Consider the following 53,207-nt stretch of genomic DNA (forward strand, 5'->3'; position numbering starts at 1 on the left):
GTGCGGAGAACACCACCGTCGCGCCGGCCGGGACCTCGTCCAGTTCCTCGACGAACACCGCGCCGCAGAGCGTCCACGATGCGGGCGGACGCCGTTCCCAGCCCGGTGGGTCCGGGTGGGATCGAGGGGGGAAGACCGGTCATGGCTCAGCCTTTCGGGGCCGCGACGTGGGCGTTTTCCATGATGCCGATGGCATCGGGGACCAACACCGCGACCGAGTAGTAGGCGGTTACCAGGTATTCGATGAGCGCGCGATCGTCGACGCCCATGAATCGGACGTTCAGGCTCGGCTCGAATTCGTCGGGGATGCCGATCTGGTGCAACCCGATCACGCCCTGGTCCTTTTCCCCGGTGCGCATGGCGATGATCGAGGAGGTCTGCCGCTCGCTGATCGGGATCTTCGAGCACGGGAACAGTGGTATCCCGCGCCAGGCCAGCACATTGTGTCCCTCGACCGAGGTCATGCCCGGCGTCAGACCGCGGTGGTTGCATTCGCGCAGGAACGCGGCGATCGTCTTGGGATGGGCGAGCAGCAGTTTGGTGTTGCGGCGCATGGAGATCAGGTCGTCCATGTCGTCGGGCGTCGGCGGGCCGGAGTGGGTGGAGAACCGCTGGTCGTAGTCGGTGTTGTGCAGCAGGCCGAAGTCCCTGTTGTTCAACAGTTCCCACTCCTGCGCCTCGCGCATCTCCTCGATGGTGAGCCGCAGTTGGTGTTCGATCTGATTCATCGGCTCGTTGTAGAGATCGGCGACCCTGGTGTGCACCCGCAACACGGTCTGGGTCAGCGAGAGTTCGTATTCGCGGGGGCTCAGCTCGTAGTCGACGTAGGTCGAGGGCACCACGGGTTCGCCCTGATGGCCTGCGACAAGGGCTATCTCGGCCTCACCCTTCGAATTGACCCGCCGGCTCGACTCGTTCACGACCTTGCGGAGGTGCTCGCGCAAATCGGGTGAGCTGTCGAGCAGCTCGAGGAACGAATCCCATTGCAGCACCAGGATTGTGCCCGCGGTGCAGGCGCGCGCACTGGCGGTCCACAGCGGATCCGCCTGCATCAGCGCCTCGTCGCCGAGGTGGTCGCCGTCGGTCAGTACGCCGAGCAATTCCTGTTCGCCGTACTCGCCGGTGGTGATGCGTTCGAGGCGGCCGTGCGCGAGGATGAACACCTCACGGACCGGATGTCCCTCCTCGACCAACAGGTCGCCCGGCTGGAAGTCCCTGGGGGAGAACCGATTCGCCAATTCCGTCAGTACGGCGTTGTCCTCGAAACCGTGCAGGACGGGGATCTCCGCCAGCGACTCCGGGATGATCCGCACGTTGTCGGCACCGTTCTGGACGAACGACACCCGGCCGCGGCCGCGGCGCCAGGAGAGCCTGCGGTTGACCCGATAGGTCCCACCGGAGGCCTGTACCCAGGGCAGCTGACGCAACAGCCAGCGCGAGGTGATGCCTGCCATCTGCGGCGGAGTCTTGGTGGTGGTGGCCAAGTTTCGGGCGGCAGCGGTGCTGAGCGACATTTGCTTGGTCACTGCGGCGGGGTCTTCGGCAAGTCGAGCGGTTTCGGAGTCTCGCGTAACAGTCATGGCGATGCCCTCTTTGCTGGGGGTGGAATACGGATGCGACGCGACCCGTCGCTTTCGCGGTTGTCAGGTCGGGTTCCGAGAATATGAATTCGACTACCTGATCGATGGTATGCCCTGGCCAGATGTCTCGTAAACCTTCATCTACCAATGTTTTTCGGAGAAACAATTCTCCGAAAATGAGCACAATGAATTACGTCGCGCGCTGCTCGGAACCAATATTCCGGGCGCGCGACGGTAAATGCTCCGACATTACTGACCGAGTCGAAGCATGCAGCGGCTGAAGCGTTTGTGATACGGCAGATTTGACCGGAGCATGGCGGCGCTTACGCGCACCGCGGGTACCAACCTCCCTTATGGTGTCGCCGTTGCCCCGTCGACCCGTGGAGGATCGGTATCGTCAGTGATACCGCGGATTGGTGTTATGCCATTCGAATCCGCCGCCCATCCAAGCCCGCAACCCGTGCAGGAACAGTTGGAGTTCTGGCGACGGTATCGCGCGCAGCTCGTCGTGGCCTGCTTGGAAGTCGCGGACGATCCTGTTGTGCAGGTCGACGGTGATCTCGGTCGCGCGCTCGATCGAGCAGTTCTGCTCGGCCGCTATCAGCAGCACCATGTTGCAGACCGGCACCTCGTCGGCGGCGTCCTTGGCTACCGACATGAGGTCGTTGACGAGGACCGCGGCGGTGCCGGCCCGGATTGCCGCGCGGCGCACGCGCGGCTCGTAGAACAGGTTGGCGGGCAGTTCGTATCCGCCGACCACATCGATCAGTGTCATCGAGGTGTAAAAGCTGTCGTGCTGGCGGGCCCCGAGGTATTCCCACGCGGCGGGTAGGTCGCCGGTGTGCCGCCAGGTGGCGTAGGCGGTCCAGGCCACGAACATCGAGAAGGTGGAGTAGCAGACGCGCTGGACCTGGGCTGGGGCCGCGTGTCTGTGCAGGTGGTCGACGGACGAACCCAGCGCGCGGAGTACCAGATCGGACTGCAGCGCGTGTTCGAGTGGCGGGGTGAATTCACCGGCTGGTGGGAGCGGGTCCATGGCGGCCATTGCCAGGGCCAGCCGGGGGGACAATAGTTCGGATACCGCGCCGAGGGCGGTGTCGTCGGCGTAGTAGTCGTCGGCCGCCCACCATCCGGTGTTCAGTTGAGCGGCCAGCAACAGCAGGTCCGGGTCGTCGCTCTGGGTGTGGGTGAGCATCATCAACCTGCCGAAGCCGACCGCGCGGAGATGGTCGATCTCGTCGGGGGAGAAGCCGACGTCGAGGGCCCATGCGGCCAGGCGCTGCTCGACCTCTTCGGCGAGCGCTTCGTCGATTCGTTCCGGCGCAGGGCAATACAGCGGTGGGGCGGAGCCGTCGCCCCACTGTCTTTCCAGATAGGGCGGGACGGGTGTCGGTAGGCCCGGTGCGCGTGCCGCGGCGGTACCGACTCCGGTCGGCGCCGTCAACACACGCTGTAATGCGTTCGTAGCTAATGCGTTTGTCAGTTGAGCGGGTGGTTGCGTGGATAGGTCGGAAGACAGCGTCTCCATGATGTGCATTTCCCCTCGGTCAGCGCTGCCGTGGGATGTCGGCTGAGCGCTCGACGATGCTGCGAATGCCGCCGACCCGCTTGTGGTCCGGTCGGGGCGATCGCGATGATGGATTCTTTTGGCTGTAGCGAATACCGGCGCACAACGCACTGTGGAAGTCGTTGCGTCTGTGATGATCTCGGGAACGATCCGACGAACGATCTGATCAAGGTACGCCCATGAGTAGTTTATAGCCATCGGCTATTCTGCGTAAACCCGTACTTCGCAGTAAGGTTCGCTGCTCGGGTCCAATGGTCGATGTCGGTTTGCTGCGTGATGTCCGGGTTGTCGAAATCCGTTGTGCGCGAGGAAAACCGACTCGAACTCCTTTCGCTATTGCTGTCGAATTGCTGTTGCTCACCGCGGTGCGTCCGAGGTGGCGCTCCTCGACCGGTGGTGATCTCGGGCGCTGCCCGGTGGGCGGGATCGGGGATCGACGGAGGATGCGGTGGGGTGTTACGACGGGCGGTGTGAATCCGATCGGACCGCTCGGCGCTGCCGACGAAGGCTTTAATCATCAGATCGTCGATACCGTGGCGACGGTCGGCACCAGTGACTTGGCGTGGACCGAGAAGGTGTGTGCGATGGCTTGTGCGCCGGATGGGTCGGTGCAGTTGGGGTTTGGGTTGGGACAGTACAAAAATCGGAATGTGCTCGATGGGTATGCGGGGATCTCGCGGGGCGTCGAGCAGGTCACGGTGCGGGGGAGCCGGACGCTGATGCCTACGCCGGAGGCTTTGTCGGTGGGGCCGATTCACTACGAGATCGTGGTGCCGCTGCGGAAGATTCGATTCAGCTTGGCGGAAAACGATTGTCAGCCGGTGGCTTTCGATTGGGTTTTCGAGGCGGCGTTGCCTGCGCAACTGGAGGATCGGACGCATATGCGGCGGGGATATCGGGTGATGTCGGATCTGGTGCGCTATCACCAGATCGGTACTGCCTCAGGGTGGGTCAGTATCGACGGGGCGCGGACCGCATTCGAGGATTGGGTGTCGACCAGGGATCACTCGTGGGGCGTGCGGTACGACGTCGGGGTGCCGCTCGGCGATGTGGAGTCGATGGATTTGCCGCCGGAGGTGTCGTTCCGGATGATCTGGGCGCCGATTCTGATGACTCGGGCGGACGGGTCACGGTATGGACTGCACCTGCACTACCAAATCGTTCAGATGGACGGGTTTTTCAGCAAGACGGTGATGGGTGGAGTCGAGCACGCGGACGGTCGATTCGAGAAGTGGAAGGACCTGGTGCCCGAACTGTCCTTCGATCCGGACAACCGGCGGCTGCGCGGCGGTGAGATTCATGCGACGACGGAGGACGGGACCGAGCGGGTGCTGAAGGTGGAGGCCTTGTCGGACACGGGGTTTCATCTCGGCGCCGGGCTCTACTTCGGATTCGAAGGGCGGCACCACGGTTCGTGGCTCGGGCCAGGTCTGCACGTGGACGGCGAGCGGATCGAGGACTGCTCCACCTACGAATCCGCTCGCCGTCTACATCAGATCCGTGACACCGTGGTCCGGGTAACCGATTCCATCGGTGCGACCGGTATCGGTAACTGTCAGCCGATCATCACCGGTGGCGACGAATCCCTCGGGTTGACCAAGGAGACATCGTTCATGTGACTCCCGGACTGCGGCAGTCTGTTCGTCGTTGTCCTAGTAGTTGATGAACTTCAGGTTGCTTTGGTTCGCGCTGAACTCGACATCATTGGTGAATGCCACTTTCACTGTGCCCATTCCGCCTTTCACCCACGGCATGTCCTCATCCTTTTTGAGGGTGACGGTCAACCGCTGCTGCGCGCCGTCGCACCCCGGCTTCTCCACGTTCTCCTTCTTTTCGGTGTCATAATCGGTGACCACGAGCTTTCCGGTGCCCCTTCCTTCGGCGACGGTCTTGCCGTCCTTGTCGACTTCGGTGGCGTAGACGCTGAGCGACTTGTGCGTCGATTCCTTGGGGCAGGAGTAGAGGATGTCGACCTTCAGGTCTCCGTTGTCGTCGACAGCCGCGGCGGCGATGCCGAGGGTATCTCCGTCCGAGGCCGACGCCATACCGCCCATACCGATCTGCATCGCCGCGGCGATCGCCAGCGCGCTGCCGGCCAGAACCTTCGATGTACGCATAGAAACGCTACCTCCCATTGCTGTTTCGGCGACGCCGGTAACCGAGCCCTGAGCCACCTGCGCGTCATGGATTCCTGGCAGTAATGCCATCTGAAACTGTGAAGCAGACTCTGGCGTGCTCATGAGAATTTTGAACAGCGTCGATCGCATTGTCCGGGGCCCGATCGCAGGCCCGAACACGGGCCGCAAGGGCAGGCTATGTGCGGCGGCCACATGCCTTACCAGCGGAATCAGATGGATCGCGGAAAGGTTAGCGCATCCGGTGAGGTGCGGCAAAATGCCAGGTCAGCAGGAGTATTCGTCAGTAAGCGAAATGCTTTGAAATGACTGAAAATTACACCCATCCAGAACTGTCGCGGCTCCGAATACGTTATTGGAGTTCGAATTGTCTGCCGACTGATTATCCCGCCAGTGCGGCGCGGATCTCCCCGATGCTCGGGTTCACCAGTTGACGCCCGTTCACGAGCACGGTCGGCGTGATCTCGTCCCCGCCGGTGATCGCCCGCACCTCGGCCGCGGCCTTCGGATCACGGATGTCGATCCGGCGGAACGGGATTCGGGCAAGTCGCAGTCGGGCGCCGAGCCGCAGGCAGAAGGGGCAACCCCAGCGCCAGTAGACGGTGATGGGATCGGACGGTCCGGAATCGGTCATCAATCGAGCGTATACCTGCTTTTTCATCCGCGTCAGCGCCGTATCGGTGCGCTCGGCGGAGGGACAGCCTGGAAATTCGGTCGACCTGCGCGGGTCGTCCCAACTACGGTCGGGTGCGTGTTCGATCGACCTCTCGATGAGGGACAGGCCACCGAAATCCTCCGTCCCGTATGGCCGGATGCCGTCGTGACCGACCTTCGCGCTCGGACGGGCGGGCAGTTGAGCTCGGTCTACGAAGTGCGCTGCACGGAGCCCGCGCGGTCGGTGATCGTGAAGCTGTATGCCGATCAGTGGCGCTGGAAGCAGGCCAAAGAGGTCCACGTCTACCGGCTGTTGCAGGCCAACGGGGTCGGTCCGACTCCGGCGATCCTGCGGGCCGAGCCGGATATCGGGCCACTGGGTTGCGCCTGCACGGTCATGACGACGCTGCCAGGACAACCACTTTCACACATCAGCACTTATCTCGACGACGCGCAGATCGCCCACGTCTACCGACAGTTGGGCGCGACCCTCGCGGCGATCCATCACATCGAGCAATCCGCCTACGGCTATCTGACGACCCGGATACTCGATCCGGAGCCGGACAACACCGCCTACATGACGCGCCAGTTCGCCAAGAAACTCGCCGAGTTCGAGGAACTCGGTGGCGACTCCGCACTGCACGCGGCTATCTGTGGCTACGTCGCGAAACGAATTCATCTATTCCGTCGCCGCGCGGCTCCGGTGTTGTGCCACAACGACTTCCATGAAGGCAACGTTCTCGTACAGCAGGACGCAGGCAACTGGACGGTGACCGGTTTCATCGATGTGGAGAACGCCGTTGCCGCGGACCCGCTGCTGGATCTCGCGAAGACCGACTACTACGCCATCCGCGGTAACCGGGTAAAGCGAGCTGCGCTGGAGCAGGGCTATGACCCGCTACCCGACGACTGGTCCGAACGATCGACGCTCTATCGCCTCTATCACGCCCTCGAGCTGTGGGACTGGTTCGCCTCCCTCGGCGAGACGGCGCCGTTGCCCGGTATCACCGACGATATTCGTGGACTGATCTGAAACATTCGGCCGTTTGTGTCACAGAAGTGGGCTGGGCAAGTGAGGATGCAAGGTATCTCGCTGGGGCGCGGTGCTCCGGCGCCCAGGACTTAGGACCAATTCATGGCGGAGCGAACCATCTGGATGCGAGTCGGGGTTATTGCGGGAATGGTCGGGGCCGCGGCGGTGGGTGTCATGCCGGGTGCGGGCGCGACGGTGACGCAGGTCGGTATGTCGCCGGGGATCAATTTCGGGTCGGCGACCAATTACGGGACCGGTTGTACCTATCAGGCGAAGGCGAAGCTGACCGATGTGGTGCAGCCGGTTGTGTTCTACGACAATGGGATTCCGTTCGCCACGGTGAAACCGTCCGGCAGTGTCGCGCTGGTGGATTGGGTGCCGGCGACGCCGGGGTTGCACACGATCAGTGCCGTGCAGGCGCCCGACGACAGCGTGGCCGCGAGCGTGGACCTGCGGGTCGGCAACGGCGTGCACCTGGGGTACGGCTGCAATGTCTTCGGCGGCTGAGCGCTACTCCTCATCGACGAGGTGGCGCAGATAGCGGTCCGGATCGGCGAGGAAGTCCCTGGTCAGGCGGACCGGTAGCGCCTGGTCGTAGCTGACCTCGCCGATGTCGCCGTCCTCGGCGATCTCGTAGATGGTGGCGCCGGGTAGTGCGAGCAGGATCGGGGAGTGGGTCGCGACCACGAACTGACAGCCCTTCGCGGTCAGGTCCGACAGCAGGGCAAGCACGGCCATGCAGCCACGGGGCGACAACGCCGCCTCCGGCTCGTCCAGCAGGTACAGACCGTTCGGGAAGAAGCGATGCCGCATCAGGTCCACGAACGACTCGCCATGGGAGCGCTTGTGCGGCGACACGCCACCGAAGATCTCCAACTGCTCCGGTCCGAGCTCCTCGGTCTGGGTGGCGACGTTGTAGTACGACTCGGCGCGCAGAAAGAACCGGCTGCGCGGCTTGTCGATGCCCCACTTCATCACCAGATGATCGCCGAGGACCGACTCGGTCGAGCGGGTGCTGAAGCGATAGTGCTGGCTGCCACCCTCCGGATTCATGCCGAGGGCGACCGCGAGCGCCTCGACGAGCGTCGACTTCCCGCTGCCGTTCTCGCCGACGAAGAAGGTCACGCCCGGCGACAGCGCGAGGGTGCCCACCTGGGCGAGATGCGTCACGGCGGGCAGGCAGAACGGATATTCGTCCATGTCGACACCGTTCGACGCGAACCGCATCTCGCGGAGGAATCCGGGTCTGTCGACGTCCTTGCGCACGCCCCATGGTAAGTGCGAAGACGGGATGCGGAATTGCCTGGTCAGAATTTGTTTCGCCGAGTGGTGGGCGCGGCGTCCCGGGGCTACCATCTCCCCATTCAGACGCCCGTGCGGAGCCGGTGTTGCCGCGGACTCCGCTCGGGGCTTCCGTGAGCGGCGTGCTGTCGTCAGGGGGACGGTAATGATCAGGGTCGAGCTCGACATCCATGCCGACAAGCCCAATCCGAAGTGGCAGTTGGCGCCGGGGGACGAGGCGCAGCTACACGGTCTGATCGCCGCGGCACCGCGATCGACGGTGGGCGATGTCGAAAACGACGGTGCCTACCGGGGTTTCATCGCGCGGCTGTCGGACGAGGAGATCCTGCGCGTGCAGCGCGGCGTCATCGAGATCGCGCGCGGTGAGCAGCGCACGTATCGCACCGACGGCGATCGCGCGGTCGAGCGGTGGCTGCTCGCGACCGGGCGGCCGACCCTCGAATCGGGCGACTATCAGACTGTCGTTGCCGCACTGTGGGATTGACGCACCGATAGCCCGTCAAGGCTCCTGTCAACGACGGAACTCGGTGACGCACTCTTGACGCTTTGAACATATTGACGCAATATGTTCAACATGAGCAGCGCGGCGCAGGACGCACCCTGGGGAGAAGCCTCGATCGAACTGGTCCAAGGTGCGGCCGAATGCGTTCGGCGCTTCGGGGTCAACGGTTTTCGGCTGACCGAGGTCGCCAAGATCGCCGGCGTATCGCGCGGGACGGTCTACAACGGTTTCGGCGACAAGGAAACCGCGATCAACGCCGGGCTGGCGTATCTGTGCAACGCCTTCATCGAGGGGCTGGCGGCGGGCGTGCGGCCGCTGCCGACGCTGCGCGATCAGATCGGTGCGGCGGCGGCGATGATCTACGACCACGTCAAGACGCCGCAAGCCTTTTCGCCCGCGCTGCGCACCGAAAGCATCATCGTCACGCTGCTGGACCATTACGGCGACAACCTGTGCCTCAGCTGGGCCACCTTCTGGGCGACGCTGGTCGCCGAGGCGCAGCATCGCGGCGAAGTGGACCCCGGGCTGGAGCCGCTGCATGCGGGCGACTGGATCGTGCGCGTGCTGCTCAGTTTGGAGATCTTGCCGTTCGCCGTGGCCGGTTTCGGCAGCGCGGACGACGTGCGGGCGCGTACCAGCGACTTCCTGCTGAACGGTCTCGCCCCCCGTGTCACCTAGAGAGTAGAAACAGATGGCAAGTGAAGTCTTCGAGGTTGCGATCATCGGAGCCGGGCCGGGTGGTATCACCGCGGCGCATCACCTATTACGTTCCGGGATAACGAATTTCGTGATACTGGAGCGTGCTGGCGATTTCGGCGGCAGCTGGCGTGACAATGTGTACCCCGGCCTGGCGGTCGACATACCGACCCTCTTCTATCAATTCCCCTTCGCCCGCAAGGCCGACTGGTCGCGGCTGTTCCCGGAGGGCGCCGAGATCCAGCGGTACAACCAGCAGGTCGCCACGGATCTCAACCTGTACAAGTACTTTCGCGGCAACTGCGCCGTCGAACGCGAAGTGTGGGACGACGAAGACCAGGTCTGGGTGCTCGACATCCTGGGCGACGAGCCGGTCCGGGCGCGGTTCGTCATCAACGCCGTCGGCGGATACATCAACGCGAAATCGACCGACACCATCCCGGGCACCGGCGAATTCGGCGGGACGATACTGCGGCCGAACGCCTGGGATGCCGGCTACTCCTGTGCGGGTAAGCGAGTGGCGGTGATCGGCACCGGATCGAGTTCGGTGCAGATCGTCGCGGCGGTCGTCGACGCGGCCGAGCAGGTTGATGTCTACCAGCGCACACCCTCCTGGATTCTGCCCAAGCCGGACTTCGCGTTTTCGCCACGCGCGCAACGGATTCTGGCGCTGCCCGGCGTCGGCGCGGCGATCAACGGATCGGTGCTGGCGATCATGGAGCTGCCGCTGCAACTGATCTGCAACGTCCTTCCGTTGCTGCCCCGCAAACTGCTCGCCACCGCGTTGCCCCAGTACGACAAGATCTGGCGCGGCCTGTATCGAATCCTGTTGCGGAGCAAGATAAGCAACGATGCCGACCGGAAGGCGATGGTGCCGCGCTACGGCATCCTCGCCAAGCGTCCCGTGCTGTCGAGCAGCTTCTTCACCGCGCTCGAATCGGATTCGGCGTCGCTGGTCACGAATCCGATCGAGCGAATCACCGCCGACGGCATCCGGACCGCCGACGGCACGGAACGTCCGTACGACCTCATCGTCTTGGCGACGGGCTATGAACTGTTCACCGATCCGGAGACCTACCAGACCGGAAAGACGCTGGGCCCCAACGGTTTCGATCTGGCCGACGAATACCGCAGCAACGGACTGCGCAGCTACGGCGGCTCGGCCCATCCCGGCCTGCCCAACCGCTGGTCACTGGTCGCGCCGCAGGGGTTCGTCGGCGCGGCCTGGCACACCTTCGTCGACCTCACCGCGCGCCATGCCGTCCGGGTCATCACCGAGGCCGGACGACGGAAAGCCACTGTGGCACAGGTCCGTACCGCAGCGTTCGGTCGCTGGGTCCGCAAGATGAACCGGCACGGCAAGCTCATCAGCACCTACACCGTCGACTGTAACCCCGGCCTGCGCACCTACTTCGTCAACTCGCAAGGCGAGGCGCTCTACTACCGGCCGCAAACCATCAGTGGCGCACTGTGGTTCAGCCGCTTCTCGCCGATCGACGACTACTCGTTCACGTCACACAACTGAATCCATCGAGAATCGAGGGAACACTATGACCGCACTCGCCGGAAAAGTCGCACTGGTGACCGGAGCCGCTCGCGGACAAGGACGTTCGCACGCGATCCGGCTGGCCAGGGCCGGCGCCGATATCGTCGCCATCGACGTCTGCGCGCAGGCCGCGCCGTTCAGCGGATATCCGATGGCCGAGCCCGAGGACCTCGCCGAGACCGCCCGCCTGGTCGAAGGCGAGGGACGCAAGATCCTGACCAAGCAGGTGGACGTGCGCGACCTGGCCGGGCAGCAGGACGTCGTGGCCGACACCATCGCCACCTTCGGCCGCCTCGACATCGTGGTCGCCAATGCCGGGGTGTGCAGTTGGGGTCGGCTCTGGGAGATCTCGGCCGAACAGTTCCAGGAGGCCATCGACGTGAACCTGGTCGGAGTGTGGAACACGCTCAAGGCCGCGGTGCCCGCGATGATCGAGGCGGGCAACGGCGGATCCATCATCACCGTCAGTTCCGTGGCGGGCGTCAAGCCGCCGCCGGGCTGCGGCCATTACGCCGCAAGCAAATTCGGCGTCGTCGGCATGACGAAGTCGCTGGCGATCGAGCTCGGCGAATACGGTATCCGGGCGAACACGGTGTTGCCGTACGGCACCAACACCCCGCTCGGCAACGACACGTCGATGTACTCGATGTTCGAGAAGCACCCCACCTTCGTCTACAGCTTCCAGCCGAACCTGCTCAAAACCGACGCACTGGTGGAACCCGAGGAGATCTCCGAGGTGGTGGTGTGGCTGGCGGGGGATGCGTCGGGTGTCATCACCGGTGCCCAGATCCCCGTCGACAAGGGTTACCTGGCCAGGTAACCCCGCATGACATCTGTCATGCCGCAGTCGTGATGGTTGACAGATTTGCTCGCTCGTCGGCGTCCGTAGCGTCAATTCTCGTAGCGCACCGCCGAATACGCCGATGAGGAGCACCCGATGACCACCAACACCTTCCACACCAGCACGGTCGATCAGCCCACCGAATCGTCCGGTGGCGTGCGCACCTGGCTGGCGCCACTCGCCCGCGATATCGCGGTCCCGGGGGCCGCCTATTTCGCCATGCACGCGCTCGGTTACAGCGATTTCGCCGGACTGGTGGCCGGCACCGTGGTGTCCGCCGCGATGCTGATCTTCCTGGCGATCCGGTCCCGGCGCCTCGAGGTGATGTCGGCAATCATCCTGTGCGGCTTCGTGGTCGGGCTCGCCCTCTCGTTGATCACCGGCGACCCCCGGCTGATGATCGCCAAGGATTCCGCGGCGACGGTGCTGATCGGTCTCGCCTTTCTGATCAGCGCCATGATCGGCAAGCCGCTGATCTACCTGGCGGCGCGCAAGGGGATCGCCGCGGGCGGCCCGGCGAAGTTGGCCGAATTCGAAGCTGCGTACCGCACCAATCCCGACAAGCGCAGGGCGTTCACCGTGCTCTCCGTGATGTGGGGCGCGGGCCTGCTCGGCGAGGCCGTGCTGCGGATCGTGCTCGCCTACCAGCTGCCGATCCACACCATGGCGTGGCTGTCGCCGGTGCTGATGATCTGTGTGATCGGGCCGCTGTTCGCGGTCTCCATGCTGGCCCGCAAGCGCGGCCAACGCGCCTGATCAGTAGCGGAAAGGCCCGGTCCACGCGGACCGGGCCTTCCGTTATGACATCGACCACAGGGTTCGCGCAGGTAGTGTCGGTTTCGTGGAGTTTGCTACCTAACGGAATGGAGAAAGCTGTGCAGATCCAGATCAATACCGGAAGCGGCATCCACGGCGGCGAGGACCTGATGCGGTGGGCGGAAGCCGAGATCTCTTCCGTGCTCGACCGTTTCAGCGATCAGCTGACGCGGGTCGAGGCCCACCTGACCGACCTGAACGGCGACAAGGGCGGGCCGGAAGACAAGCAGTGCGTGCTGGAGGCGCGGCCCGCCGGACAGCATCCGGTGGCCGCCACCCATCGTGCGGAGACCCTCGAGGAGGCGGTTCGTGGCGCGGCGGACAGCATGGCGCACCTGCTCGACAGCAAGTTCGGCCGCCTGCACCACGCCAAGGGCGGCGAGACGATCAGGCACATGGCCGCGCCGGAGTAAGTGTCAGGCCCCGGTCGTCGAGCCGGGGCGCACGATCATCAGCACGGTGACGGCGACCCACAGCAGGTTGAAGATGCCGGTGTCCATGCCGAGCCTGCGGATCAGCGTCGGCGTGGTGCCGGGCAGGTCGGCGAGGATTTTGTGCTGGCCGGGCAGGATGAGCATCCCGAGCACGCCGGCGGCGGCCGCGGTCAGGCCGATCGAGATGATCAGCCAGGTGTTGGTGAGCACGCCGAGGCTGAGCGCGGTGAGTGCGCCGAAGACCGGGATAAGGATGCCGAGGTAGGCATAGACCCGGCAGATGCGGTGCAGGGTGGCGAGCACGGCGGGTTCGCTACCGGGCTCGGCCAGGGCGCGGCGGGTGGTCGGCGCGAACATGCTCGCGGCGACCGTCACCGGTCCGACGGCGAGGATCACGACCAGCACATGAACCGACAGCAGAAACTTCGTCACAGCGGCGAGGTTAACGGTGAATCGGCCGACGAGGAACAGGCGAAACTGCCACACACCGGTTGATTCTCGCCAACCGCTCTGACATCGTCATTTCTCGAATGGCACAGGTCACAGGCATTGGCTCGAATCAGGCGGTCGCCTACGCTGAGGCCATGCATGTCGTGGCTGTGCTCGCGCTGGACAAGGTCATCCCCTCCGACCTCACGACGCCGATCGACGTGTTCGGCGCGGCCAGGCTGCCCGACGGTCGAGCCGCTTACCGGGTGCGGGTCTGTGGTGTCGCGGAGACGGTGGACGCCGGGGCGTTCACGCTGCGGCCGCCGTTCGATCTGACGGCGCTGGCCGGCGCGGACACCATCATCGTGCCCGGCCTCGCCGATCTCACAGCGCCGGTCCCGGACGAGGTCCTCGACGCGCTACGGGCGGCTGCGGACCGGGGCACGCGCATCGCATCGATCTGTGTCGGCGCGTTCATCCTCGCCGCTACCGGTCTGCTGGACGGACAGCGCGCGACCACGCACTGGGCGGCCGCCACCGAGTTCGCGGCCCACTATCCCGCCATCGAGGTGGACCCCGACGTGCTCTACGTGGACAACGGCCAACTGCTCACCTCCGCGGGCGCTGCCGCGGGAATCGACCTGTGCCTGCACCTGATTCGTCGTGATCACGGCTCGGCCGTCGCCGCCGACGCGGCCCGGTTGTCCGTCGTGCCGCTGGAACGCGAAGGGGGACAAGCACAATTCATCGTGCACGACCAGCCGCCGACCCCGCGCGGCTCGGTGCTGGAACCCGTAACACGCTGGCTGCAGGACAATTTCGCGAAGGACCTGACCCTCGACGAGATCGCCGCGCAGGCCGGGATGAGCACCCGCACGCTCAACCGGCGCTTCCGCGAACAGACCGGAACCACGCCGCTGCAATGGTTGCTGCGAGCGCGAATCCGCCAGGCGCAGTATCTACTCGAGTCCACCGCCCACCCGGTGGACCGGATCGCCGGGCAGGTCGGTTTCGGTTCGCCCACCGCGTTCCGGGACCGCTTCAAGCGGGTCGTCGGCACCAGTCCGCACAGCTATCGTGCGGCCTTCCACGGGTCCGCCGTCGGGAGCTGAGTCGAGGAAAGCATGTCACGTCAAAACGGAGCCACTTGCTCCGTTTCTGGTTAGAATTCACCCGTCGAATTTCCCGATCCACCATCAAGGCGAGGGACAGGTTAGCTATGACTGCCAATGACGGAACACCCGAGCTCGACCCGACGACCATCGATTTCGAACAGGCTTATCAAGGCGGCACCATCGTCGAGGGCCTGACCATGGACCGGCTGCCGTGGGAGATCGGCAGGCCGCAACCGCTGCTCGTCGAGTTCGAGCAGGCGGGCCGGATCACCGGCGACGTGCTCGACATCGGTTGCGGCCCAGGGGATACCACGATCTACCTGGCCGGTCTCGGTTACCACGTCACCGGGCTGGATTTCGCGCCGACCGCGATCGAGAAGGCCCGCGCCAAGGCCGCCGAAAGCGGGGTCACCGCGGAGTTCGCCGTCGCGGACGCGACCGTGCTCACCGGCTACGACGGCCGGTTCGACACCGTCGTCAGCAGTGCCCTCGCGCATTGCCTCGATCCCGAGCAGCGCAAGGCGCACGTGGCCGCGCTGCGCCGGGTGATGCGGCCGGGCGCGCGGTTGATCCAATTCTGTTTCTCCCAGGCCGACTTCTCCGACACCTACGCCCCATACTCGATCGGCGAGGACGAACTGCGCGCGACCTTCGTCGCCCCGGACTGGAACCTCACCGAGCTGCGCGCGGGCAAGCTGACTGCGATCAAGCCGTCACCGGAGTTCAAGGCGGTGATGGACCGCAGCGGGGCGCGGCTCGAGTTCGATTCGGAGGGTTCGATGCTGCTGCCGATCTGGGTAGTGGAGGCTGAACGGGTCTGATGCCGCGACCGATGATTTTCCGATCACCGCTCCGTCAGATCAGGCAACACCGGCACTACTGATCCAGGAGATGGACGATGAGGAAAATCACCGCAGGCATGTTCGTTGCGATCGACGGCGTCGTCGCGGACCCGCAGGACTGGCACTTCCCGTACTTCAACGAGGAGATGGGTGCGGCGGTCACCGCGCAGTTGGGGACCGCCGACACGCTGCTGCTCGGGCGGGTCACCTACGAAGGCTTCGCGGCGGCCTGGCCGGAGCGCGAGGACGCCGGCGGCGAGGACGCGGGCATGGCCAAGTCGATGGGCGATGCGCGCAAGATCGTTGTCTCGCACCAGGACCTGGACCTCACCTGGCGTAATTCCGAGGTGCTGAAGGGTGACCTGCTCGAGGCGGTGGCCGCGCTGAAGAACGAGCCCGGCGGCGATATCGGCATGAGCGGTTCGGTCTCCATCGTCCGTCAGCTGCTGGCGGCCGGGCTGCTGGACGAGCTGCATCTGCTGGTGCACCCGATCGTGGTGGGCAAGGGCCTGCGGCTGTTCGACGATCGCGACTCGACGTTGCCGCTGCGGCTGCTCTCCTCGGAGACCTTCACCACCGGTGTGCTGCATCTCGTCTACACCAAGGACGAGGCGGCGCCCACCGGCGGCTACGAGGAAGCGAAAGCCGCGCTGCCCAAGGACTAGTGGTCGACCCGATGCGGGCCGTCGTGCCCGGCCCGCATCGCGGGGGTTTCCAGTAGGTGCGCGAGTTGCTTGACCACTTCGGCCGCTAGGACCGCCTGGCCGGCGGTGGTGAAGTGAATACCGTCCGCGCTCAACAGGTTCGGGCGATCGTTGATCGGGTGGTCCCAGATGTCGACCACCGTGGCGTCGAAGTCCGCGGCCAGTGCGCGGGTGAGGTCGTTGACTCGGCGGACGCGGTCGCGCCAGTCCGGAAAGACCGGCACGACATAGGCTTGGCCGAGGGTGAACACGGTCAGCCGGGCGCCGGTGCTCGCCGCCAGGCGGTACATGTCGCGCAGGTTTTGTTCGATCTCGCCGAAATCGGGTGTGCGGCGGACGATATCGTTCGCGCCGGACGGTAGGTGCAGCAGGTCGGGGCCGAACTCCAGCATCCGATCTGCTTGGCGCCGCAGGGTTTCCGGGGTGGTCGCTCCGTCTACCGCGGTGTTGAGGTACTCGAGGTCGGGACGCACGCGGCGCAGGATGTCGGCGACGCGATCGGGCCAGCCGAGAGTGGCGTAGCCGGGGCTCGGGTCGCCGGTGCCCGCGGAGAGGCTGTCGCCGATCACGCCGAATCGTTGCCAGGGGGCGTCGTAGAGCAGTGCCGCGGCCTCCAGGGGCGGCAGGCAGAACGGATCGGTTTCTTCGGTGGTGGGGATTGCCACGGTCATGAAACAAACAATACGTGCGTACGTATGTCTAGATCAAGTGATGGTCAGTCCTGGGTTTCGGTCATGGCGTGCAGTAGATCGCGCAGGGCTTGCTGCTGTGTGGCGGTGAGTGAGGTGAGCGGGGACTCGGCTCCGAGTAACTCGACGGCGGTGGCGCGGCGGCGCTTGCCCGCCGGGGTCAGCGCGATCTGTTTGGCGCGACGGTCGGTCGGGTGCGGTTCGCGCCGGATCAGCTCCAGCTGTTCGAGTTTGTCGAGGACGAAGGTCGCGTTGGACGGCTCGCAGGACATGCGGGTGGCCAGTTCGCGCGCGGTGATCGGCTCGGACAGTTCGCGCAGGGCGATGACCTGTGACGGGGTGAGTTCCAGCTGTTCGGCGACGCGTCGGACGTGCACGTCGAGCCGGTGGGTGAACTGGTGCACCAGCTTGCAGACATCCCGGTCGAGTTCGGTGTCCACGTTCGTTGCGGGCTGGCGCGTCATTTTTCCGAGTCTAGCGCTCTTGATTCGAACTGTGATAGTTCTAGTTCGTATCATTTGAGTTAGAACTACATGAGGATGCTGTGATGCGGCCTGCTGTGTTTTCCTTGATGTCGGTGGTCTTCAGTCTCACGACCGGGGAGTTCGTGATCGCTGGGATTCTGCCGGAAGTTGCTGAGGGACTGAATGTTTCGGTCTCTGCAGCCGGAATGCTGGTGACCGCGTATGCGATCGGCATGATCGTCGGTGGGCCGGTGGTCACCGTGTTGACGGCGCGGGTGGCGCGCAAGCCGCTCGTTGCCGGGCTGGTGCTGTTCTCGGTGCTCGCGAATCTCGGATCGGCGATCGCGCCGAATTACGCTGTCCTGCTGGTGATGCGGGCTGCGGCGGGGTTGGTTGTCGCCACTTTCTTCGCGGTGGCGATCGCTACCGCGGTGTCCACCGCCGAGCCGGGCCGGGAGGCCGCCGCCGTCGCGCGGGTGGCGCTCGGGATGAATCTCGGCATTGTGCTCGGGACGCCGATCGGAGCTGCTATCGGCCAAAGTTTGGGCTGGCGGGCGACTTTCGTTGCGGTGGCGGTGTGTGCGGCCGTCGCGTTGCCGTTGGTGGTTCGGTTCATGCCGGACCGGCCCGGTGCGGACGGATCAGTCTTCGGTGAGTTGCGCGTCTTCGGTGACCGCGAGGTGTGGTGGGCGATCGCGCTTACCGCGCTCGGCAATATCGGCGTGGTCACCGTGTTCACGTTCATCACGCCATTGCTCACCGATATCGGTGGCTTCGCCGAAAGTACGGTTCCGGTGCTGCTGTTGGTGTACGGAGTCGGTGCCGTCGTCGGCAACCAGGCCGGCGGTTGGCTGGCCGACCGGGCGTTGCTGCCTTCGGTCGCGGGCCTGCTCGCGGCTCTGGTCGGTGCGTTGCTCCTCTTCTGGCTGGGCGGCAGCAATCAAATAGGCGCCGCGGTACTGACTTTCGTGATCGGCGCACTCGCGTTCGCGATCATCCCTGGTATGCAGACGCGGGTCGTCATGGCGGCCGCCGACGCGCCGACGCTGGCTGTCGCGGTCAACGCGTCCGGGTTTCAGCTCGCCGCGGCGTGCGCGGGCTGGTTGGGCGGCGCGGTGACCGGTTACGGATCGGGCGTGCGATCGATTCCCCTGGTTGGCGCGGTGCTCACCGCAGCGGGATTGGTGTTGGCAATGTACCTGTTGCGGCGTGATCGTCTGCGCGGCGCGGTATCCGAGCAGGTTGCTGCCGAGAACCGTTAGCTCGTCAGTGCTTTGGCGACGATGCCACCGGTGACCTGCTTCGTCAGATAGTTCGTGGAGTCGTGCGGGCTCGCGCCGTTGTCCACCGGCTCCTCGGTGATCGGGGCGACATCGGCGCCGGGGAACGGCGGGAAGAACGGGACGAGGTCGAGGTGGGCGGCGACGAGGTCGTCGCGGTCGACCAGATTGTGCCAGCTGACAACGGATTTGGGGACGGTGGAGGGTTTCGGGTGCAGCCGCTCGTAGATGACGGTGCGCAGTCCGAGCGGCGAGCCCATGGTCAGCAAGGCCACCTCCTGGTCGACCCGGTGCAGCGCCTCGTAGGCCACCACCGAGCCGAGGGAGTGGGCGACGACGAGCTTGGTCTCCGGGCCGACGTGGGCGAGCACCTGCTGTTGGGCGTACTCCCGGACGGCCTGGTCGGTGAAGTAGCGGGTCACTTGCGACAGTGCCCGTACCACAAACTTCTCGGCGAGCCCGATGCCGAACGGGGCGAACCAGCGCAGCCGGACCAGCGCGTTGAGCGCCGGGCGCAGTGCGGCTTGGGCGCCCTGCGGTCGAGCGTCCGGCGGTGGCACGGCGACCAGCCGCTGGGCGGTTGCCCGGTCGCGTTGATCGCCCGCGTGCTCGGCGGCCGTCGCCAGCCACTCCTCGGCGAGTTGCTCCATCAGCTCGAGCTGCTCGTCGTCGAGGTCGCCCACGGTGGTGCCCTGGGCGCCCTTGGCCAGGAACTGATTGCCGTAGAACGCCATTCTGGTCGAGATGTCGCCGGGTAATCCGTTGCGCCACAGGCGATCAGCGAGCTCGTTGTCGCCGTGGTTGCGCACCCCGCCCGCTAGTCCCGGCAGCCACTGCGCTTCCAGTGTGTCGGCCGCGGCCTGCTCCTGCGCGATCCCGTGTACGAGGACGATGGTTGCCAAGGTCCCTCCCCTTTCGTCGGACGGTCGGGTCCTGCGACGTTGCTATTTTCGCCCACCGGGCATGGCTTGTCGCTGCGGATTGTCAGTCGGCTCGCCACTTGATCGAGCAGCCCATGCTCGGCCGGTGCGGTTCCGGCACCGGCTTGCCGTCCAGCACGGCCTCGATGGCGGCACGCAACTCGTTGCCGGTCAACGGTTTTCCGTTGCCGGGGGTGGATTCGTCGAAGGCGCCTCGATACGCGAGCGTGAGGGCCGCGTCGTAGAGGAAGAAGTCCGGAGTGCACGCGGCCTCGAAGGCGCGGCCTACCTCCTGTGTCGCGTCGACGAGGTAGGGGAACGTCCAGCCCGCGCGAATGGCCTGGTCGCGCAGCCGGATCGGCGCGTCGTCCGGGTAGGTGGCGGCGTCGTTGGTGCAGATCGCCACCGTCGGTATCGGCAGCGAATCGACGACCTCGCCGAGTGCCGATTCGAGATGCTTGACGTACGGGCAATGGTTGGACGCGAAGACGACGAGCAGGCCGGGCCCGTCCGCGAAGTCCGCGCGCGCATGCGTCCGGTGATCTAGATCGGGCAGCGTGAAGTCCGGTGCCGGTGTGCCGAGGGGAACCATGCGGGATGCGAGCGCCATGGAAGTGCTTCCGTCGGGATCGAAGACGGTACGAGCCTAACGCCGCTCGGCGGTGTTCGCCGGAAATCCGGGCGGCACCATCGCGCGCTTACTTCGTCAGATCGGACGGGTCGGTATTCGCGCCACACACCACGACACACACCTTCTCGCCGGGCTCGGGCCGGAACGGGGGATTGTCGCCGCGCAGCGCGGCAAGCGCTGTGGCGGCACCGTATTCGACGACGAGGCGACGGTCTTCCCAGCTGGCGCGCCGAGCCGCGATGATGTCGGCATCCTCGACGAGCACGGAGGTGACGTTGTAGTTCTGCGCGGCGTACAGCGCCAGTTCGGTGGCCCGGCGGGCACCGAGGGAGTCCGCGGCGATCGAATCGATGTCCACGTCGACCAGGTGTCCCGCCGCGATCGACGCGTTCAGGGCGCGGCAGCGTGACGGCTCTACCGCGATCGTGCGGACGCCGTAATGATCCGCGGCGGTAGCTACTCCGGCGAACAGCCCGCCGCCACCCACGGCGACCACCACGGTGTCGAGGTCGGGGAGTCGCTGATGGATCTCCTCCATCAGCGTGCCGGCGCCCGCGGCGATCAGCGGATTGTCGTAGGCGTGCGACAGCAAAGCGCCTGTCGCTGCCGCGAATTCGCGACTGGCGGCGAGCGCGTCGGCGTACTGCGTGCCGATCAGCGTGACCTCGGCGCCATAGGAGCGCAGCCGGTCCACCTTCACCTTCGGCGCGGTGGTCGGCAGGAACACCGTGGCCCGCACGCCCTGGCTGCGCGCGGCCCAGGCGCAGGCGAGTCCGGCATTGCCGCCCGAGGCGATGGTCACGCCCGCGTCCGGAAGCGTGCCGTTCTCCCGATGGGTGAGCAGGAAGTTCAGCGCGCCACGCGCTTTGAAGCTGCCGGTGTGCTGCAGGAGCTCCAGCGCGAGGCACAGGTGCCCGTCGTCGGCGAGGGCGATCGGCCGGATCTGGCCCGCCACCCGCTCGACGGCGGCCTTGATATCGCTGTGCGTCAGTTCCATCGGCTTCCTCAGTGTTCGCGGCGGTGCGGTGCGAACTCCAGGGTAAGCAGCGCGGCGGCGGCGATGATGACCTCGCGCCAGCGGATCAGCACGTACCGCTGGTCGGTCAGCGCGTGGAACTTGCGCAGGAACCGATACAGCGACTCCAGCCGGATCAGCGGATCACCGAGATGCACAGCCACATAGATCAGCTTCGCCGTGCGCGACTTCTCCTTGTCGGCGAAGAGCTCGGGAAAGGGTGCGAAGGCCAACGAGATCCGGTGGATGTCGTGCTCACGGGCGTAGTCGACCAGGTCGATGATCATCCGCTCGTCCAGGCCGTTCGGGGCGTCCTTGCGCCGCCACGGCACGTCGAGGGTGAGCTCGCGGCCGCGGTTGGAGATGCCGTAGCGCTGGAAGCCGGACAGCGTGCCGTCCTCGTCCTTGGCCATGACCACCAGCATGTTCGGGTTCCGCCCGTCCAGCAGATGATCGAGGATCATCGAGAAACCGCGGGTCTGCCTGCCCCTGCCCCATGAGTCGACGATGGCGAGCAGCCCGTCGCGTTGCGCGTCGGTGAGCGCGGACTCGTCCACGATCTCGGTGCTGACGCCGAAATTGCGGGTGCGGCTGACGGCTTGGCGCAGGTTGCGGAAGTTTCTGCCGACCAGGGCGAAGTTGTCCACGTCGATCACCACGTCGCGGCCGATCGGAACGGCGTGCAGCCCACGGTGATCCAGCGCGCGGCGCTGCCACATCTCGGCCAGGTCCGGGCTCGCGCCGAGGACCGCGATCCGCCAGCCCTGGTTGATCGCGAATTCGGAGAAGTCCGTGAGCAAGGCGGGGAACGCCGCGCGGTCGCCGATCGGATCGCCCGCCACCACGGCGATGCCGAAGCGGGTGCGGTAGCCGATCCCCGCGGTCGAGTTCGCGTTGAAGAAGTAGGTTTTCGAGGAGTGCAGGGCGAACGGCGCCAGGGGGTCCAGTTCGGTCCGGCCGACCAGTTCGGCGACGCGGTAGAGCTGTTCGGGCTGCGGCTTGCTCGACTGGGGCAGCACCATGATGAACCCGCTGGAGGCGAGCAGCACGAAACCGATGCCGGGGTGCTCCGCGCGGTAAGCGAGGCTGGCGATCGCCAGTACCAAGATAGCGACCGCGAAGTGCGCCAAGGTGATCGGACGCCGCAGGTGCAGACCACGGGCGACGAAGACGCCCGCCACCGCGATGCCGACGAACCAGGCGTGGTCCGCGCCGTCTTTCGACGCGGGATGCGCCGCGTACACCAGGAACACGCTGACGATCAGCGCGACGCCGATGAAGACCGGACGGGTAGAAGGGGTGGTCGTGAGCGCGGCCTGCCGGTACCCGGTGAAGCCCGAGTAGCGCTGAGCCGCCGCTGCCATGCCCCGTTCGTCACTCACGCCTGGACTCCGCCCCGTTGTCGCGTTCCTCCATCCACACAAGCTTTGCCATGTGGTCCTCCCGATGATCGCCTACTCACAACACTATGCGGAACCGGCGGTTCCAGCGGCAACGGCCCCCGTAAACCGGCCGGTTGGTCGCGTTGTCGCACAGTCCGGCCTGGCGGCTGGAGTCGATGCCGACTCCAGCCGAAACATCGGATGAATAGTCCTTTATTCCGCGTTGACGGTGCGATTCAGCAGAGCCAGGAGATCGTGCAGGTGGCGCTGGTATGCGTCCTCGCGATAGGCGGGCGTATCCCGCATGGTGAAACCGTGCTGGGCGTCGGGATAGACGACCGAGGTGTAGCGCACGCCCGCCTTGTCGAGCGCCTGCTCGAGGCGGGTGATGTCCTCGGCGGGCATGGACGAGTCGTGGTCGGCGTGCGCGGTGAACAGTTCGGCGGTGATGTCGGCCGCGGTGTGGTGCGGGCTGTCCGGCCGGTCGTCGGCCGCCAGGAAGCCGCCGTGGAAACTGGCCGCCGCGGCCACCTGGTCACCGAAGGTCGCCGCGGTACGCAGCGCGAGCCTGCCGCCCATGCAGTAGCCCGTCGTCGCCAGCGCGCCGGGCGCGACCAACTCGTTGGCCGACAGCCACGCGAGGTAGCCGTGCGCGTCCTGCATGGCCTTGTCGGGGGTGAGCGCCTCGCGCATCGGGCCGAGGGCCGCGAAGAACTCGCCCATCGCGTTCGGCTCGGTGAAATCGGGCACGGGCAGCACCGGGGCGTGGCCGGAGCGGTAGAAGAGGTTGGGCGCGAGTACGGCGAACCCGTGCGCGGCAATGGTTTCCACCATCTCGCGCAGCCACGGTCGCAGGCCGAGCGCGTCCGGATAGAACAGCAGGCCAGGATGAGCGGCGCCGTCGTCGGGATGGGCGAAGTAGGCGTCGGCGGTGCCGTCGGGCAGTGGGATTTCGACCGCGTGGAACGCGACAGGTGAAGTCATCAGACGAGTCTCCGTGGAGTAAATGGTGACAACGAACGAGGCAACATTACTCCGGCAAATTACTGAATAAATCGGCGATTTCGGGCGCGTGTACGCTCCATTCGACTCCGAAGTTGTCATGCTCTGTCTGTCGGCGGCGTGCACATGATCACGACGAGCACCCGCAGTTCGATCGCTGATCCGTACCAATCGCCGGGTAAGTGGGCGCGACGAGAGGGTTTGATCTGTGAAATTGATTTGGCTGGTGGGTCCGGCGCTGGTCGCGGTCGTCGTGTCGGGGTGTTCCGACGACAAGTCGGCGAGCAAGGAATCGTCCTCGTCGAGTAATCCGGGGACCTCCAGTTCGGGGGAGAGCACGTCCGCGTCGGGCGACGACAGCGAAACCGGTGGTGGCGTGCGGATCGCGCTCGGCGAGACCAAAAAAGTCGCCGTTCCCGCCGACGCCGTGATGGATATCCGGATGCCCGCCGAGTGGGGACCGGCCGCAAATGAGCTGCGCTGCACGGTGGTCGACAGTTCCGGCCGGAACGAAGATCTCCGTTCCTCGGATGCGAAAAAGACCGAATCGGTGAATGGCAAGGACTGGATGACGGTGTGGACGTTTTCCGCAGCTCCGGTCGGCGATGTCACGGTCGGCTGCACCGACCCCGACTCGAAAATCGCCGCCGCGCACCCTGACGCCTTCGTCCGGGTCGTCCCGCGCGGCGTGTTCCCGACCCCGGCGCCACGCTGAGCCGCTGGTTCGGAACAACTGCATCGTCGACCACCGCTGTCCGTCGAGCATGTCGGAGGGTGGCGGTAGCGTCGAGGATATGGACGATGCCTGGGATGGTCGGGGGTATCGGGAGCGGCCGTCCAGGTTCGGGCGGGCCGTGGTGTGGTCGCGGACAGTTACCGGGGACGACGCTGGGTCGCCGGTGTTGCCGGACGGATGTATTGATCTGTTGTGGGTCGGTGGGCGGCTGGTTATCGCCGGGCCGGACACTCGGGCCTATCGGCCGGTGGTGGCGGTGGGGACGCGGTATGTGGGGCTTCGATTCTTTCCAGGGACAGCGCCTTCGTTGCTCGGGGTGCCTGCGGATGCGTTGCGGGATCAGCGGATAGAGCTTGCTGATGTGTGGTCGTCGGGGACGGTGCGGCGGCTGAGTGAGCAACTCTCGGAGGCCGACGATCCGGTGTCGGCGCTGGAGCGGATTGCGTTGCGGCGGGCTGCGGAGGTGGCGCCGCCGGATCCGGTGTTGCGGCGGGTCGTCGCGGCGTTGGACGCGGGGTGGTCGGTGGGGGCGACCGCCGAGGCGGCGGGGTTGAATGCGCGGCTGTTGCATCGGCGTTCGCTGGCGGCGTTCGGTTATGGGCCCAAGACGTTGGCGCGGGTGTTGCGGATGCAACGCGCGCTCGCGGCGGCGCGGCAGGGGATGCCGTTCGCCGACACCGCCGCATCGACCGGGTTCGCGGATCAGGCGCACTTGGCGCGGGAGGTGCGTGATCTCACCGGAATGCCGTTGGGGCAGGTGCTGACTCGGTCAGCTGCGGCGGTGTCGGGCGGAGGCAGCGCGCTGTCGAAGGCGGGCTGATCAGTCGGCGGTCGGCAGGGCCGCGTAGAGGTCGATGCCGTTGCCGTCCGGGTCATGGACGACGGCGTAGCGCTGGCCCCAGAAGGCGTCCCACGGCTTCATCTCGCCGTGGTAGCCGGCGTCGATGAGGTCGGTGTAGACGGAGTCGACCTCGGCGGGGTCCGCGCAGCGGAAGGCGAGTCCGATGCGGCCCGCGCCGGCCGGGGGTTGCCAATGGGGGTGGAAGGACTGGACGGTGGCCTCGGTGTCGAGGGCCAGCCGGAAACCGTTGGGCAGGGCGGCCTCGGCGTGCGGCTCTGTCTCGGAGCCCGCGGGGAAGTCGAGGCCGAGGCGGCGGTAGAAGGCGACGGAGGCGGGCATATCGGTGACGACGATGCCGATGACGTCGAGTTGTGGAGTCATACCCGCACGGTAACCAGCCATGCCCCGGCCGGTCTTGAACGAATCGGACAGCGCACGGTTCTTCGCACACCCGATTCGCGCCGCACAGCCGCGCCTGTCATGCAGAGGGTGCGCGAGGAACGAAGCGGATGTGCGAAGACGCTCAGCGGGCGAGGGCGGGGACGAGTTCCGCGATCAGATTTTCGACGAGGATCTGGATGCGGTCGCGGATGGTGCGGACCACATCGATGGTTTGCCCGGACGGATCGGGCAGCACCCAGTCGCGGTAGCTGATGCCGGGGAAGAACGGGCAGGCGTCACCGCAGCCCATGGTCACCACCACGTCGGAAATGCCCACCGCGTCCATCGTCAGCGCCTTGGGGGTCTGGCCCGAGATGTCGATGCCGACCTCGGCCATCGCGGCGACTACGACCGGGTTGAGCGCGGCCGCCGGTGCGCTGCCCGCGGACCGCACCTCGATCCGGTCGCCCGCGAACGCGGTGAGGAACCCGGCGGCCATCTGCGATCTGCCCGCGTTGTGCACGCAGATGAACAGCACGCTGGGCTTGTGCGGCATAGAGGCGCCTTTCGGTGAGCGGATCTGAGTCTGTGCTGCCAGATAAGGGTTATCCGGCGTGTTGAGGCCGAAACGCTGTCGAAGCGTACGGGATACGTATACCAGCGCGGCGAAGATCGTTACTGCGGACAGGCCCTCGTCCGCATTGACGCCCGTTGCGGTGCAGGGGATGTGCCTCGAAAATTGTTGCTGCACAGCGGTTGCGCGGACGACCCTCGGTTGCTGTGCTGCTATGCCCGACGGGATCGACCGGACGTCACTATCGGACTGGACGGTTTTGTATGGATATCGGCGCCGGATTCTGTCCGGGCGATGGGCGCATAGCGAGAGTCGTTGGCGCACAACGGGTTGTCGATGCGGAACCAATCGATGTCCGAACTGGACGGTATTTCCCCGTGCGTAGCTAGCTGAGGGCCTGGCGCCCCGGTGCGGCGAGCTGCCGAAAGCTACTGTCGCACAACAAAAACGGCGCCGTGACCGTTTGTGGCCACAGCGCCGTCGCAAGTGCTCAGATCGGACGGAAGTCGATCATCTTGCGCAGCCGTGCACGATCACGCTCGAGGCGCCGCGCCTCATAAGCGATCGGGAAGTACCGCACCCGTTCCGGAAGCAGCGGAACCGCGCGGGCGATCACCCAACCCAATGCCCGCAGTTTGCGCTCATCGGATTCGCTCCAGGTCAACCCGAGCTTTTCGCGAGCGACCTCGGGCGTCGTCCCCACTGTCACGAAGTACTGCAGCCGCCCGACCGGGGCGACAGCCCGACGCCAGAGGGGCGCGAAAACCCGCGGCAACTGTTTCGGCGGCGCGACGGACCGGATCACCCGCAGATAGTCGCGCGCGGTCCCGGTGGCCGCCAACTGGTTCGCCACCATGTCGGCGAAGAACGTCTCGAACTCGGCATAGCTCGCCGGAATCTCCTTGGGTGCCACCGAGAAGTTGCGCATCAACTGCACCATCTCCTGGTAGACCGCCTCCTTCTCCGTCGGCGAGAGCGGGTTGCGGGCGAAGTACTTCGCGTTCTCGGCAAAGGCGAATGTCCCGGTGTGCAGCACCCAGGCCCACGGCCCCGAGGCCAGCGCCTTGTGCCGAACGCCGTGTGCGTCGGTGGTATTGAGCGAGGCGTGCATGATGCGCAACCGATCGGCCTCGACGAGGGCCTCCTCGCCGCCGTAAATCCACATCATCACTGACGCGATACTGCGCAGCGCGCGACCCATCGGATCGGTGCGGAAGGTGGAATGTTCGTCGACCACCGCGGCGATACTCGGCTCCATGGTCTGCAGCAGAAAAGCAGAACCAGCGGTCAACGAGAAGGTGATCAGTCCGGTCTCATCCCACAGGCGGGTGCCCGGCTCGAACGGACGGCGCGCACGCGCGCTGGTGGTTTCGAGGGCGGCGGACATAGTGATCTCCTTTGATCAACACCCGTAAAGCGATGAGAGGATTAGCGTAACATTCTCTCATCGTCTTGGGTAAGGCCGGCCGAGCGCGGATGACGCGAAGGTTCCGCGCGCCCTAGGCTTTGCTGCTATGACGAGCGAGTGGCGCAGCCGCGACGGCCGCATCGGGGTGCTCACCGGGGCGGGCGTCTCCACCGACTCCGGCATCCCCGACTTCCGCGGCCCGCGCGGCGTGTGGACGAAAGACCCGATCGCCGAACTGCTTTCGACCTACGACAACTACCTGGCCGATCCGGAACTGCGCCAACGCGCGTGGCTGGCACGGCGCGACAACCCGGCCTGGGCGGCACAACCCAATGCCGCACACCTTGCGCTGGCCGAGTTGGCGCAGGCCGGGCGCGCGGTCACGATCATCACGCAGAACATCGACCGGCTGCACCAGCGCGCCGGTTCGCCGGCGGACCGGGTGATCGAGATCCACGGCAACATGTTCGAGGTGGTCTGCGTCGAATGTGATTACCAGACAACGATGGCCGCGGTACTGGACCGTGTCGCGGCGGGCGAGGCGGACCCGCCGTGCCCGCAGTGCGGCGGCGTGCTGAAGTCGGCGACCATCATGTTCGGCCAGCAGCTGGACCGGCGCACGATGATGAAGGCGGCGCTCGCTGCCCAAACCAGCGACATCTTCCTGGCGATCGGCAGCTCGCTGCAGGTCGAGCCAGCGGCGTCGATGTGCGCGATCGCGGTCGAGAACGGCGCGGATCTGATCATCGTGAACAACGAAGCGACGCCGTACGACTCGATGGCCACGGAGCTCGTCCGCGAACCCATCGGCACGGCCGTCCCGCGTCTGGTCGCCGAGATCCTCGCCGCCGGATAACCGCCAGCTGTCAGTCGACGGGGCCGAGGACCCGGTTCAGGTAGGCGTTGCTGAAGCGGCCCTTCGGGTCGAACCGGCGGCGAACCTCCGCGAAGCGGTCCCAGTCGGGGTAGCGCTCGCGCAACGTGTCTGCGGTCTGGAAGTGCCGCTTGCCCCAGTGTGGGCGGCCGTTGTATTTGTCGAACACGGCCTCGCAGGCGCGGAAGTACGGCTCGTACGCCATGCCTCGGTACTGATGCACCGCGATGTAGCAGGTGTCGCGACCGGAGGCAGGGGAGAGGAACGCGTCGTCGGGGGCGACCCAGCGGACCTCGATCGGCATCGCGGTATGGAATTCGGTGGAGAGATCCTTGATTTCGCGGATCGCGGTCGCGGCGTGCTCGCGCGGGATCGCGTATTCCATCTCGGTGAAGCGGAGCAGGCGCGGGGACGCGAAGACCCGATAGGAGCGGTCGACCTGACGACGGTAGCTGCCCGCGTAGGCGGCGCCGCGCTGGATGTACGGCACCAGCCGCGGTTGCCGGCGGGCGAGCTTGCACAGCGCGTCGAAGGTGTAGTTCGACATCAGGATGTCGGTGAGCCAGTCGACGGCCTTGCCGCGCGGCTGCTCGGGCAATTCGACGGCATTGTTGCGCTTGGTCATCGCGAGCGGGCTGTGCCCGAACATGTAGAACTCGAAGTGCTCGTTGTCGTCGACGTAGGCATCCAGGTCGGCGAGGATGTCGTCCACGGGGACCGGCCGCTCGATGCCCTCGAGCACGAACGACGGCACCAGCTGCAGGGTCGCGGCGGTGATCACGCCGAGCGCGCCGATGCTGACCCTGGCCGCGCGCCAGCCCTCGGGGTCGGTGTCCGCGTTCAACTCGACCCGGCTGCCGTCGGCGAGCATCAGTTCGATGGAATGCAGTGCGGCCGAGAGGTTTTGCAGGGTGGATCCGGTGCCGTGGGTGCCGGTGGCGGTGGCGCCCGCCACGGTCTGCACGTCGATGTCGCCCAGGTTGGGGAAGGCGAGGCCGTGCTCGTGCAGTGCGTTGCTCGCGGCGTTGAGGGTGATGCCCGCCTCGACCCGGACGCGTCCGGTGGCGGTGTCGACGTCGAGGACGCGGTTGAGGTTCGCGAGGTTCAGCAGCACGCCGTCGGTCAGGACGGCGTCGGTGAACGAATGCCCCGCTCCTGCGACGCGCACGATCTGTCCGGCGTCGCTCGCGCGCCCGAGGATCTCGGCGACCTCATCGGCGGTGCGCGGGGAGGCGATGGTCGCCGGCGTGCACTGTTGATCGCCAGCCCAGTTCACCCACGAGTTGGTCATGTGACCAACTGTAGGGGATCGGTGTGTGCTATGGCCTGCTAATAACGCAGTTGTTACCTTTTGCGTCCCGCACAGGCGCCTTTGGCCTGCTCTACCTCACTGTCGTTGAGCGGCGGCATCAGCAGCTGCTGCGGCGGCGTGCCGTCGGCCCGCACGCCGTTGAGCACGATCGCCATGTAGCGCTGCCAGACATCGGGATTGACCGGCCTGGCGAACTCGGCGATGCCGTCGACCATGTGGATCAGCGCGAAGAAGTCGGAGGGCTCGATGCCGGGGGCGAGCACGCCGGCATCGCGAGCCCGGTCGACGATGGCCGTGACGGTCGGCTTGATCCGGTCGCGGACGACAACGAATCGGTCGACGTCGTCCTCCAGCTCGAGCATCACCTCGCTGAAGCCGCGATTCTTCGCCATGTGCCTGCAGGCGTACTCGAAGAACTCGACGAGGCCGAACCAGGGATCGGCGTGTTTGTAGGCGGCATCGGCCGCCTCGGCGAACTCGCTGATGCTCTGTTCGAAGACCTCGGTGATCAGTTCCTTCTTGTTGGCGAAGCGCCGGTAAACGGTGCCGACGCCGACGCCTGCGCGTTCGGCGACGTCGTCGAGGGTGATCTCGAGTCCGTGATCGGCAAAGAGTTCGCGCGCCGCGGCGATGATCCGCTGCTGATTTCGCGCGGCATCGGCACGCAGGCGGCGAGGCGGAGAGAGGGCCGTGGCGTGATTCACACTCACATCCTATCAAGTATCGGGATTAAGCGGAGGCGTTCTCTCCGTTATGGTGGTAGCTTCTTACGGTAACCGGAGGCACCAACTCCGCATCAATACTTGAGACAAAGGGGACACATGACTACCACGTTCGACCGTGGGGCACCCGCCCCCGCTGAAACGGATCAGGGCCGTCGCGGCTCGCACGCCCTGCGTTGGTGGGTGCTCGCCGTCCTCGGCGTGGCACAGCTCATGGTCGTGCTGGACGCGACCGTCGTGAACATCGCCCTGCCGGCCGCCCAGCGCGACCTCGGCTTCAGCGATGGCGACCGGCAGTGGGTGGTCACCGGTTACGCACTGGCGTTCGGCAGCCTGCTGCTGCTCGGTGGCCGGCTCAGCGACCTCTTCGGTCGCCGCAACACCTTCATCATCGGCCTGATCGGCTTCGCCGGCGCCTCCGCGGTCGGTGGCGCGGCCACCAGCTTCGAGATGCTGGTCGCGGCTCGCGTCGGGCAGGGTGTGTTCGGCGCACTGCTGGCTCCGGCCGCCTTGTCGCTGCTCACCGTTACCTTCACCGAACCGAGTGAACGGGCCAAGGCGTTCGGCATCTTCGGTGCGGTCGCCGGTGCGGGCGGTGCGATCGGTCTGCTGCTCGGCGGCATGCTCACCGAGTGGGCCAACTGGCGCTGGGTGATGTTCGTCAACCTGGCCTTCGCGGCCGTCGCCCTGGTCGGCGCGGTGCTGCTGCTGGCCAAGCACGTGACCACGAACCGGCCCAAGCTCGACATCCCCGGCACCATCGTGGTGACCGCCGCGCTGTTCGGCATCGTGTACGGCTTCTCGCACGCCGAGTCGACCAGCTGGACCAACCCGGTCACGCTGAGCTTCCTCATCGGTGGCGCGGTGCTGATCGCGGTGTTCGCCTGGCTGGAGACCAAGGTCGCGCATCCGCTGCTGCCGCTGCGCATCGTGCTGGACCGTACTCGCGGCGGCTCGTTCCTGACCGTGTTCGTCATGGGCATCGGGATGTTCGCGATCTTCCTGTTCCTCACCTACTACATGCAGCTGAGCATGGGCTACTCGCCGATCAAGACCGGCTTGGCGTTCCTGCCGATGGTGGCGGCGATGGTCGTCTCGTCCACCACGGTGCCCTCGTTCGTGCTGCCGAAGCTCGGCCCGAAGGTCGTCATGTCGGGCGGCTTCCTGATCGCGGCGGCCGGTATGGCCTGGCTGACCCAGATCGGCCTGGAGACCGGATACTCCTCGCACATTCTGCCCGCACTGATCCTGCTGGGCCTCGGCCTCGGTGGGGCGATGTCCACCGCGTTCCAGGGTGCGACCTCCGGGGTGCACCACGAGGACGCCGGTGTGGCCTCGGCGATGATCAACACCAGCCAGCAGGTCGGTGGCTCGATCGGCACGGCGCTGCTCAGCACCATCGCCGCCTCGGCCGCCACCAACTACCTGTCGACTCGGGCGCCGGATCCGTTGACCGTCGCGCAGTCCGCGGTGGAGAGCTACACCACCAGCTTCTGGTGGGCGACGGCGATCTTCGTGGCAGGCGCCTTGATCACCGCGGTGCTCATGCCGAACACGGTGCCGGTGCCGTCGGAGGGTGAGCCGGTGCTCGCGCACTGACGTTCCGCTCGAACGACACAGCGCCCGCGTTCAATGGAGAACGCGGGCGCTGTGCTGTGTTTACCGACTCAGCAGTTACTGGGTGCGGGCACACCGGCGAAGCGGTCGCCGAGGTAGTTGAACGCGTTGATCGCACCGGGGGCGATCGCGGAGCCGTGGTCGGCGCCGGGGATCAGGTCGAACTGGACGCGGACGCCCTGGCTGCAATACCGGCCGAGGACGTCACGCACCAGCTGCGGTGACACCTGGTCGTTGGCGCCGTGCCATTCGTAGATCGGGGTGCGCGGGACGCCGGGGTAGATCTCGATGCTGTTCTCGTGCAGGATGCGGACCACCGTCGGGTCGGCGTCCATCGCGCCGTAGAAGACATCGTTGAAGCTCTTGTTCGCGCCCGCGTTGATGATGTCGTTGGTGCAGGCGTTGGCAATCTGGTTGCGCAGCGCGAAGCCTGCCGGGTTCAGGATTCGATCCATCTCCAGCTCGGCCGGGTATTCGCGCTCGAGTCCGATGGCGGCCGCGAAGCCGAGGCCGAACAGCGGGCTCCGCTGCAAGCCGACGTCCTGGGCCAGCTTGCCGATATTCATCGGAACACCGCCCTGTGCCGCGCCGACGATCGGCAACTCCGGTGCGTACTCCGGCGCGAGCGCCGCGGCGAACCCGGTCGCCATGCCGCCGCCCGAGTAGCCCGCCATGCCGACCACGCTGCCGCCGAGATCGGCTGGGCCGAAACGCTTTACGGCGCGAATGCCGTCGAGGGTCAGCCTGCCGCCGAGGCGCGCGGCACCGTAGGCGCTGGTCGGTCCGAGATGATCGGGCACCGCGACCGCCCAGCCCCTGGCCAGCAGTGCGTTCAGCGCGGGGGCCTCCTGCATGGTGCCGTCGAAGATGCTGTGCGAGGGCGCGCACTGCAGGCCGAGCGCGTTGACGAATGGCTGATACGACACGATCGGCCGGTTCATGCCGCCGCCCGGCGGCAGCAGCAGGGTCGTCATCGCGGCGATCGGCGCGTCGGCGGAATTGGTCGACCGGTACAGCAGCTGCCAGGCCGTCGCGCCCGGGAAGCCGTTCGCGGCCACCGGCCTGCTGCGCATCACATCGCCCGGCTGGAAGTTACCGACATCCGGTGGCGCGCTGTAGAAGCCGTCGCGGTCGGGCACCGGATAGATCGGTGCGGCCACCGCGGGCGCCAGGTGTCCGAGCCCGGCCGAGGCCGTCGCGAGTGCCACGATCGAGAGTCGACGCAGAGTACGGCCGACGGCTAGCTGCCGTCTGCCTGAGATTTGCTGACGCGCCGGGCGGCGAGCCTCCGCCGTCTCCGGGTGCGCATTCGGTTGTGCCCGCTGTGCCGCCATCGTTGCTCCGACCTGAGTAAGTGGGGGGTGGAGGCAACTTCGGCCAAACCTTCAGGCCATTCGTACGCGGAACTCGGCCAGATGTCAATGAACAACGCTGTTCGCATTGCCTTTCGAGATGGGTCCGGCTGAACGGACCGACCGGTCCAACCGATAACATTGCGCAGGTGGCATTCGGCGCGGAAGGTCAACGGGTGGGGCGTACCCCGTCGATCGGACCGTCGGCGCTGGTTCCGCTCTCGCCCGGCGCGCTCGTCCGCGACGATGTCGGCGGGTGTCCGGCCGATGTGGCCTGGGCGGGTCCCCTGGCCGACGCTCGCGGTAAATGTCATGGGATGCTTTGCTATCGGGATTCTGATGGTTCCGAGCACCGCGAGATGGGTAGCCCAGAAACTGCTGCGTCCCTTTCCCGGTATCGGAGTGCTCGGCGGCTTCACCACCTTTTCCACCAACCGTGTCGCGGTTCGTAGACTGCTCGAATCGGGCGCCACGGTCCAGGCGCCCGGCCATCTCGGGGGAACGGTGGTGGCGTCGCTGGGGCTGGAAACGGGATCACTCGACGGTCAACGGCAACGGCACGACGGAAGGGGGCCAGGCAGTGGGAGAAGCAGGACAGTGGCAACCCGCGGCGCGACTGACGGTGCTGCTCGACGAGGACGACAAATGGCGGCACACGCCCCTGTACGCCGAGATCATGGGCCGCGCCCGCGACACCGGCCTGGCCGGCGCGAGCGTGTGGCGCGGCATCGAAGGCTACGGCGCGTCCTCGCGGATCCACACCACGCGCGTCCTGGACATGGCCGACCATCTGCCGCTGGTGCTGATGCTCGTCGACGAGGCCGCCCGGTTGCGCGCGTTCGTCGAACAGAACGCCGAGCTGTTCACCACCCTCAACGTCGCGCTCTCGCCGCTGGAACTGTGGCAGGGAGCCGCCCGATGATCCTGCCGCTCGACGCGCCCGTGCCGCGTCGCGTAGATCCCGTCGTACCAGCACGTTTCGGTGCTCTGCTGCCACTTGGCACGCCGACCGTTAACATTGTCGGTTCGGCGCTGCTCGGTGGATTGATCGGCGCGAGTGCGGGCAATCGGCTGACAGCCGCCGCCGGTACGGGTTTTCGCGGCGCGCTGACCGGGTTCAGCACGTTCGGCCACGAGACGATCCGGCCGGTGACGGTCGCGGCCTGCCTGCTCGCGGTCTTCGTCGCCGCGTCGACGACACAGTGGTTGTGGCCATGATCCTGATGACGAGCAGGGCGCAGCCGATACGGAAGGGAGACCCGAGCATGGCCCATGATCGAGCAGGGCGACTCGCGCGTCCCACCGATCTGGAAGACATCGCACATCTGGTCACGGCGTACTACAGCCAGATTCCGGATCCGGCGGATCCGGCACAGCAGGTGGTTTTCGGCACGTCGGGACATCGCGGCTCCAGCCTGGACACCGCGTTCAACGAGGCGCACATCCTCGCGATCACCCAGTCGATCGTGGAATACCGTGCGACCCGCGGGATTACCGGGCCGGTATATCTGGCCAGGGACACCCACGCGCTGTCCGAACCCGCCATGGTCACCGCGCTCGAGGTGCTCGCAGCCAACGACGTGACCGCGATGATCGACGCCCGCGACCGGTACACGCCGACGCCGGCGCTGAGTCACGCTGTGCTGCGGCACAATCGGGGCGGCACCCGCAACCAGGCCGACGGCATCGTGATCACCCCGTCGCACAACCCGCCGCGCGACGGCGGCTTCAAATACAACCCGCCGCACGGCGGTCCGGCCGACAACACGGCCACCGACGCCATCGCCGCGCGCGCCAACGAACTGCTGCGCAGCGGGCTCGCCGGGATCAAGCGGACCACGCTGCAGCACGCGCTGGAAACCAACGTCCAGCGCTACGACTACCTCGACCACTACATCGCCGACCTGCCGAATGTGTTGAACCTGGACGCGATTCGCGGCGCGGGCATCCGGCTCGGCGCCGACCCGATGGGCGGCGCGAGCGTCGACTACTGGGAAGAGATCGGGCAGCGCTACGACCTCGAGCTGGAGGTGGTCAACCCGTTCGTCGACCCCACCTGGCGGTTCATGACCCTCGACAGCGACGGCAAGATCCGGATGGATCCGTCCTCGCGCTACGCGATGGCGTCGCTGATCGCGATCAAGGACGACTACGACCTGTCCACCGGCAACGACGCGGACGCGGACCGGCACGGCATCGTCACGCCCGACGGCGGGCTGATCAACCCGAACCACTTCCTCGCGGTGGCCATCGAATACCTGGTCGCGAATCGGATGGGCTGGGACGCGCTCAGCAAGATCGGCAAGACGGTGGTCACCTCGTCGATGATCGATCGGGTGGTCAGCGTGCTCGGCCGCGACGTGCACGAGGTGCCCGTCGGCTTCAAATTCTTCGTGCCCGGATTGTTCAGCGGCAGCCTCGCTTTCGGCGGCGAGGAGAGCGCGGGCGCGTCGTTCCTGCGGATGGACGGCACCGTGTGGACCACCGACAAGGACGGCATCCTGCTCGCGCTGCTCGCCGCCGAGATCGCCGCGGTCACCGGGCAGAGCCCGTCGGCGCGCTACGTCGAACTCGAACGCCGGTACGGCAGTCCCGCCTACGCGCGGATCGACGCCGCCGCGACGACGGAACAGAAAGCGCTACTGGCGAAGTTGACTCCGGACATGATCACCACCAAGGAGATCGCCGGTGAGCCCATCACGTCCGTGCTCACCAGGGCGAAGGGCAACGGCGCACCGCTCGGCGGGCTCAAGGTGACCACCGAGAACGCGTGGTTCGCCGCCCGGCCGTCCGGCACCGAGGACAAATACAAGATCTACGCGGAGTCGTTCCACGGTCCCGAGCACCTCGCGCAGGTGCAGGCGGCTGCGGAGGAAGTGGTGGGACAGGCGCTAGCCGGTGAGTAGATCCTCGGCAGTCGGCACGGCACGGTCCGGCGGCCGGGCGGAGCCACTGCCCATCGAGATCTGGGTGCTCGTCGGTGGCGCGTTCGTCATCGCCATCGGGTTCGGGCTGGTCGCGCCGGTGCTGCCGCAATTCGCGCGTAGCTTCGGGGTCGGCGTCGCGGCGGCCTCGGCGATCGTGAGCGCGTTCGCGTTGATGCGGTTGCTGTTCGCGCCGGTGAGTGGGCGGCTGGTGCAGCGGCTGGGGGAGCGGTCGGTCTATCTCACCGGTCTGCTGATCGTCGCGCTGTCCACCGGGGCCAGCGCGCTGGCCCAAAGTTATTGGCAGTTGATGGTTTTGCGGTCGCTCGGCGGGGTCGGGTCGACCATGTTCACCGTGTCGTCGCTGGCGCTGGTGATCCGGATGTCGCCGCCCGCCGCGCGCGGCCGGGTGTCCGGGCTGTGGTCGACCGGGTTCCTGATCGGGTCGGTCAGTGGCCCGCTGGTCGGTGGGGCGTTGTCCGGGTTCGGCTTGCGGATGCCGTTCGTGATCTACGCGGCCGCGCTGCTCGTGGTGACCGTCGCGGTGTACCTGGCGCTGCGGAATTCGCAGCTCGCCGCGCCGGAACCCGTTGGCGGCCTGCGGATGATGTCGTTCCGGGAAGCGTGGGCCCGGTCGGAGTATCGGGCGGTGCTGTGGTCCAACTTCGCCAACGGGGCCGCGATATTCGGTGTGCGGATGGCGTTGGTGCCGCTGCTCGTCGTCGAAGTGCTGCATCAGACGCCCGGCATGGCCGGGGTGGCGTTGACCGTGTTCGCGGCGGGCAATATCGCGGTGCTCTTCCTGGCTGGTCGATACTCCGATCGCTGGGGGCGCAAGCCTTTTCTGATCACCGGGTCGCTGATCTGTGCGCTCGGCACGGCCGGTCTCGGCATCGCCGACACCCTGCCGTGGTTGCTCGCCACCTCGTTCGTGGCCGGTCTCGGCGCCGGCATGTTCACGCCGACCCAGCAGGCCGCGGTCGCCGACATCATCGGCCCGAACGCCCGCGGCGGACCGGTGCTCGCCGGCTTCCAGATGGCGGCCGATCTCGGCACGGTGCTCGGTCCGGTCGCGGTGGGCGCACTGGCGCAGCAGGCGTCGTACGGTCTCGCGCTCGCCGTCACCGGTGCGTTGCTCGCCGTCGCGGCGGTCGCATGGGCGGTGGTGCCGGAGCCGCTGCGCAAGCGGGAAGATCCGCTGCACAAGTCGGTCGGCGACTGCGACCACATCTGCGGTGCGGACGGGGCAGACCACCAGTTGGCCGGACACGATCCCGAGGTCGAGCACGCGGTGAACGACGCGGCAGGCGCGCCCATCGCCGACAGCCCGATACCGCCGATCGCGGAGCCCGTCACCGGTGAACGTGCGGTGCCCGGCATCGGCGGCCCGACGCGGCACGCCGCCGAACCGGCCGAGGTGGACACCGAACCCACTGCCCGAGACTCGCTCGCACGCTAACTGTCACCCGCACGGCTCGTCGACGTTGTCGCGCCGCAGCCGCTAGCAACGGGACGGCGCGCACAGATTTGCCTCCCGCGCACGGAATCGCTGGATGAGTTACGCGCGTCCCGTGAATTTGTGCGCGGGGTGCTGGCGATTCTGTCGCTTGCGCGGCCGCCGTGTGCGTTCCCGCCTTAAGTCGAGCGCGGCGGTGTTCGCAGCCCATGCAGGGTGGGCGGAGGCACTGCCGCGCACAGATTTGCGTGTCGCGCACGAAATTGCTGACCGAGTTGTGCGCAGGGTGCGAACGTATGCGCGGCAGCCCGTTACGAGTCGAGCGCGGTCATGTTCGTAGCCCGGCCGGGTAGGTGGCGGTTCTGCCGCGTGCGGATTTGCCTGTCGCGCACGGAATCACTGGATGAGTTGTGCGCGTGCCGCGAATTCGTGCGCGGGGTGCTTGCGATCGGTCGTGCGGTGGTCGGTGTATCGCCGCGCTATCGGATCGGGTTGTGGCTTCGTGGTGCGGTTCTACTTGGCGTCCAGTGAGGGCGGCACCGCACGTTGCGTCGAGACTTCGGCAATTCGTCGGGCTTCACATCGTCCTCGACCGGTTGATGGCTATGTGGAGGCTGAACTGTGCGGAGTCTCGCAGCTGGTGGGGGTTGGCGGCGGGGGTGTTGGTCGGTTGCGGCAGAGTGTTGGGGTGAGCGAATCGCGTTCGAACTACACCCCGCGGCCCATGTCCAGCAAGACCACCTATGCGTTGGGCGCTGTTGCCCTCGCGTTGATCGCGATAATCGTTATCGTGGCGGTCCGCAGCGGGCATGACGAGGCGAGTGTGCGCAACGACGGGTACGGGTCCGCGCACGATCCCGGTGTGCACGTGATGCTGGAGCCGGATGGTTCGATCCTGCTCGGCAGGCCCGGTGCGCCGAAGACGATCGACATCTTCGAGGACCCGATCTGCCCCGGCTGCGGCAACATGGAGCGCATCTACGGTCAGGAGATCGCGCAGCAGATCGACGAGGGCAAGCTGGCGGTGCGCTACCGGCTGGTGAACTTCCTCGATCCCCGCTCCCGCAGCAAGGATTACTCGTCACGCGCGGTGGCCGCCAATCAGTGTGTGGCAGAGGGCGGTTCGGGCCCGGTGTACTCGAAGTTCCACACCGAACTGTTCACCACCAAGCGACCGAGCGAGGGCGGCGCCGACCTCAGCAATGACGAACTCGCCGCGCAGGCCAGGGTCGCGGGCGCACCGGAGTCGGTGCTGCAGTGCATCTCCACCGGCGCCAAGGTCGACGCGGCCCGCACCAGCGCGACTGCGACGACCGATGCCCTCGGCGCGGCCCTCGGCGGCTCCGCGGCAACGCCGGCCGTGTTCGACGGCAAGACGAAGATCGAGGTGAACAACGAGGACTGGGTGGTCGCCCTCACCCGCTGATGACGACTTGACACGGATCGAGCAAATGCGCCGCGCGACATCGACTTGCGTGGCTAGGCTTTTTCGAAAGCGGTCAAGTGTCCGAGTATCGCGCGTAAAGGGATGAACGATGACGAATTCCGATTCGGCCCCAGTCGAGTTCGACGTATCGAAGCCGAGTATCTCGAGAGTCTACGACGCGCTACTCGGTGGTAAGGACTATTACCCGTCCGACGAAGTCGTGCTCGACCACCTGCGGGAAACCATGCCCGAGGTCGATGAGCTGGCCAAGCTGAATCGGGCGGTGCTCGGCCGCGGGGTCAAGTATCTCGCGGGCGAAGCGGGACTGAAGCAGTACCTCGACCTTGGTGCAGGTCTGCCCACGATGGAGAACACCCACCAGGTCGCGCAAGCGCTGCAGCCGGAATCCAAGGTCGTCTACGTCGACAAGGATCCGATCGTGTTGGCGCACGGGCGAGCGCTCCTAGGCGAGAACGGTCAGACGCGCGTCATCACCGCCGATCTGCGCGACCCCGCCGCGGTGCTGGCCCATCCGGACGTGCAGAGACTGATCGACTTCTCCGAACCGGTGGCCGTCATGCTCGTCGGCATGCTGCATCACCTGCACGACGATGAGGATCCCGAGGGCGTGGTCGACGGGTATCTGGATGCCGTGCCGGTGGGCAGCCACCTGTTCATCACGCACTTCCTCGACACGGGTGACGAATCGCGCGCGTTGGAGAAGTCCTTCCTCGACTTCCTCGGTACCGGGCGGTTCCGCACCCGGGACGAGATCATCCGGTTGTTCCGCGGCTGCGAACTGGTCGAGCCCGGCTTGGTGCCGCTGTCCTACTGGCGACCGGACAAGATCGTGCGCGACAAGCTGACGCTCGTCGAGGAGATCATCGTCGGCGGGATCGCCGTCAAGTCCTGAGCGCGGGTGGGGCCGGGCCGGACACACCACCCTGTCGCGGCCCGGCCCCGCTCGACGTGGGCGATCCGACTCCAGGAGTTCCCCGGGACCGCGGGCGCCGAGCATTCGGTTGGTTCGGGGGGCCGAGCCAACGAACTCGTCGCGGACTCGGCCCGCTCGGCGGGGTACCCAGCTTCCCCAGTCAGCCGGACCGCCGAGCATTCGGTGGGTCGCGGGACGGTCGCGCTCGATGGCGCGGACGTTCCCTTGGCATCGGGTCGGTTGGTTCGTGGGCCGAGCCGCCGGCTCCACCAGTCGGCGGCTCGGCCCGTTCGACGGCGCGGTCCTGCTTCCCCAGTCGGCCGGGACCGCCGCGCGTCGAGTTTTCAGTTGGTCAGTGGGTTCTCGCATCTCTTCGGCGGCTCACCGCATCGTGCTGATCGCGGGAGTTGTTGCGTCGTCGGGGATTTCGTCCTCCGGAGCGATTCGGCACAGTTGGCGGTGGACCAGGACGTGGCCGCGGAAGGGGTAGGCGAGGTCGTCGGGGAGGTTGCTCTCGGGTGTCTGGGGTGAGGTGTGGGCCGGGCCGGTCGGTACGTCGATGTCCTTGTGCGGGAACAGGTATCGGGCGCCTTCGCGGGAGGTGGTGTGCACCTCGCCGGTCGGCGCGGTCCACTGCAGCCGACCCGGGTCGGCCAGCCAAGTTTCCCACGGCACTTTCTTGTTGTCTGCCAACGTTTTCAAGCGGTGGTGACGCGCGCACAGCACCGTCGCGTCGACGGGTGACCGATCCAGTTCTGATTCGGCCGCGGGAATCGTGCACCCCGGGAACCGGCACATCCCGTCCCACGCACGCACTTCCCGATCCAGGTGTGGTGCGTGCGGGCCCGATTCGTCGTCCGACTGTTCCGGAATCACTTGGAACCGGGCATGTTCGGCGAGGATCCGGGCCAGCGCGGCATCGATCGGTCCGTACCCGGCCAGAAACGCGGGTGCGTCCCGCATCCCCAGCAACGTGTCCGCCGGAATCCCGATCTGGATCAACGGCCGCCGCGGCGGGTCGCCCACCACATCCCCCTTCGAACATCGCACCCCGCGCCCACACGCGCACCGCAACTGCCCCGACCCGTCGGCCAACGCCACCAGCGCGTCGGCCCGCCGCTGCGGCATCGTCCGCGGATCCGACGCGCACACCTGCAGACTCATCTCTCGCAGCCGCATGGCCACCGTCTGCGCGCCGGGCGCGGGCAGCAGCCCGTCGAACACCGCCATACTGTCCTGCACCGCCCGAATCCGGACGTCCCGATCATCCTGGCGCCGCTCCCGCCGTCGTTGCGCCCCACCGGGATCCAGCCGCGCCGCCCACCGCCGCGCCGCCTGTCGCAGCCGCACCGGCGTGGTCCGCTCCGCGGTCTCCAACAACCTCGGCTCCAACTCGCCGAGCACATCCCTGGCCACCGCACGCGTGTTATCGATGATCACCCGCACCTTCGCCAGGTCGATCCGCCCCACCGCGAACTCCGCCCGCGTGCGCGGCAACCAATCCTCCAGCGCCAGCCCGACATCGATCATCGCCGCCGCAGACCCCTCATCGACCTGCAACGCCACCGCCGCCTCGGTAGCCGCGAACTCCCCGGCCCGCACCCCACCCGGCCCCGGCTCCGCATTCGCCGCCCGATGCCGCCGATACAACTCCCGCACCGCGAACACCTCCGCCGCCTGCGCCGCCGCCGACACCCCATGCGCAGTCCGAAGGGCGTCGATCAGCCCCTCATCGCTCATGGCCTGAAAGTCCAGCACCGAGAGATCGTTTCCTTCGAACATGCGTTCGAGTCTACGACCGCCGGCCCCACACCGCCACCCCCGATTCAACGCGATTTGGCCGCCGCCATACCCGTGGTGTAACTTCGTTCAGGCAGTCAGGGAAACCTGAAAGCAACCCACTCGGGGCTATGGCGCAGCTGGTAGCGCACCACACTGGCAGTGTGGGGGTCAGGGGTTCGAGTCCCCTTAGCTCCACTTTTTATACAGGTCAGGCCCGGCAATGCCGGGCCTGACTTCGTTCATTCGGAAGAATCCCCATGGTTTACCCCATCTTTCGATCCCCATGGTTCGCCCTAGCGGAGCTTGTCGAGGGCGGGCGCGGTTGCCGGCGCGGGAGAGCCGGTGGCGTTGCTGGTCTCCGAAGGAGGCGTCCAAGGGAGCGGTGCCGTTCCAGGAGGCGAACACGACAAATCCCTCGCGGCCGAACTCACGCGCGCGGCACTATCGTGTCCGGCAGCCTCGAGCGGGATCGCGGGGCCAGCACAGTAGTAGGGCCGAGGGCTGCGCGTTTCCTACCGGCGAGGTCGGGGTGCACGTGCGGGTGTCTCGCACCGGGCGCTGGTCAATCCTCGACGTCCTCAGCGTCCAACTTGCGGTGCGATGGCAGCAGTTCGTCGGCCTTGACCGGACCGAACCGCGTCAAGTTGGAATCGTCTTCCGGGCCAACAGCATTTCTGCCCAGCCGATCGATTCCTGACCGAGTCCTGAACTTGCCCACTGGTCGGTCGCTATGGATCTACCGTGGTGTTACGGGGGTGTTTATTCGGGTGAGGAGCACCGATGATCGACATCTTCACGTTTCGAGGGACCAATGAGACACGTAACCTGGACGGCGCACCGATAGGCATGCTGGCGGCCGTCACGGGCCTGCTCGACCCGGGGTACTTCCGCAGTTTCGAACCGGATTGGACGGCATCGATCGGGCCCGACCCGAATCTGTGGGGTCCGTCGCTGGACACCTCGGTGCAGGAGGGCATTGCCGCCGGGGTGCGGGCGATCCAGGATTCACCGAATGTCTGTGGGATCCTGAGCTATTCGCTGGGTGGCATCTGCGCCAGCCAGATCCTCGAGGGCGTCCAGTGCGGGCAGTACACCAACACAGACGGCAGCCCGCTGGAGATCGCGTTCGCGGTCAATATCGCCAATCCGCGTCGCAACGCGGGAGATTCGGTCGGCGACCTGTGCCCGCCGTCGACCTTCGGACTGCATGGTCAGCACGGGCCGTGGCCGGAGCTGGTCCAGACGCGTGAGTACGCTAATGCGGCCGACATTGTTACCGCATCCCCGCCGGACTCGCCGCTGCGGATCATCGATGTGGGAATCTCGCCGTTCTCGTTCGTGGAGGGCGCGCGCTTCGGCAATGTGAGCTACATGATCTTCGACGAGTTGCTGCGGTGGTTGCTGCAGGACCCGATTGCAAACGTCGGCCGCTATGCGGAGGCGATGCGCGGAATCATCGATCTGCTGACGCCCTGGCCGAACGGCCCGCACGTCGCCTATTCGGCGCAGAACATGCCCGGCACGAACGTGGTGTGGACGACACACGCGGCAAACTACATCAACGACACGTTCGCCCACTGAATCCGCCCGAAAACGCGCCGGAACAACGCTCGGTCTCGGTTGCCGGGTGCCGACCGCGCGGATCATGATGTCCGGGCCGTTCACCTGCACCGCGCGATTCGTATGCTGGTCCGTTAGGTCCACTCGAGGTAGAACCTGCGTATGGGTACTGGCAGTCCCGAGGTCCATTTTCTACTGGACCTCGGGATTTTTCATTGGCGACCTCGTCCTGATGGGGCCATCTGATCGGCGTCCGAACGTCCTGTAATGGCGATGAGCGCGCTTTCGACGCCACCCGCCCGACGCCATCACCCGGACGGCGCGTCCGACTGGCTGCACCGCCGGACGCAGCCGCGCTACCCGCCTGCACGTACCGAATTGATGCATCAGGCACCGAAAGCTGTGATCCGCGCCGGAAGGGCGCGCACGATCCGCCGTTGCACCTCCGCCAACTCGGCGGTCCCCGCGATGCCGATCGCCCGGTAGGGATCCCGGCGAACGCGGATGGCTCGGTGCGTTGCTTTGTCGATCGACCCGAGGGATCGAGTCGAGTTGAACCTATGCGGCGACCGCTGGGGTAATTGAGCGCCCGATTCAGCCGAAAGGTGTGACCAGTAATGGGATTTGGCGTAGGTCGTCGAGGGTGTAGTGGATGCCTGCGAGTGCGCTGATCGCGCGGAGGCCGATGGCGGAGTCGGCCTCGCCCGGGTCGAGGTAGTCGTGGTCGACGGTGCCGGCCGCTTCGAACGCCGCGCGCAGTTCGTCGGGTAGGTCGGCCAGGTCGGTGTCGAGTTCGAGGTCGTCGACGTTGATCCAGGCGATTTCGTTTCCGTCGGCGTAGTAGGTCAGGCTCGCGTCGGCATTGATGGAGAAGTAGCTCGTCGCAGCTACGCGACCGTCGGCCGATAGAGCCGCCGCGTCTTCGGTGGCGCCGAAATCGTCATAGATGAAGGTCCATTCGCCGACCTGCCCCGCCAGCAGCGTCGCGGTAGCGCCTCGCTCGGTGCCGAGTGCCGCCGCTGGCAGGGAGGTCCGCTCGTCCGGCTTGACTGCGGGAAGTTTGCACGGCCGGAACAGGCGTGCCTTGGCTCCTAGTGCTTCGAGTGCCGCGGCGGGTTCGAGGCCACGGACCACGTGCACGCAGTGATTGGGATCGTCGCTCGCCAGCCCGTTGATCCACAACGGAAAACCTTCGGGGTCAAGGGAATTCGGCGGAAATCCGGGTGTAGCCATACTGTCCTCGCCTATCGGAACCATGTTCGTGTCGGGTTCATCATCGCCCGCGTCACCGGCCAGCGCGCGGGACGGGTGAGCACGATGGTCGACGTGCGGGTTCGCACATCCGCAGTTCCGCTGCAGTTGGCGCACGCCACGGCAGCGCTGATTGCTGAGTACCGTGAGAAGCGTCTCCCGCAGAGCGCGACCGCATCTCGGGCGATCCGCCACCTGCCTACGGTTGTGGCTGACCGCAGGCCGTGCGCGCTATGCCGCTTAATGAGCGATCACCCCGGCGGAGGTTGGTTGGTTAGCGGTGTGGCGCGGTTCGCGGCGCGATGTCGTGACCACGGACGAAGCATGAGGAAATGCCTCTGCTGACTGCCCTGACCGTTCGCCGGCATTCCTTCTGAGGATCAGCTCGAAACGTGGTGGTCCGACTGCCCTGTGGGGCCGATGAGCGAGCATAGACCCTCAAAGTGTTCGAGTTCGCGATTCAAGATGTTCGCCACATCCGCCTTCGGGTGGGACGATGGCATTTCCGCACTTGGCGCACCTGGGTGATGAAGCTGCCCAGGGGATACCGCGAACCAGAACTGGTCTACTCCGTCGAGTGGTACGACGAGGAGGGTAGGAGCCTGGGCCAACTGGGCGCGTTCTTCTCAATGGAGATGGCCGAGGCTTGCGTGGCACAGCTCGAGGCCGAGGGCCGCACCGACCTGGAGATCAATATGATTGGCGTCCACACCCGACTGGAGGACTGGCAGTTCGATCGGTAGATAGCATGAACGCTCGCACCGCTTATCGAGCGACCACTCAGCGGAGGGTCCGCTGCTGACACGTTGGGCCTACTCCACTCGTAGGCGGCCCATGCTCATGGAGAGCATGGGCCGTTCTCGTTTCGTCATGTCTTGTGGGGGTGCAGCCCCCACGCCCCGCCCGGCGGGGCTTCGCCCCCGGACCCCCTTCCTGGGTTTGCCAATCCCGAGTCTGTGTCCCCAGCCCCTCGCTTCGGCTGCCTACCCAAAGCCGGTTCGCGCCCGGGCCCCTCTCGGTTCGCCTGTCCCGAAGCCGTGCACCCAGACTCCGTCCTTCGCCCGGTCCTCCTGGCGGAGGTTGGCGAGGGGCGCTTGTCGAGTCAGTGGCTTGCCGAGGTCGAGCCCGCTGTGCGAGAGGTCTGGTCGTCCTCGCCGCAGTCTCGGCCCCATCTCCTTCAGCGTGTTGATTGCCCACTCCGGCAGTACGACAATGGGGTGGGCTCGCCCCAGCTACCCGACCGCGATCGACACCACCAGGAGGGTGTGACCGCCGCTGTGAATGGTGCTCGGGCCGTTGGTGTTTCGGCTGAAAGCAGGAGTCGGTGCAAGAACCCGGCTAATGTAACGTGTTGATGGGCAACGGGCCTCGGTGGTCCAGTCCGGTTGACACAGGTGCATACACAAGTCCTGTGTGGACGATCGAGGAAGTCTGAGGCCGAGGCAGGTTTGTCGAGAGTTGCGCGGAGATCGTTGCTCGACCGCTGATCCAGGAGTTGGCTATGACCGACCTAGTCGTAAGGCCCCCTTCGAGTAGTCAGAGCATCCGGCGTCGTGCCGCCGACGGCGTGGACCGGTTGGTCAGCGACCTTGCCGACGGGCAGCAGGGAAGGAGTGGGATCGCTCTTGTCTGAGATGGCGTCCGATCACCCGAAGTCTCTGGCCTCGAACCTGCCGAAAGAAAGGCAGCAGGGGGTGGACCTCCGTGACGTCCCGTGCGGGCCGGGGCGGTTGCCGGTTCTCGGCCACGGTTGGCGATTGCGGCGGGATCCGGTCCAGTTCATGGTTGATCTGGTCGATGTCGGGAAAATCGTACGTGTCGATATCGGCAGCCGCATTGTCTACGTCATAACCGATTTCGAACTACTCCACAGAGTGTTGGTAGAAAACTCCGACGCCTATGAGCGCGGACTTCTCTTCGAACGCATCCGTCTCGTATTCGATGATTCGTTTATCGTCGCGGATGGTCAGCAACACCGGGACCTTCGTCGCCTGCTGCAACCAGCGTTCCATCGGACAGAGCTGGAAAGCCACGCGCACACGACAAAGCGTAACGCGGACGCGTTGGCGAGTTCGTGGCGGCCAGGCCAGATTGTCGAGGTCCGTTCCGCGCTGCTGGGGATGGTGATCGCCAATCTGCTCGGGTCCATGTTCTCCCATGAACCCGATGACGACGAGTTGCAACTCATCCTCGGGCTTATCGAGGACATCGCAACGGGTGCCATAGTGGGCAGTGTGCTGCCGAAGCGGTTGGCGAACCTGCCGTTGCCGGTGAACCGAAAGTTCCTGTCGGCAGGCACGCAACTTCGGGAATACTGCCAGAAGTTGCTCGTCGTGCGCCGGGCCGGCGGTGAGCGCCGGAACGACCTGATCGACCTCCTGCTGTATTCGTTCGGTGCTGAACCCCGCAGTGACAAGTTCCTGGCAGAGCAGGCCGTGACCATTCTTTTCGGCGGGATCGATGCCTCGACCGCCATGCTGACCTGGACTCTGTACGAGTTGGCGCAGCGCCCGGAGTTGGCGTCGAAACTGCAGAAAGAGATCTCCACCGTCGAAGACTTCAGTCCCCGAAGCCTCGACAAACTCGATTATCTGAACCGATTCTTGAACGAGGTCACGCGGCTCCATTCGCCGCTACTGCAGACCAGGCGCAACATCACCACGGTCGAACTCGGCGGTTTCACCTTTCCCGCTGGGACCGATATCGGCTACAGCCTTGCCGCTATTCACCGCAACCCGAATATCTTCGCCGATCCGAATACTTTCGACCCCGATCGGTGGTCGACCTCTGGGGCGAAACACCGGAGCTTCGTTCCATTCAGCATGGGCAGCCAGATGTGCATCGGTAACAACTATGCCTGGATGTCACTGCAAACGACGCTGCACAGTCTGCTGTCGAGGTGGGAATTCCGGCCGGTCCCGACCAAGAAGCCCCCGCAGGCCATGGGGCCGATCCCGGTGATGCGAAGTCTTCCGCTCGAGGTTCGTCCGGTCTCCGGGTAATCGCGCGGCCGGCAGCTGTGCCTCAGGTGGTAGCTGATTTGGTGAGCGTCGTTCTGCGATGTCCGGACAACCGGCGAATGCGGCTGGGTAGGACGGCTGTGCTGGTGAAGAGGGCTGCGGCGACGAGGATGAAGTAGAGCAGCGATCCGTTACGGCCGAAGCGAGGGAGGAAGGCGACCTGCTGGCCGGTCGCGGCGACGGCGTTGAGGAACGGGGCGTAGGCCTGCAAAGTGAACCCATGCGGTAGCAGATTGAGCGAGTTCTCGGCCACATACACCCAGAACAGCAGGACGGCGACGGCGGCAGCCGGGGAGCGAATCAGCGACCCGACCGCGACGCCCACGCCGCATGCGGCGAACGCGTAAATCGGGACGGTCCAAAGGAATCGGATACCGGCGGCGTCGGTGATGTCCACGTTCCCATAGATCTGGGGGAACTGGTGTGGCAGCGTGACCATGACGACGACGAGCAGGACAACCGTCGAGATTGCCGTGATAGTGCCGTAGTAGATCCACCGGGCCAACGCGACGGTCCAGGACCGGGGAAACAGGAAGGCGTTGAGATCGCTTGTCTGACCGCGCCATTGGGTGGCGTGAGCGGCGGCAGCGGTGACCATCATGACCGACACGGACAAGGTGATCACCCAGTACACGGAATTGGTGGTGGAGACCGCGGCTACGTAACTCTGTCCGGGGACGGTGGCGAGTCGTTCTGCGACAGCGGCGATTCCGAAGGTGACGACCAGCGGCAGCAGGAAGGTGAGGGGGACGGCGGCGGTCCAGAGGAAGCTGCGTCCGGTGGTGCGGGTCCATTCGGCGGCGACGCCGCGGCGGATCAGGGTGGCCGGACCGGGGCCGTTCATGGAGTCACGCCGAACGCGCGGTGGGTAGGCAGGCCGGCGATGCGCAGGTACGCGTCTTCGAGGCTGGTTTCGCCAGGACCCAGCGTGTTCATCAGGTGTGTGAATGGCTGGTCGGTCAGAATGCGCCCGTTTCCGAGGATGACGATGTGGTCTGCGTTGCGTTCGACCTCATCGAGCAGGTGGGTGGCAACCAGCACACATGTCCCGGCGTCGGCGAGGTCGCGAAGCAGGCCGCGTATCCAGCGGATGCCTGCGATATCGAGGCCGTTGAGCGGTTCGTCGAGCAGCAGGGTTCGCGGCTCGGACAGCAATGCGGCGGCGATACCGACACGTTGGAGCATGCCGAGCGAATAGTGCCCGAGCCGGCGATCGGCGTCCGGGACGAGGTCGACGATCTCGAGGACGTCGCCGACCCGGCCGGTGGCTAGCCCACGGGCGCGGGCGATCCAGCGTAGGTGCCGACGTGCGGTGTGGCGCGGGTCGAAAGCTCGGTAGTTGAGGTGCATTCCGAGAGTGGCCGGTGTGGTGTGCTGGGCGCGGACGCGGGTGCCGTCGACCAGGACGGTGCCGATGGCGGGCGCGATGATGCCGCAGATACACCGCAGCAGCGTGGTTTTGCCGGTGCCGTTGAGACCGATCAGGTAGGTGAGTGCCCCGTCTGCCACGGTCATTTCGGGGACCTCGAGGACCGTCACGCCTGGGTAGCTCAGGGTGAGGTCACGGATGTCGATCACGGCGCCCGCAGCCGGTCAGAAGTCGCAGGCGATCGCCAGTCCCACGGCCCTGATGCCCTCGCACACGGAACTGTTGGACAGCTTCCAGACGCCGTCGATACGCTTCCAGACCACGCGCGCAACCAAATCCGGTCGTCCCGCAGACTTGCTGCGCAGCATCGCGGTGTGCACGTTGCCGTCATGGGTTTCGGGACCGGTGATGTCGTTCGACCCGATCGGGGCTCGGAACAGGCCGGTGTTGTAGAGGGTGCGGGCAACCACGACCGCCCGCATGCCGCCTTCCATATTGGCGGCCTTGGCCTCGTCGGAGGCGGGTGTTTCGATCAGGAACACGACCTGGGCGTGGAGATCGTCCAGGGTGGGGACATCTTTGGTGATGAGGAACTCGCCGGGAGCGGCGGAGGCGAGCGGGGCATTGGCAACCGAAGCACCGGTGACGGCGACCGCTACGATCATCGACACGATACCGGCGACAATTTTGAGGGTCTTCATCTTTCATCCTCTGATTGACTGGAACAGTGCCTGATTCATGCTCGAATGTTCAGGCGGCCAACAAGAATTGGCGCATTCGAGGTTACTCCTGTCCCTGCCGGATTCTCAGGGTTTGCGGCCGATGGCGCCGTCCATGACCATGCGAGTGTCCGGCAAGTCGTCGCGGAGCCACTGCTGTACTGGCGCCACACCGGGCTCGAGCAACTCGAAGCCGGCCATAAACGCTTCCGTCTGTGCTGCGGACCGAAATTCGACCTGGGCTGAAGTGTTCTTGGTGCCGGCGAGCACCTTGAGTATTTCTGGGGCGGAATCCAGGGAGCCGTGCGTGATCGCGAGGTAGCTGCCTGGCGCCAACTGATCGCGGAAGGCGGCGATGATCTCGGCGGGATGCTCGTCGTCCGCGACGTAATGCAGCACACCGATGAGCGTGATCGCGACTGGCTCGTTGAAGTCGATCAGCGCGTGGTTCTTCAGCTGATCGAGGACGTCGTGGGGTCGACGAATGTCGCCGAGCAGTGCCGTGACACCGCGTGGATCGGCCAGCAGCGCCTCGCAATGGACGCGCACAACCGGGTCGTAATCCACATACACCACCCGCGCTGACGGCTCGATCTCCCAAGCCACCTCATGCACGTTGGGCGAGGTCGGGATACCCGACCCCAGATCGACGAACTGACGGATACCGGCTTCCGCGGCCATCTTGACCGCTTTGAGCGCGAAACTCCGGCTGAACCAGGCCACGGTCTTGACTTCGGGTGCGGTAGCGAGCATTTGATCGGCAATGGCGCGGTCGACGTCGCGATTGTCTTTTCCGTCCAACAGGTAGTCATAGACCCGGGCAGAATTCGGCAGATCGCCGTTGAACGGTTGCGGTGTTCGGTCGTCCTCCGACACCGGCCCGTCAGTTCCCTCGACCACGGGTGTAACGGTAGCCGATCGCTACCGCATGCGGGTGCTCCTCGCGAGATCTGTTGCCCGGATGTGGCGGAGTATGCGTTGCCCGGATAAAGCGCTGCTCCGCCCGCACGAACCGGCGCCCGATCCGAGCGATCGACGAACCATGCTCCGACACAACATGATCCAACACTCCACGAAGATCTACCAGCACGTTCTGCGTACTGCCATCGTCGGTTTCACGGATCTGTTCGAGCCAAGGCGACGGCGTGCGCTACCGCGGCCCGCGCCCGGTCGACGGTCGGATAGCGGCCGAGACCGCATGGGGACGCGACGTCCAACCGGCCGCCGTAGGCCGACTCCGCCGCCGCCAGCCCCTGTCGTGCTTGCGCGAGCGGCTGCGTCGGATGCGCAAGCCCGGCGATAACACGGGTAGCGGCAGGTAATTCGAGGCGTGCCAGGGGTGCGTAGTACCGCGGCCGAACCGGCGCCTGTTTGCCGTCGCCGATGGGGAGATGGATGAAGTCGAGATGCCTTCCCGCAGGCCAATATCGGGCTATCGCGTTGGCCAGCGCGACGACCGGGGCCGCCGATCTCGGCCGCACGACCGGCTTGTCGTCGAGGCTCCCGTAACACAGGTGCACGCCGAAATGGGCATCATGGGGCGCCCGTGCGACGAGGCGTGCGATCGCTCGACCCGCTACGGTGGCCGGGCCCTGCCGCAGGATCCCGGGTGTCCCCGTGCAAATGAGTGTCTCCGCCGGCAGTTCGAGTTGGAATACGACGTTGTCCCGCAACGCCTCCTGGATTCGGACGATCTCCCTGACCGTGGCGTCGAGAATCGGGCGGTAATAGGGGAAGCCTCGGTCGCCATGGCCGACCGCGCCGCGCCGCCGTATGAGCATCCGCGCCTCGAAGGCGATGAAACCGATGACAAAGGGCGTCGGTATGCCGACCTGCAAGCGAAGTCCGGGATCGGTTCGGCGCACGTCGACCAACGCGTCCATGGCACGCCCTGCCTCCGCCGCATAGCCGAGCGCGGCGTCGACATCGGCCTCGGCCAGCGATCTGCCTGCCCGAAGCCGAAACGTGTCGCGGGAACGGAGCGTCGACCAATCACCACGACGCACCGGCGCCAGCGCCGGAATGGCGCCGAGCCGGTCGATGATGGGTCTGACGTACCACTGGGCGCGATAGGGATCCGCCTCGCCGCCCGGAACCAGGCCGTCCAGGAATTCGCCTGCTGTGTCGACGGCGAATGCCATTGCCTTCTCTGGACTGTCCAACTGCGCGGGCAAGCTGCCCACGAAGTGAATCCTGCGCCTAGGCTGCACAGCGCCAGTGTCGCATACCGACCGTCCCGAGACGGGAGCGTTGCTCGACCTCGGATTCATCGACCTGACGGCGAACTCCGGCGGCGCATGATCCGTCGGATAGCAGACAGCGGGGTCGAATCACCGTGGTAGAGGACGGATTCGACCCGGTCGATGCTCGGCGGACAACGGCTGGCCGCAACATACGCCTAGGCTCGCTGTGTGCATCTGGAGCTGATTGCGATCATCGTCGAGGAGTACGACTCGGCCATCGAGTTCTTCGTCGAGACACTCGGTTTCGATCTCGTCGAAGACTCTCCAGCACTGACCAACGATGGCCGCGCCAAACGATGGGTAGTCGTTCGCCCACCCGCCGCGACCACCGGAATCCTGCTCGCACAGGCGGACGGGGACAGGCAGCACCGCGCCATCGGCGAGCAGGCCGCGGGTCGGGTCGGTTTCTTTCTCCGGGTCGCCGACTTCTCAGCGGCATATCACCGGATGGTCAACGCGGGGGTGTGGTTCGTAACCGCGCCGCGCACCGAGCCGTACGGTCAGGTCGCCGTCTTCCTCGACATCTCAGGCAACCGGTGGGATCTACTCGGACCATGCGAGCCCGAGGTCGATGTCGGTGAACACCTGCCCCACGGTAACGCCGGTCGGTGACCAGCCCGTGCTGCGATCACCACCGACTCCGGCAGCGCTGCGCACTCGGTGCGCGATTTCTAACCAGCGGTGTGGGCCTCGATCATTGGGCGCCGGTAGGGGCGAACGATTGATGGTGTGAGCGCGCTCACCGGTAATCGCGATTGGCACTGTGCCGGGCCTCTGGCCTGCGAATTCTCGGGCTGCCCAGGCGATTTGACGTAGCGTTCGCCGCCGCGTAACTTATTCCAAGTCAGAGCGACACGGACACCGACCCGGAGCCGAGAAGCCCAGTGGAAACGCTGAGCGGATGGACCGGGAAACGAGGTAGTACGAGGAGCGCCTGAAATCACACTAGCTCTCTCGGAGACAGAACTTGTTTCTTAGCTGAGCTAAGCTGTATAAGTTGCCTCACTGATCAAGCGGATTGAGTCTGGGCGATGGTGTGTGCGTGTGTTCTTTGAGAACTCAATAGTGTGTCGATGAATGTCAGTGCCAATTATTTAATTGGTTCCGGCCTCTCATACCCCCCGGTT

53 protein-coding genes, 1 tRNA gene and 1 pseudogene are annotated in these 53,207 nt (G+C 65.9%); 29 read left to right on the forward strand and 26 right to left on the reverse strand.

Going from position 1 to position 53,207, the window contains the following annotated elements:
- Positions 1-146 precede the first annotated feature (146 nt).
- Together ACFWF1_RS41740 and ACFWF1_RS41745 are read right to left on the reverse strand one after the other, a co-directional pair.
- Positions 147-1,580, reverse strand: coding sequence for a family 2B encapsulin nanocompartment shell protein (locus tag ACFWF1_RS41740; protein WP_379285254.1), 1,434 nt, complete (start codon positions 1,578-1,580; stop codon positions 147-149).
- A 397-nt stretch (positions 1,581-1,977) separates the two neighbouring features.
- Positions 1,978-3,222 carry a family 2 encapsulin nanocompartment cargo protein terpene cyclase gene (locus tag ACFWF1_RS41745; RefSeq protein WP_379285723.1) on the reverse strand — a complete coding sequence of 415 codons (1,245 nt, stop codon included), beginning with the start codon at positions 3,220-3,222 and terminating at the stop codon, positions 1,978-1,980.
- 395 nt (positions 3,223-3,617) lie between these two features.
- Between ACFWF1_RS41745 and ACFWF1_RS41750 the strand changes: the two genes are divergently transcribed.
- Positions 3,618-4,766, forward strand: a complete 1,149-nt coding sequence (locus ACFWF1_RS41750; RefSeq protein WP_379285253.1) for a hypothetical protein — start codon at positions 3,618-3,620, stop codon at positions 4,764-4,766.
- Between the two features lie 33 nt (positions 4,767-4,799).
- Here the strand turns inward: ACFWF1_RS41750 and ACFWF1_RS41755 are convergent, their stop codons facing one another.
- Both ACFWF1_RS41755 and ACFWF1_RS41760 read right to left on the reverse strand, forming a co-directional pair.
- The gene (locus ACFWF1_RS41755; RefSeq protein ID WP_379285252.1) at positions 4,800-5,387 is read right to left on the reverse strand and encodes a hypothetical protein; all 588 of its coding nucleotides are present in this window, start codon (positions 5,385-5,387) and stop codon (positions 4,800-4,802) included.
- A gap of 277 nt (positions 5,388-5,664) precedes the next feature.
- The gene (locus ACFWF1_RS41760) at positions 5,665-5,916 is read right to left on the reverse strand and encodes a glutaredoxin family protein (RefSeq protein ID WP_379285251.1); all 252 of its coding nucleotides are present in this window, start codon (positions 5,914-5,916) and stop codon (positions 5,665-5,667) included.
- A gap of 117 nt (positions 5,917-6,033) precedes the next feature.
- On the opposite strand from ACFWF1_RS41760, the gene ACFWF1_RS41765 reads away from it, so the two are divergent.
- Together ACFWF1_RS41765 and ACFWF1_RS41770 are read left to right on the forward strand one after the other, a co-directional pair.
- Complete coding sequence (locus ACFWF1_RS41765; protein ID WP_379285250.1) at positions 6,034-6,969, forward strand: phosphotransferase family protein; 936 nt, start codon at positions 6,034-6,036, stop codon at positions 6,967-6,969.
- Positions 6,970-7,071: 102 nt separating this feature from the next.
- On the forward strand, positions 7,072-7,476 hold the full coding sequence (locus tag ACFWF1_RS41770) for a hypothetical protein (protein WP_379285249.1): 405 nt from the start codon (positions 7,072-7,074) through the stop codon (positions 7,474-7,476).
- A gap of 3 nt (positions 7,477-7,479) precedes the next feature.
- Here ACFWF1_RS41770 and ACFWF1_RS41775 read toward each other — a convergent pair whose 3' ends face one another.
- On the reverse strand, positions 7,480-8,235 hold the full coding sequence (locus ACFWF1_RS41775) for an AAA family ATPase (protein ID WP_379285248.1): 756 nt from the start codon (positions 8,233-8,235) through the stop codon (positions 7,480-7,482).
- Positions 8,236-8,416: 181 nt separating this feature from the next.
- Between ACFWF1_RS41775 and ACFWF1_RS41780 the strand changes: the two genes are divergently transcribed.
- The 6 genes from ACFWF1_RS41780 (at position 8,417) to ACFWF1_RS41805 (ending at position 13,085) form a co-directional block, all read left to right on the forward strand.
- The gene (locus ACFWF1_RS41780; protein ID WP_379285247.1) at positions 8,417-8,755 is read left to right on the forward strand and encodes a hypothetical protein; all 339 of its coding nucleotides are present in this window, start codon (positions 8,417-8,419) and stop codon (positions 8,753-8,755) included.
- A 90-nt stretch (positions 8,756-8,845) separates the two neighbouring features.
- Positions 8,846-9,451 carry a TetR/AcrR family transcriptional regulator gene (locus ACFWF1_RS41785; protein WP_379285246.1) on the forward strand — a complete coding sequence of 202 codons (606 nt, stop codon included), beginning with the start codon at positions 8,846-8,848 and terminating at the stop codon, positions 9,449-9,451.
- A 13-nt stretch (positions 9,452-9,464) separates the two neighbouring features.
- The gene (locus ACFWF1_RS41790) at positions 9,465-10,994 is read left to right on the forward strand and encodes a flavin-containing monooxygenase (RefSeq protein ID WP_379285245.1); all 1,530 of its coding nucleotides are present in this window, start codon (positions 9,465-9,467) and stop codon (positions 10,992-10,994) included.
- A 25-nt stretch (positions 10,995-11,019) separates the two neighbouring features.
- Positions 11,020-11,835: a mycofactocin-coupled SDR family oxidoreductase gene (locus tag ACFWF1_RS41795; RefSeq protein ID WP_379285244.1), complete on the forward strand. Its 816-nt coding sequence runs from the start codon at positions 11,020-11,022 to the stop codon at positions 11,833-11,835.
- A 117-nt stretch (positions 11,836-11,952) separates the two neighbouring features.
- The gene (locus tag ACFWF1_RS41800) at positions 11,953-12,612 is read left to right on the forward strand and encodes a VC0807 family protein (protein WP_379285243.1); all 660 of its coding nucleotides are present in this window, start codon (positions 11,953-11,955) and stop codon (positions 12,610-12,612) included.
- A 119-nt stretch (positions 12,613-12,731) separates the two neighbouring features.
- Positions 12,732-13,085, forward strand: coding sequence for an HPF/RaiA family ribosome-associated protein (locus tag ACFWF1_RS41805; RefSeq protein WP_379285242.1), 354 nt, complete (start codon positions 12,732-12,734; stop codon positions 13,083-13,085).
- A gap of 3 nt (positions 13,086-13,088) precedes the next feature.
- Here the strand turns inward: ACFWF1_RS41805 and ACFWF1_RS41810 are convergent, their stop codons facing one another.
- The gene (locus ACFWF1_RS41810; protein ID WP_379285241.1) at positions 13,089-13,538 is read right to left on the reverse strand and encodes a hypothetical protein; all 450 of its coding nucleotides are present in this window, start codon (positions 13,536-13,538) and stop codon (positions 13,089-13,091) included.
- A 152-nt stretch (positions 13,539-13,690) separates the two neighbouring features.
- On the opposite strand from ACFWF1_RS41810, the gene ACFWF1_RS41815 reads away from it, so the two are divergent.
- The 3 genes from ACFWF1_RS41815 (at position 13,691) to ACFWF1_RS41825 (ending at position 16,157) form a co-directional block, all read left to right on the forward strand.
- Entirely contained in the window at positions 13,691-14,647 is a 957-nt protein-coding gene (locus tag ACFWF1_RS41815; RefSeq protein ID WP_379285240.1) for a GlxA family transcriptional regulator, read from the forward strand.
- 107 nt (positions 14,648-14,754) lie between these two features.
- On the forward strand, positions 14,755-15,471 hold the full coding sequence (locus ACFWF1_RS41820; protein ID WP_379285239.1) for a class I SAM-dependent methyltransferase: 717 nt from the start codon (positions 14,755-14,757) through the stop codon (positions 15,469-15,471).
- Between the two features lie 77 nt (positions 15,472-15,548).
- Entirely contained in the window at positions 15,549-16,157 is a 609-nt protein-coding gene (locus ACFWF1_RS41825) for a dihydrofolate reductase family protein (RefSeq protein ID WP_379285238.1), read from the forward strand.
- On the opposite strand, the gene ACFWF1_RS41830 is transcribed toward ACFWF1_RS41825, so the two are convergent.
- Both ACFWF1_RS41830 and ACFWF1_RS41835 read right to left on the reverse strand, forming a co-directional pair.
- Positions 16,154-16,867 carry an SGNH/GDSL hydrolase family protein gene (locus ACFWF1_RS41830; protein ID WP_379285237.1) on the reverse strand — a complete coding sequence of 238 codons (714 nt, stop codon included), beginning with the start codon at positions 16,865-16,867 and terminating at the stop codon, positions 16,154-16,156. The two genes, ACFWF1_RS41825 and ACFWF1_RS41830, sit on opposite strands and share 4 nt — an antisense overlap.
- 44 nt (positions 16,868-16,911) lie before the next feature.
- Complete coding sequence (locus ACFWF1_RS41835) at positions 16,912-17,349, reverse strand: MarR family winged helix-turn-helix transcriptional regulator (RefSeq protein ID WP_379285236.1); 438 nt, start codon at positions 17,347-17,349, stop codon at positions 16,912-16,914.
- A 107-nt stretch (positions 17,350-17,456) separates the two neighbouring features.
- Between ACFWF1_RS41835 and ACFWF1_RS41840 the strand changes: the two genes are divergently transcribed.
- On the forward strand, positions 17,457-18,611 hold the full coding sequence (locus tag ACFWF1_RS41840) for an MFS transporter (protein WP_379322279.1): 1,155 nt from the start codon (positions 17,457-17,459) through the stop codon (positions 18,609-18,611).
- Here ACFWF1_RS41840 and ACFWF1_RS41845 read toward each other — a convergent pair.
- The 5 genes from ACFWF1_RS41845 to ACFWF1_RS41865 form a co-directional block, all read right to left on the reverse strand.
- Positions 18,608-19,531 carry a hypothetical protein gene (locus ACFWF1_RS41845; RefSeq protein WP_379285234.1) on the reverse strand — a complete coding sequence of 308 codons (924 nt, stop codon included), beginning with the start codon at positions 19,529-19,531 and terminating at the stop codon, positions 18,608-18,610. The two genes, ACFWF1_RS41840 and ACFWF1_RS41845, sit on opposite strands and share 4 nt — an antisense overlap.
- A gap of 82 nt (positions 19,532-19,613) precedes the next feature.
- The gene (locus tag ACFWF1_RS41850) at positions 19,614-20,159 is read right to left on the reverse strand and encodes a thioredoxin family protein (protein WP_379285233.1); all 546 of its coding nucleotides are present in this window, start codon (positions 20,157-20,159) and stop codon (positions 19,614-19,616) included.
- Between the two features lie 88 nt (positions 20,160-20,247).
- Complete coding sequence (locus ACFWF1_RS41855) at positions 20,248-21,177, reverse strand: threonine/serine dehydratase (RefSeq protein WP_379285232.1); 930 nt, start codon at positions 21,175-21,177, stop codon at positions 20,248-20,250.
- Between the two features lie 8 nt (positions 21,178-21,185).
- Positions 21,186-22,577: a bifunctional lysylphosphatidylglycerol flippase/synthetase MprF gene (locus ACFWF1_RS41860; RefSeq protein WP_379285231.1), complete on the reverse strand. Its 1,392-nt coding sequence runs from the start codon at positions 22,575-22,577 to the stop codon at positions 21,186-21,188.
- Between the two features lie 213 nt (positions 22,578-22,790).
- On the reverse strand, positions 22,791-23,561 hold the full coding sequence (locus ACFWF1_RS41865) for a dienelactone hydrolase family protein (RefSeq protein ID WP_379285230.1): 771 nt from the start codon (positions 23,559-23,561) through the stop codon (positions 22,791-22,793).
- A 226-nt stretch (positions 23,562-23,787) separates the two neighbouring features.
- Here ACFWF1_RS41865 and ACFWF1_RS41870 point away from each other — a divergent pair, with 226 nt between their 5' ends.
- Positions 23,788-24,294, forward strand: a complete 507-nt coding sequence (locus tag ACFWF1_RS41870; RefSeq protein ID WP_379285229.1) for a hypothetical protein — start codon at positions 23,788-23,790, stop codon at positions 24,292-24,294.
- Positions 24,295-24,373: 79 nt separating this feature from the next.
- Positions 24,374-25,135, forward strand: a complete 762-nt coding sequence (locus ACFWF1_RS41875) for a helix-turn-helix domain-containing protein (RefSeq protein WP_379285228.1) — start codon at positions 24,374-24,376, stop codon at positions 25,133-25,135.
- Here the strand turns inward: ACFWF1_RS41875 and ACFWF1_RS41880 are convergent, their stop codons facing one another.
- The 3 genes from ACFWF1_RS41880 to ACFWF1_RS41890 form a co-directional block, all read right to left on the reverse strand.
- A complete protein-coding gene (locus ACFWF1_RS41880) occupies positions 25,136-25,537 on the reverse strand; it encodes a VOC family protein (protein WP_379285227.1) in 402 nt (133 codons plus the stop codon).
- 142 nt (positions 25,538-25,679) lie between these two features.
- On the reverse strand, positions 25,680-26,093 hold the full coding sequence (locus ACFWF1_RS41885) for an arsenate reductase ArsC (RefSeq protein WP_379285226.1): 414 nt from the start codon (positions 26,091-26,093) through the stop codon (positions 25,680-25,682).
- A gap of 508 nt (positions 26,094-26,601) precedes the next feature.
- Positions 26,602-27,498 carry an oxygenase MpaB family protein gene (locus tag ACFWF1_RS41890; RefSeq protein ID WP_379285225.1) on the reverse strand — a complete coding sequence of 299 codons (897 nt, stop codon included), beginning with the start codon at positions 27,496-27,498 and terminating at the stop codon, positions 26,602-26,604.
- Positions 27,499-27,625: 127 nt separating this feature from the next.
- Between ACFWF1_RS41890 and ACFWF1_RS41895 the strand changes: the two genes are divergently transcribed.
- A complete protein-coding gene (locus tag ACFWF1_RS41895) occupies positions 27,626-28,375 on the forward strand; it encodes an NAD-dependent deacetylase (protein ID WP_379285224.1) in 750 nt (249 codons plus the stop codon).
- Positions 28,376-28,385: 10 nt separating this feature from the next.
- Here the strand turns inward: ACFWF1_RS41895 and ACFWF1_RS41900 are convergent, their stop codons facing one another.
- Both ACFWF1_RS41900 and ACFWF1_RS41905 read right to left on the reverse strand, forming a co-directional pair.
- Positions 28,386-29,684 (reverse strand): D-arabinono-1,4-lactone oxidase, encoded by a 1,299-nt coding sequence (locus ACFWF1_RS41900; protein ID WP_379285223.1) that lies wholly within the window; start codon positions 29,682-29,684, stop codon positions 28,386-28,388.
- Positions 29,685-29,737: 53 nt separating this feature from the next.
- Complete coding sequence (locus ACFWF1_RS41905; protein WP_379285222.1) at positions 29,738-30,409, reverse strand: TetR/AcrR family transcriptional regulator; 672 nt, start codon at positions 30,407-30,409, stop codon at positions 29,738-29,740.
- Positions 30,410-30,526: 117 nt separating this feature from the next.
- Here ACFWF1_RS41905 and ACFWF1_RS41910 point away from each other — a divergent pair, with 117 nt between their 5' ends.
- The gene (locus ACFWF1_RS41910) at positions 30,527-32,026 is read left to right on the forward strand and encodes an MFS transporter (protein ID WP_379285221.1); all 1,500 of its coding nucleotides are present in this window, start codon (positions 30,527-30,529) and stop codon (positions 32,024-32,026) included.
- Between the two features lie 68 nt (positions 32,027-32,094).
- On the opposite strand, the gene ACFWF1_RS41915 is transcribed toward ACFWF1_RS41910, so the two are convergent.
- A complete protein-coding gene (locus tag ACFWF1_RS41915; RefSeq protein ID WP_379285721.1) occupies positions 32,095-33,270 on the reverse strand; it encodes a lipase family protein in 1,176 nt (391 codons plus the stop codon).
- Between the two features lie 393 nt (positions 33,271-33,663).
- On the opposite strand from ACFWF1_RS41915, the pseudogene ACFWF1_RS41920 reads away from it, so the two are divergent.
- The 7 genes and pseudogenes from ACFWF1_RS41920 to ACFWF1_RS41950 form a co-directional block, all read left to right on the forward strand.
- Positions 33,664-33,906 (forward strand): annotated as a pseudogene (locus ACFWF1_RS41920) (fluoride efflux transporter FluC); the annotation flags it as partial.
- Between the two features lie 70 nt (positions 33,907-33,976).
- Positions 33,977-34,318 (forward strand): DUF190 domain-containing protein, encoded by a 342-nt coding sequence (locus ACFWF1_RS41925; RefSeq protein WP_379285220.1) that lies wholly within the window; start codon positions 33,977-33,979, stop codon positions 34,316-34,318.
- The gene (locus ACFWF1_RS41930; RefSeq protein ID WP_379285719.1) at positions 34,315-34,614 is read left to right on the forward strand and encodes a fluoride efflux transporter FluC; all 300 of its coding nucleotides are present in this window, start codon (positions 34,315-34,317) and stop codon (positions 34,612-34,614) included. The genes ACFWF1_RS41925 and ACFWF1_RS41930 overlap by 4 nt, the downstream gene beginning before the upstream one ends.
- Positions 34,615-34,661: 47 nt before the next feature.
- Entirely contained in the window at positions 34,662-36,302 is a 1,641-nt protein-coding gene (pgm, locus tag ACFWF1_RS41935; RefSeq protein ID WP_379285219.1) for a phosphoglucomutase (alpha-D-glucose-1,6-bisphosphate-dependent), read from the forward strand.
- Positions 36,295-37,779, forward strand: coding sequence for an MFS transporter (locus ACFWF1_RS41940; protein WP_379285218.1), 1,485 nt, complete (start codon positions 36,295-36,297; stop codon positions 37,777-37,779). The genes pgm and ACFWF1_RS41940 overlap by 8 nt, the downstream gene beginning before the upstream one ends.
- 685 nt (positions 37,780-38,464) lie before the next feature.
- Positions 38,465-39,202, forward strand: coding sequence for a DsbA family protein (locus ACFWF1_RS41945; protein WP_379285217.1), 738 nt, complete (start codon positions 38,465-38,467; stop codon positions 39,200-39,202).
- A 109-nt stretch (positions 39,203-39,311) separates the two neighbouring features.
- On the forward strand, positions 39,312-40,115 hold the full coding sequence (locus ACFWF1_RS41950) for an SAM-dependent methyltransferase (RefSeq protein ID WP_379285216.1): 804 nt from the start codon (positions 39,312-39,314) through the stop codon (positions 40,113-40,115).
- Positions 40,116-40,517: 402 nt separating this feature from the next.
- On the opposite strand, the gene ACFWF1_RS41955 is transcribed toward ACFWF1_RS41950, so the two are convergent.
- Positions 40,518-41,918, reverse strand: coding sequence for a DUF222 domain-containing protein (locus ACFWF1_RS41955; RefSeq protein WP_379285215.1), 1,401 nt, complete (start codon positions 41,916-41,918; stop codon positions 40,518-40,520).
- A 122-nt stretch (positions 41,919-42,040) separates the two neighbouring features.
- Between ACFWF1_RS41955 and ACFWF1_RS41960 the strand changes: the two genes are divergently transcribed.
- Together ACFWF1_RS41960 and ACFWF1_RS41965 are read left to right on the forward strand one after the other, a co-directional pair.
- Positions 42,041-42,113, forward strand: a tRNA-Ala gene (locus ACFWF1_RS41960).
- A 585-nt stretch (positions 42,114-42,698) separates the two neighbouring features.
- Positions 42,699-43,499, forward strand: a complete 801-nt coding sequence (locus ACFWF1_RS41965) for a hypothetical protein (protein WP_379285214.1) — start codon at positions 42,699-42,701, stop codon at positions 43,497-43,499.
- Between the two features lie 573 nt (positions 43,500-44,072).
- On the opposite strand, the gene ACFWF1_RS41970 is transcribed toward ACFWF1_RS41965, so the two are convergent.
- Positions 44,073-44,711: a DUF6461 domain-containing protein gene (locus ACFWF1_RS41970; RefSeq protein ID WP_379285213.1), complete on the reverse strand. Its 639-nt coding sequence runs from the start codon at positions 44,709-44,711 to the stop codon at positions 44,073-44,075.
- Between the two features lie 461 nt (positions 44,712-45,172).
- Here ACFWF1_RS41970 and ACFWF1_RS41975 point away from each other — a divergent pair, with 461 nt between their 5' ends.
- On the forward strand, positions 45,173-45,472 hold the full coding sequence (locus ACFWF1_RS41975; RefSeq protein WP_379285212.1) for a hypothetical protein: 300 nt from the start codon (positions 45,173-45,175) through the stop codon (positions 45,470-45,472).
- An 891-nt stretch (positions 45,473-46,363) separates the two neighbouring features.
- Complete coding sequence (locus ACFWF1_RS41980; RefSeq protein ID WP_379285717.1) at positions 46,364-47,731, forward strand: cytochrome P450; 1,368 nt, start codon at positions 46,364-46,366, stop codon at positions 47,729-47,731.
- Between the two features lie 22 nt (positions 47,732-47,753).
- Here the strand turns inward: ACFWF1_RS41980 and ACFWF1_RS41985 are convergent, their stop codons facing one another.
- From ACFWF1_RS41985 to ACFWF1_RS42005, 5 genes are all read right to left on the reverse strand, one after another.
- A complete protein-coding gene (locus ACFWF1_RS41985) occupies positions 47,754-48,593 on the reverse strand; it encodes an ABC transporter permease (protein ID WP_379285211.1) in 840 nt (279 codons plus the stop codon).
- On the reverse strand, positions 48,590-49,264 hold the full coding sequence (locus ACFWF1_RS41990; RefSeq protein WP_379285210.1) for an ABC transporter ATP-binding protein: 675 nt from the start codon (positions 49,262-49,264) through the stop codon (positions 48,590-48,592). The genes ACFWF1_RS41985 and ACFWF1_RS41990 overlap by 4 nt, the downstream gene beginning before the upstream one ends.
- Before the next feature lie 78 nt (positions 49,265-49,342).
- On the reverse strand, positions 49,343-49,819 hold the full coding sequence (locus ACFWF1_RS41995) for a hypothetical protein (RefSeq protein WP_379285209.1): 477 nt from the start codon (positions 49,817-49,819) through the stop codon (positions 49,343-49,345).
- Positions 49,820-49,924: 105 nt separating this feature from the next.
- Positions 49,925-50,737, reverse strand: a complete 813-nt coding sequence (locus tag ACFWF1_RS42000; protein WP_379285208.1) for an SAM-dependent methyltransferase — start codon at positions 50,735-50,737, stop codon at positions 49,925-49,927.
- Positions 50,738-50,952: 215 nt separating this feature from the next.
- Entirely contained in the window at positions 50,953-52,020 is a 1,068-nt protein-coding gene (locus ACFWF1_RS42005) for a hypothetical protein (RefSeq protein ID WP_379285207.1), read from the reverse strand.
- A gap of 228 nt (positions 52,021-52,248) precedes the next feature.
- On the opposite strand from ACFWF1_RS42005, the gene ACFWF1_RS42010 reads away from it, so the two are divergent.
- Positions 52,249-52,692: a VOC family protein gene (locus ACFWF1_RS42010; RefSeq protein ID WP_379285206.1), complete on the forward strand. Its 444-nt coding sequence runs from the start codon at positions 52,249-52,251 to the stop codon at positions 52,690-52,692.
- Positions 52,693-53,207: the final 515 nt, after the last annotated feature.

The organism is Nocardia sp. NPDC060255 (assembly GCF_042727395.1).
Taxonomy (GTDB): domain Bacteria; phylum Actinomycetota; class Actinomycetes; order Mycobacteriales; family Mycobacteriaceae; genus Nocardia.

Bases quoted from the DNA above. Each gene is read 5' to 3' on its own strand.
- pgm (WP_379285219.1), top strand. From the start codon at position 34,662: ATGGCCCATGATCGAGCAGGGCGACTCGCGCGTCCCACCGATCTGGAA.
- ACFWF1_RS41890 (WP_379285225.1), bottom strand. From the start codon at position 27,498: ATGTCCGCCGCCCTCGAAACCACCAGCGCGCGTGCGCGCCGTCCGTTC.
- ACFWF1_RS41955 (WP_379285215.1), bottom strand. From the start codon at position 41,918: ATGTTCGAAGGAAACGATCTCTCGGTGCTGGACTTTCAGGCCATGAGC.
- ACFWF1_RS41875 (WP_379285228.1), top strand. From the start codon at position 24,374: ATGGACGATGCCTGGGATGGTCGGGGGTATCGGGAGCGGCCGTCCAGG.
- ACFWF1_RS41895 (WP_379285224.1), top strand. From the start codon at position 27,626: ATGACGAGCGAGTGGCGCAGCCGCGACGGCCGCATCGGGGTGCTCACC.
- ACFWF1_RS41815 (WP_379285240.1), top strand. From the start codon at position 13,691: ATGCATGTCGTGGCTGTGCTCGCGCTGGACAAGGTCATCCCCTCCGAC.
- ACFWF1_RS41755 (WP_379285252.1), bottom strand. From the start codon at position 5,387: ATGAGCACGCCAGAGTCTGCTTCACAGTTTCAGATGGCATTACTGCCA.
- ACFWF1_RS41795 (WP_379285244.1), top strand. From the start codon at position 11,020: ATGACCGCACTCGCCGGAAAAGTCGCACTGGTGACCGGAGCCGCTCGC.
- ACFWF1_RS41780 (WP_379285247.1), top strand. From the start codon at position 8,417: ATGATCAGGGTCGAGCTCGACATCCATGCCGACAAGCCCAATCCGAAG.
- ACFWF1_RS41835 (WP_379285236.1), bottom strand. From the start codon at position 17,349: ATGACGCGCCAGCCCGCAACGAACGTGGACACCGAACTCGACCGGGAT.
- ACFWF1_RS41900 (WP_379285223.1), bottom strand. From the start codon at position 29,684: ATGACCAACTCGTGGGTGAACTGGGCTGGCGATCAACAGTGCACGCCG.
- ACFWF1_RS41740 (WP_379285254.1), bottom strand. From the start codon at position 1,580: ATGACTGTTACGCGAGACTCCGAAACCGCTCGACTTGCCGAAGACCCC.
- ACFWF1_RS41855 (WP_379285232.1), bottom strand. From the start codon at position 21,177: ATGGAACTGACGCACAGCGATATCAAGGCCGCCGTCGAGCGGGTGGCG.
- ACFWF1_RS41850 (WP_379285233.1), bottom strand. From the start codon at position 20,159: ATGGCGCTCGCATCCCGCATGGTTCCCCTCGGCACACCGGCACCGGAC.
- ACFWF1_RS41880 (WP_379285227.1), bottom strand. From the start codon at position 25,537: ATGACTCCACAACTCGACGTCATCGGCATCGTCGTCACCGATATGCCC.
- ACFWF1_RS41825 (WP_379285238.1), top strand. From the start codon at position 15,549: ATGAGGAAAATCACCGCAGGCATGTTCGTTGCGATCGACGGCGTCGTC.
- ACFWF1_RS41965 (WP_379285214.1), top strand. From the start codon at position 42,699: ATGATCGACATCTTCACGTTTCGAGGGACCAATGAGACACGTAACCTG.
- ACFWF1_RS41950 (WP_379285216.1), top strand. From the start codon at position 39,312: ATGACGAATTCCGATTCGGCCCCAGTCGAGTTCGACGTATCGAAGCCG.
- ACFWF1_RS41830 (WP_379285237.1), bottom strand. From the start codon at position 16,867: ATGACCGTGGCAATCCCCACCACCGAAGAAACCGATCCGTTCTGCCTG.
- ACFWF1_RS41800 (WP_379285243.1), top strand. From the start codon at position 11,953: ATGACCACCAACACCTTCCACACCAGCACGGTCGATCAGCCCACCGAA.
- ACFWF1_RS41840 (WP_379322279.1), top strand. From the start codon at position 17,457: ATGTCGGTGGTCTTCAGTCTCACGACCGGGGAGTTCGTGATCGCTGGG.
- ACFWF1_RS41990 (WP_379285210.1), bottom strand. From the start codon at position 49,264: ATGACCGTGGCAGACGGGGCACTCACCTACCTGATCGGTCTCAACGGC.
- ACFWF1_RS41790 (WP_379285245.1), top strand. From the start codon at position 9,465: ATGGCAAGTGAAGTCTTCGAGGTTGCGATCATCGGAGCCGGGCCGGGT.
- ACFWF1_RS41760 (WP_379285251.1), bottom strand. From the start codon at position 5,916: ATGACCGATTCCGGACCGTCCGATCCCATCACCGTCTACTGGCGCTGG.
- ACFWF1_RS41770 (WP_379285249.1), top strand. From the start codon at position 7,072: ATGGCGGAGCGAACCATCTGGATGCGAGTCGGGGTTATTGCGGGAATG.
- ACFWF1_RS41930 (WP_379285719.1), top strand. From the start codon at position 34,315: ATGATCCTGCCGCTCGACGCGCCCGTGCCGCGTCGCGTAGATCCCGTC.
- ACFWF1_RS41985 (WP_379285211.1), bottom strand. From the start codon at position 48,593: ATGAACGGCCCCGGTCCGGCCACCCTGATCCGCCGCGGCGTCGCCGCC.
- ACFWF1_RS41995 (WP_379285209.1), bottom strand. From the start codon at position 49,819: ATGAAGACCCTCAAAATTGTCGCCGGTATCGTGTCGATGATCGTAGCG.
- ACFWF1_RS41980 (WP_379285717.1), top strand. From the start codon at position 46,364: ATGGCGTCCGATCACCCGAAGTCTCTGGCCTCGAACCTGCCGAAAGAA.
- ACFWF1_RS41820 (WP_379285239.1), top strand. From the start codon at position 14,755: ATGACTGCCAATGACGGAACACCCGAGCTCGACCCGACGACCATCGAT.
- ACFWF1_RS41785 (WP_379285246.1), top strand. From the start codon at position 8,846: ATGAGCAGCGCGGCGCAGGACGCACCCTGGGGAGAAGCCTCGATCGAA.
- ACFWF1_RS41970 (WP_379285213.1), bottom strand. From the start codon at position 44,711: ATGGCTACACCCGGATTTCCGCCGAATTCCCTTGACCCCGAAGGTTTT.
- ACFWF1_RS41910 (WP_379285221.1), top strand. From the start codon at position 30,527: ATGACTACCACGTTCGACCGTGGGGCACCCGCCCCCGCTGAAACGGAT.
- ACFWF1_RS41865 (WP_379285230.1), bottom strand. From the start codon at position 23,561: ATGACTTCACCTGTCGCGTTCCACGCGGTCGAAATCCCACTGCCCGAC.
- ACFWF1_RS41885 (WP_379285226.1), bottom strand. From the start codon at position 26,093: ATGCCGCACAAGCCCAGCGTGCTGTTCATCTGCGTGCACAACGCGGGC.